Annotated in this window: 57 protein-coding genes and 1 tRNA gene (2 of these 58 cut by a window edge); 19 read left to right on the plus strand and 39 right to left on the minus strand. The window is 65.1% G+C overall.

Annotated elements, in window-relative coordinates; all coding sequences use genetic code 11:
- Positions 1–82, plus strand: partial view of an exonuclease domain-containing protein gene (locus ASF79_RS06580; RefSeq protein WP_326942851.1) — the 3' portion only. Its footprint begins 692 nt before the window's first position; 82 of the gene's 774 nt are visible here — the last part of the coding sequence; the start codon falls outside the window, past its left edge; its stop codon occupies positions 80–82.
- Between the two features lie 93 nt (positions 83–175).
- Here ASF79_RS06580 and ASF79_RS06585 read toward each other — a convergent pair whose 3' ends face one another.
- The 3 genes from ASF79_RS06585 to glgA all read right to left on the minus strand — a co-directional run bounded on the left by ASF79_RS06585 (position 176) and on the right by glgA (position 2525).
- Positions 176–427 carry a type B 50S ribosomal protein L31 gene (locus ASF79_RS06585; RefSeq protein ID WP_044443333.1) on the minus strand — a complete coding sequence of 84 codons (252 nt, stop codon included), beginning with the start codon at positions 425–427 and terminating at the stop codon, positions 176–178.
- A gap of 113 nt (positions 428–540) precedes the next feature.
- On the minus strand, positions 541–1323 hold the full coding sequence (locus tag ASF79_RS06590) for an ABC transporter ATP-binding protein (protein WP_055853333.1): 783 nt from the start codon (positions 1321–1323) through the stop codon (positions 541–543).
- A gap of 20 nt (positions 1324–1343) precedes the next feature.
- Positions 1344–2525, minus strand: coding sequence for a glycogen synthase (glgA, locus tag ASF79_RS06595; RefSeq protein ID WP_055781489.1), 1182 nt, complete (start codon positions 2523–2525; stop codon positions 1344–1346).
- A 47-nt stretch (positions 2526–2572) separates the two neighbouring features.
- Between glgA and ASF79_RS06600 the strand changes: the two genes are divergently transcribed.
- Both ASF79_RS06600 and serB read left to right on the plus strand, forming a co-directional pair.
- Entirely contained in the window at positions 2573–3817 is a 1245-nt protein-coding gene (locus tag ASF79_RS06600; RefSeq protein WP_055853335.1) for a glucose-1-phosphate adenylyltransferase, read from the plus strand.
- Positions 3814–4527: a phosphoserine phosphatase SerB gene (serB, locus tag ASF79_RS06605; RefSeq protein ID WP_082466294.1), complete on the plus strand. Its 714-nt coding sequence runs from the start codon at positions 3814–3816 to the stop codon at positions 4525–4527. The genes ASF79_RS06600 and serB overlap by 4 nt, the downstream gene beginning before the upstream one ends.
- A 15-nt stretch (positions 4528–4542) precedes the next feature.
- Here serB and ASF79_RS06610 read toward each other — a convergent pair whose 3' ends face one another.
- A complete protein-coding gene (locus ASF79_RS06610) occupies positions 4543–5253 on the minus strand; it encodes a beta-ketoacyl-ACP reductase (RefSeq protein ID WP_055853337.1) in 711 nt (236 codons plus the stop codon).
- Between the two features lie 114 nt (positions 5254–5367).
- Between ASF79_RS06610 and ASF79_RS06615 the strand changes: the two genes are divergently transcribed.
- The 3 genes from ASF79_RS06615 to ASF79_RS06625 are packed head-to-tail and all read left to right on the plus strand — an operon-like array spanning position 5368 to position 6736.
- Positions 5368–5661, plus strand: a complete 294-nt coding sequence (locus tag ASF79_RS06615; protein WP_055781480.1) for a DUF3099 domain-containing protein — start codon at positions 5368–5370, stop codon at positions 5659–5661.
- Positions 5658–5885 (plus strand): hypothetical protein, encoded by a 228-nt coding sequence (locus ASF79_RS06620; protein WP_055781477.1) that lies wholly within the window; start codon positions 5658–5660, stop codon positions 5883–5885. The genes ASF79_RS06615 and ASF79_RS06620 overlap by 4 nt, the downstream gene beginning before the upstream one ends.
- Positions 5882–6736, plus strand: a complete 855-nt coding sequence (locus tag ASF79_RS06625) for an SURF1 family cytochrome oxidase biogenesis protein (RefSeq protein ID WP_055853340.1) — start codon at positions 5882–5884, stop codon at positions 6734–6736. The genes ASF79_RS06620 and ASF79_RS06625 overlap by 4 nt, the downstream gene beginning before the upstream one ends.
- Here the strand turns inward: ASF79_RS06625 and ASF79_RS17680 are convergent.
- The 4 genes from ASF79_RS17680 to ASF79_RS06645 are packed head-to-tail and all read right to left on the minus strand — an operon-like array spanning position 6721 to position 8868.
- Positions 6721–7032: a CHY zinc finger protein gene (locus tag ASF79_RS17680; protein ID WP_055853343.1), complete on the minus strand. Its 312-nt coding sequence runs from the start codon at positions 7030–7032 to the stop codon at positions 6721–6723. The genes ASF79_RS06625 and ASF79_RS17680 overlap by 16 nt on opposite strands.
- Positions 7029–7628, minus strand: a complete 600-nt coding sequence (locus ASF79_RS17685) for an energy-coupling factor transporter transmembrane component T family protein (RefSeq protein WP_055853345.1) — start codon at positions 7626–7628, stop codon at positions 7029–7031. The genes ASF79_RS17680 and ASF79_RS17685 overlap by 4 nt, the downstream gene beginning before the upstream one ends.
- Positions 7625–8317 (minus strand): energy-coupling factor ABC transporter ATP-binding protein, encoded by a 693-nt coding sequence (locus ASF79_RS06640; RefSeq protein ID WP_055853347.1) that lies wholly within the window; start codon positions 8315–8317, stop codon positions 7625–7627. The genes ASF79_RS17685 and ASF79_RS06640 overlap by 4 nt, the downstream gene beginning before the upstream one ends.
- Positions 8314–8868, minus strand: a complete 555-nt coding sequence (locus tag ASF79_RS06645) for a biotin transporter BioY (protein WP_235500679.1) — start codon at positions 8866–8868, stop codon at positions 8314–8316. The genes ASF79_RS06640 and ASF79_RS06645 overlap by 4 nt, the downstream gene beginning before the upstream one ends.
- Positions 8869–8965: 97 nt before the next feature.
- Here ASF79_RS06645 and ASF79_RS06650 point away from each other — a divergent pair, with 97 nt between their 5' ends.
- The gene (locus ASF79_RS06650; RefSeq protein WP_055853351.1) at positions 8966–9598 is read left to right on the plus strand and encodes a TetR family transcriptional regulator; all 633 of its coding nucleotides are present in this window, start codon (positions 8966–8968) and stop codon (positions 9596–9598) included.
- A gap of 17 nt (positions 9599–9615) precedes the next feature.
- On the opposite strand, the gene ASF79_RS06655 is transcribed toward ASF79_RS06650, so the two are convergent.
- From ASF79_RS06655 to sufB, 6 genes are all read right to left on the minus strand, one after another.
- Positions 9616–11214 (minus strand): ABC-F family ATP-binding cassette domain-containing protein, encoded by a 1599-nt coding sequence (locus tag ASF79_RS06655; protein ID WP_055781454.1) that lies wholly within the window; start codon positions 11212–11214, stop codon positions 9616–9618.
- A gap of 176 nt (positions 11215–11390) precedes the next feature.
- Complete coding sequence (locus ASF79_RS06660; protein WP_055781451.1) at positions 11391–11720, minus strand: metal-sulfur cluster assembly factor; 330 nt, start codon at positions 11718–11720, stop codon at positions 11391–11393.
- A gap of 2 nt (positions 11721–11722) precedes the next feature.
- Complete coding sequence (gene sufC / locus ASF79_RS06665) at positions 11723–12490, minus strand: Fe-S cluster assembly ATPase SufC (protein WP_055781447.1); 768 nt, start codon at positions 12488–12490, stop codon at positions 11723–11725.
- Between the two features lie 2 nt (positions 12491–12492).
- Complete coding sequence (locus ASF79_RS06670) at positions 12493–12822, minus strand: non-heme iron oxygenase ferredoxin subunit (RefSeq protein ID WP_055781444.1); 330 nt, start codon at positions 12820–12822, stop codon at positions 12493–12495.
- 3 nt (positions 12823–12825) lie between these two features.
- A complete protein-coding gene (sufD, locus tag ASF79_RS06675; protein WP_082466288.1) occupies positions 12826–14028 on the minus strand; it encodes a Fe-S cluster assembly protein SufD in 1203 nt (400 codons plus the stop codon).
- Positions 14029–15447 (minus strand): Fe-S cluster assembly protein SufB, encoded by a 1419-nt coding sequence (gene sufB, locus ASF79_RS06680; protein WP_055781442.1) that lies wholly within the window; start codon positions 15445–15447, stop codon positions 14029–14031.
- A 303-nt stretch (positions 15448–15750) separates the two neighbouring features.
- Here sufB and ASF79_RS06685 point away from each other — a divergent pair, with 303 nt between their 5' ends.
- A complete protein-coding gene (locus ASF79_RS06685; protein WP_055853353.1) occupies positions 15751–16698 on the plus strand; it encodes a COX15/CtaA family protein in 948 nt (315 codons plus the stop codon).
- 60 nt (positions 16699–16758) lie between these two features.
- On the opposite strand, the gene ASF79_RS06690 is transcribed toward ASF79_RS06685, so the two are convergent.
- Positions 16759–17679: a heme o synthase gene (locus ASF79_RS06690; protein ID WP_055781436.1), complete on the minus strand. Its 921-nt coding sequence runs from the start codon at positions 17677–17679 to the stop codon at positions 16759–16761.
- 104 nt (positions 17680–17783) lie between these two features.
- Here ASF79_RS06690 and ASF79_RS06695 point away from each other — a divergent pair, with 104 nt between their 5' ends.
- From ASF79_RS06695 to pgl, 7 genes are all read left to right on the plus strand, one after another.
- Positions 17784–18278, plus strand: coding sequence for a heme-degrading domain-containing protein (locus ASF79_RS06695; RefSeq protein ID WP_082466286.1), 495 nt, complete (start codon positions 17784–17786; stop codon positions 18276–18278).
- 223 nt (positions 18279–18501) lie between these two features.
- Positions 18502–20595: a transketolase gene (gene tkt, locus ASF79_RS06700; RefSeq protein WP_055781429.1), complete on the plus strand. Its 2094-nt coding sequence runs from the start codon at positions 18502–18504 to the stop codon at positions 20593–20595.
- A gap of 28 nt (positions 20596–20623) precedes the next feature.
- Complete coding sequence (gene tal / locus ASF79_RS06705; protein ID WP_055781426.1) at positions 20624–21736, plus strand: transaldolase; 1113 nt, start codon at positions 20624–20626, stop codon at positions 21734–21736.
- Positions 21733–21882: a hypothetical protein gene (locus ASF79_RS17300; protein WP_156351888.1), complete on the plus strand. Its 150-nt coding sequence runs from the start codon at positions 21733–21735 to the stop codon at positions 21880–21882. The genes tal and ASF79_RS17300 overlap by 4 nt, the downstream gene beginning before the upstream one ends.
- Positions 21883–21980: 98 nt before the next feature.
- A complete protein-coding gene (gene zwf, locus ASF79_RS06710) occupies positions 21981–23522 on the plus strand; it encodes a glucose-6-phosphate dehydrogenase (RefSeq protein ID WP_055781423.1) in 1542 nt (513 codons plus the stop codon).
- Positions 23519–24511 carry a glucose-6-phosphate dehydrogenase assembly protein OpcA gene (locus ASF79_RS06715; RefSeq protein WP_055853355.1) on the plus strand — a complete coding sequence of 331 codons (993 nt, stop codon included), beginning with the start codon at positions 23519–23521 and terminating at the stop codon, positions 24509–24511. Before zwf ends, ASF79_RS06715 begins: the two co-directional genes overlap by 4 nt.
- 3 nt (positions 24512–24514) lie before the next feature.
- Complete coding sequence (gene pgl / locus ASF79_RS06720) at positions 24515–25285, plus strand: 6-phosphogluconolactonase (protein WP_055781418.1); 771 nt, start codon at positions 24515–24517, stop codon at positions 25283–25285.
- 75 nt (positions 25286–25360) lie between these two features.
- Here pgl and ASF79_RS06725 read toward each other — a convergent pair whose 3' ends face one another.
- The 11 genes from ASF79_RS06725 to uvrB form a co-directional block, all read right to left on the minus strand.
- Positions 25361–25723, minus strand: a complete 363-nt coding sequence (locus ASF79_RS06725; protein WP_055781415.1) for an RNA polymerase-binding protein RbpA — start codon at positions 25721–25723, stop codon at positions 25361–25363.
- Positions 25724–25732: 9 nt separating this feature from the next.
- A complete protein-coding gene (gene secG / locus ASF79_RS06730; protein WP_044443373.1) occupies positions 25733–25984 on the minus strand; it encodes a preprotein translocase subunit SecG in 252 nt (83 codons plus the stop codon).
- Positions 25985–26126: 142 nt separating this feature from the next.
- The gene (gene tpiA / locus ASF79_RS06735) at positions 26127–26912 is read right to left on the minus strand and encodes a triose-phosphate isomerase (protein ID WP_055853357.1); all 786 of its coding nucleotides are present in this window, start codon (positions 26910–26912) and stop codon (positions 26127–26129) included.
- On the minus strand, positions 26906–28117 hold the full coding sequence (locus tag ASF79_RS06740; protein WP_055781409.1) for a phosphoglycerate kinase: 1212 nt from the start codon (positions 28115–28117) through the stop codon (positions 26906–26908). The genes tpiA and ASF79_RS06740 overlap by 7 nt, the downstream gene beginning before the upstream one ends.
- 15 nt (positions 28118–28132) lie before the next feature.
- Positions 28133–29140, minus strand: coding sequence for a type I glyceraldehyde-3-phosphate dehydrogenase (gene gap, locus ASF79_RS06745; protein WP_055781406.1), 1008 nt, complete (start codon positions 29138–29140; stop codon positions 28133–28135).
- Positions 29141–29231: 91 nt separating this feature from the next.
- Positions 29232–29858 (minus strand): superoxide dismutase, encoded by a 627-nt coding sequence (locus tag ASF79_RS06750; RefSeq protein ID WP_055781403.1) that lies wholly within the window; start codon positions 29856–29858, stop codon positions 29232–29234.
- 129 nt (positions 29859–29987) lie between these two features.
- Positions 29988–30965: a DNA-binding protein WhiA gene (whiA, locus tag ASF79_RS06755; RefSeq protein ID WP_055781400.1), complete on the minus strand. Its 978-nt coding sequence runs from the start codon at positions 30963–30965 to the stop codon at positions 29988–29990.
- 70 nt (positions 30966–31035) lie between these two features.
- A complete protein-coding gene (gene rapZ / locus ASF79_RS06760) occupies positions 31036–31911 on the minus strand; it encodes an RNase adapter RapZ (protein ID WP_055781397.1) in 876 nt (291 codons plus the stop codon).
- Positions 31912–31954: 43 nt separating this feature from the next.
- The gene (uvrC, locus tag ASF79_RS06765) at positions 31955–33856 is read right to left on the minus strand and encodes an excinuclease ABC subunit UvrC (RefSeq protein ID WP_055781394.1); all 1902 of its coding nucleotides are present in this window, start codon (positions 33854–33856) and stop codon (positions 31955–31957) included.
- 2 nt (positions 33857–33858) lie between these two features.
- Complete coding sequence (gene uvrA, locus ASF79_RS06770; RefSeq protein WP_055853358.1) at positions 33859–36726, minus strand: excinuclease ABC subunit UvrA; 2868 nt, start codon at positions 36724–36726, stop codon at positions 33859–33861.
- Between the two features lie 132 nt (positions 36727–36858).
- Positions 36859–38928, minus strand: a complete 2070-nt coding sequence (gene uvrB, locus ASF79_RS06775; protein WP_055781389.1) for an excinuclease ABC subunit UvrB — start codon at positions 38926–38928, stop codon at positions 36859–36861.
- Positions 38929–39008: 80 nt separating this feature from the next.
- On the opposite strand from uvrB, the gene ASF79_RS06780 reads away from it, so the two are divergent.
- Complete coding sequence (locus ASF79_RS06780) at positions 39009–40037, plus strand: 6-phosphofructokinase (RefSeq protein WP_055781386.1); 1029 nt, start codon at positions 39009–39011, stop codon at positions 40035–40037.
- A gap of 1 nt (position 40038) precedes the next feature.
- Here the strand turns inward: ASF79_RS06780 and coaE are convergent, their stop codons facing one another.
- The 6 genes from coaE to polA all read right to left on the minus strand — a co-directional run bounded on the left by coaE (position 40039) and on the right by polA (position 48266).
- Positions 40039–40662, minus strand: coding sequence for a dephospho-CoA kinase (gene coaE / locus ASF79_RS06785; protein ID WP_055853360.1), 624 nt, complete (start codon positions 40660–40662; stop codon positions 40039–40041).
- Between the two features lie 84 nt (positions 40663–40746).
- Positions 40747–42201: a 30S ribosomal protein S1 gene (gene rpsA, locus ASF79_RS06790; RefSeq protein ID WP_044443396.1), complete on the minus strand. Its 1455-nt coding sequence runs from the start codon at positions 42199–42201 to the stop codon at positions 40747–40749.
- Positions 42202–42360: 159 nt separating this feature from the next.
- A complete protein-coding gene (locus ASF79_RS06795; RefSeq protein WP_055853362.1) occupies positions 42361–43266 on the minus strand; it encodes a thioredoxin domain-containing protein in 906 nt (301 codons plus the stop codon).
- Positions 43263–44945 carry a DUF885 domain-containing protein gene (locus tag ASF79_RS06800; RefSeq protein WP_055853364.1) on the minus strand — a complete coding sequence of 561 codons (1683 nt, stop codon included), beginning with the start codon at positions 44943–44945 and terminating at the stop codon, positions 43263–43265. The genes ASF79_RS06795 and ASF79_RS06800 overlap by 4 nt, the downstream gene beginning before the upstream one ends.
- A 13-nt stretch (positions 44946–44958) precedes the next feature.
- Positions 44959–45486, minus strand: coding sequence for a hypothetical protein (locus ASF79_RS06805; protein ID WP_055853366.1), 528 nt, complete (start codon positions 45484–45486; stop codon positions 44959–44961).
- 89 nt (positions 45487–45575) lie between these two features.
- Positions 45576–48266: a DNA polymerase I gene (polA, locus tag ASF79_RS06810; RefSeq protein ID WP_055853368.1), complete on the minus strand. Its 2691-nt coding sequence runs from the start codon at positions 48264–48266 to the stop codon at positions 45576–45578.
- Positions 48267–48325: 59 nt separating this feature from the next.
- Between polA and ASF79_RS06815 the strand changes: the two genes are divergently transcribed.
- Positions 48326–48745, plus strand: coding sequence for a PaaI family thioesterase (locus ASF79_RS06815; protein WP_055781369.1), 420 nt, complete (start codon positions 48326–48328; stop codon positions 48743–48745).
- A 1-nt stretch (position 48746) separates the two neighbouring features.
- On the opposite strand, the gene ASF79_RS06820 is transcribed toward ASF79_RS06815, so the two are convergent.
- Positions 48747–49091 carry a hypothetical protein gene (locus ASF79_RS06820; protein ID WP_200920227.1) on the minus strand — a complete coding sequence of 115 codons (345 nt, stop codon included), beginning with the start codon at positions 49089–49091 and terminating at the stop codon, positions 48747–48749.
- 149 nt (positions 49092–49240) lie between these two features.
- Positions 49241–49846, minus strand: a complete 606-nt coding sequence (locus tag ASF79_RS06825; RefSeq protein ID WP_055781364.1) for an ANTAR domain-containing response regulator — start codon at positions 49844–49846, stop codon at positions 49241–49243.
- A gap of 40 nt (positions 49847–49886) precedes the next feature.
- On the opposite strand from ASF79_RS06825, the gene ASF79_RS06830 reads away from it, so the two are divergent.
- Both ASF79_RS06830 and ASF79_RS06835 read left to right on the plus strand, forming a co-directional pair.
- Positions 49887–49969, plus strand: a tRNA-Leu gene (locus ASF79_RS06830).
- Positions 49970–50067: 98 nt separating this feature from the next.
- A complete protein-coding gene (locus ASF79_RS06835; RefSeq protein ID WP_055781360.1) occupies positions 50068–50190 on the plus strand; it encodes a ribosomal protein bL36 in 123 nt (40 codons plus the stop codon).
- A 104-nt stretch (positions 50191–50294) separates the two neighbouring features.
- On the opposite strand, the gene ASF79_RS06840 is transcribed toward ASF79_RS06835, so the two are convergent.
- From ASF79_RS06840 to gltB, 5 genes are all read right to left on the minus strand, one after another.
- Complete coding sequence (locus ASF79_RS06840; RefSeq protein WP_082495744.1) at positions 50295–51173, minus strand: hypothetical protein; 879 nt, start codon at positions 51171–51173, stop codon at positions 50295–50297.
- A 4-nt stretch (positions 51174–51177) separates the two neighbouring features.
- A complete protein-coding gene (locus ASF79_RS06845) occupies positions 51178–51465 on the minus strand; it encodes a hypothetical protein (RefSeq protein WP_055781357.1) in 288 nt (95 codons plus the stop codon).
- A 149-nt stretch (positions 51466–51614) separates the two neighbouring features.
- Complete coding sequence (gene pyk / locus ASF79_RS06850; RefSeq protein WP_055854521.1) at positions 51615–53060, minus strand: pyruvate kinase; 1446 nt, start codon at positions 53058–53060, stop codon at positions 51615–51617.
- A gap of 91 nt (positions 53061–53151) precedes the next feature.
- Positions 53152–54609, minus strand: a complete 1458-nt coding sequence (locus ASF79_RS06855; protein ID WP_055853369.1) for a glutamate synthase subunit beta — start codon at positions 54607–54609, stop codon at positions 53152–53154.
- On the minus strand, positions 54602–56457 hold the final stretch of the coding sequence (gene gltB / locus ASF79_RS06860) for a glutamate synthase large subunit (protein WP_082466283.1). The gene runs 2791 nt beyond the window's last position; 1856 of the gene's 4647 nt are visible here — the last part of the coding sequence; the start codon falls outside the window, past its right edge; its stop codon occupies positions 54602–54604. The genes ASF79_RS06855 and gltB overlap by 8 nt, the downstream gene beginning before the upstream one ends.

The raw sequence follows: 56457 nt of genomic DNA on the forward strand, positions 1-56457 counted from the left end.
GCAGGCCGAGAGTTTTCAGGAGTACATGCGTCGCACCCACAATCCCGAATTCACCGCCAGAACGGCGTGGCCGGTCGGCTGAGAACGGAACAGAACGGCGTGGCCGTTCGGCTGGGAACAGAAGAAGGGCCGGAAGCGAATCGCTTCCGGCCCTTCTTCGATGCTGAGTGGCGTGTTACGCGCCGAAGCCCTTGTAACGGCTGTTGAACTTCTCGACGCGTCCGGCCGAGTCCATGATGCGCTGCTTGCCCGTGTAGAACGGGTGCGACTCGGACGAGATCTCGACGTCGATGACCGGGTAGGTGTTTCCGTCTTCCCACTCGATGGTCTTCGAGCTGCCGACCGTGGAGCGGGTCAGGAAGGTCGCGCCGGAGGCGAGATCGCGGAAGACAACCGGAGCGTAGTTCGGGTGGATGTCTGTCTTCATGGGGTGTCCTTATGGGTACGAGTGATGCGAAAAAGTCTTTTTGACCTGGCACGCGCGCGGAGCGATGCAGCGGCGACCGGGCCAGCGGTCAACTCTATCAGAAAAGTGCGGGGTCAGGCGGCCCGTGCTGAGTAACGGCCGTCGACCTCTGTGAGGGTGATCGGCAGTCCGAAAGTGGCCTCCAGATTGTCTTCTGTCAGCACCTCCGTCAGCGGTCCGGCCGCGACGATACGTCCGCCCGAGACGAGCAGCGCACTGGTGAAGCCGCGCGGAATCTCCTCGACGTGGTGGGTGACCATCACGATGGCGGGCGACTCGGAGGAACTGGCGTATCCGCCGAGCAGCTGCAGGAGTTCTTCACGCGCCCCGAGGTCGAGACTCGCCGCAGGCTCGTCGAGCAAGAGGAGTTCTGGATCGGTCATGACCGACCGCGCGATCTGCACGCGCTTCTGCTCGCCATCGCTCAGCGAACCGAACAGTCGGTTCTCGAGGTGATCCAGCTTCCACTCCGCGAGAACGCGATGCGCGCGTCGGAGGTCGACATCTTCGTAGTCTTCGTTCCACCGGCCCGTCACCGAGTACGCCGCCGTCAGAACGACGTTGAGCACGGTCTCATCGGCGGGGAAACGTCGGGCCATGGCGCTGGAAGCGAAGCCGACCCGGGGGCGCAGCTCGAACACGTCGACCTGGCCGAGTTTTCCGTCGAGAACGGTAGCGACACCGCTCGAGGGGTGGCTCATAGCGGCTGCGATCTGCAGGAGTGTCGTCTTGCCCGCGCCGTTCGGTCCGAGGATGACCCAGCGTTCGTCGCCCTCCACCGTCCAGTCCAGGTTCGAGAGAATCGGATTCGCGTCTCGCACTACGGACACGTCGGACAGCTGGAGTACCACGGGCATGGATCTAGCTTAACCGGTGATCAGAGGAGCGAGCGGTAGATCCGCTCCGTCTCGACCGCGATTTGAGCCCAACTGAATGTGCTCTCCGCCCGTAGCCGGCCCGCGCGACCCATCGACCGTGCCCACTCCGGGTCGTCGAGCACCCGGGTGAGAGCGGCGGCGAGGTCGGCGACGAACCGCTCTGGGTCGGTCGGTGTGCCTGTGCCGTCCTGCTCCTGATCGATCGGTACGAGCAGACCCGTGACGCCGTCGTCGACCACCTCGGGGATTCCTCCCGTGGCCGTTCCGACGACCGGCAGGCCACACGCCATGGCCTCGAGATTGACGATGCCCAGGGGTTCGTATACGGAGGGACAGACGAAGACCGTTGCGCTCGACAGCACGACAGACAGGGTGCGGGTATCTAGGAGCCTGTCGATCCACACGATGCCGGATCGGGTCTTCTGTAGTTCGCGCACGCCGCCAGCGACCTCCTCGAGGATTTCGGGAGTGTCCGGCGCGCCGGCGCACAACACCACCTGAACCTCGGGCGAGAGCTTCTCGATCGCGCGGAGCAGATACGGCAGCCCCTTCTGGCGCGTGATGCGTCCGACGAACACGACCGTGGGGCGGTTGGGGTCGATGCCCAACTCGGCAAGCACGTCGTCGTCTTTCTCGGGGTGCCACTTGTCGAGGTCGATGCCGTTGTAGACGACGCTGACCCGCTCGGGATCGAGAGACGGATAGCTGCGCAGAATGTCGCGGCGCATTCCGTGGCTGACGGCAATCACGGCGTCGGCACTCTCGAAGGAGGTCTTCTCGATCCAGCTCGAGAGCCGGTATCCCCCACCGAGCTGCTCCGCCTTCCAGGGCCTGAGTGGCTCGAGTGAATGCGCCGTGACCACGTGCGGGATGCCGTGCAGCCGCGCCGCGATCTGGCCGGCCGCATTCGCGTACCAGGTGTGCGAGTGCACCACGTCGGCCCCCGCGACGTCGTTGGCGATCTCGAGGTCGGTGCCGAGCGTCTTGAGCGCAGGATTCGCCTCGGCGAGCCCGACCGGAGTCGAATACGAAAAGACACCGGGCTCGTCACGCGGCTCTCCAAAAGCCCTCACGACGACGTCGATGCTGCCGCGCAGCGCCTTGACGAGCTCGGCGACATGCACCCCCGCTCCGCCATAGACCTCGGGTGGATACTCTCGGGATATTACGTCTACTCGCACAGCTATGAACGTAGTACAGTCCTCCGCCGAGGCTCTACTGTTAGTGCATGGCAGCATCGAAGAAGATTTTTGGCATCGTCCTCGCCGGCGGAGAGGGTAAGCGTCTTATGCCGCTCACCGCAGACCGGGCAAAGCCCGGCGTTCCGTTCGGCGGCAGCTATCGGCTCATCGACTTCGCTCTGTCGAACCTGGTGAATTCCGGCCTGCGGCAGATCGTGGTGCTCACCCAGTACAAGTCGCACAGCCTCGACCGGCACGTCTCCCAGACGTGGCGGCTACCGATGATGCTCGATTCCTATGTCGCATCGGTTCCGGCTCAGCAGCGCCTGGGCAAGCGGTGGTTCGCGGGCTCCGCGGACGCTATCTTGCAGAGCCTCAACCTGATCGGCGACGAGCGACCCGACATCGTGGTCGTCGTCGGCGCCGACCACGTGTACCGCATGGACTTCGAGCAGATGGTCGACGCGCACATCAAGTCGGGCCTGGGTGCGACCGTGGCCGCGATCCGCCAGCCGATCGAACTCTCCGACCAGTTCGGCGTCATCCAGACATCCGACGACGACCCCACGAAGATCTCCGAGTTCCTCGAGAAGCCCACGAATGCCAAGGGTCTGCTCGACTCCCCAGGCGAGGTTCTGGCCTCGATGGGCAACTACGTGTTCGACGCGGACATGCTCATCGAGGCTGTCATCCGTGACGGCGAGAAGCCCGACTCGAGCCACGACATGGGTGGCGACATCATTCCCGACTTCGTCGAGCGCGGACTGGCCGGCGTGTACGACCTCCAGCGCAACGAGGTGCCGGGAGCGACAGACCGCGATCGCTACTACTGGCGCGACGTGGGAACGATCGATTCGTTCTACGACGCCCACCAGGATCTGATCTCGGCACTGCCGATCTTCAACCTCTACAACCGCGAGTGGCCGATCTTCACCCAGCAGCTCAACTCGCCGCCGGCGAAATTCGTGCGGGATGCGAAGGGCAACACCGGCACCACGCTCGGGTCGCTCGTGTCGCTGGGCTGCCTCATCTCCGGTGCTCGGGTCGAGGGCAGCGTGGTGGGCCCGTGGTCGACCATCGAGTCCGAGGCCCTCGTGCAGGATTCGGTGCTGTTCGACCGCGTGCACATCGAGCCGGGCGCCATCGTCAAGCGGGCTATTCTGGACAAGAACGTGGTGGTCGCGGCCGGGGCTCAGGTGGGCACGGATGCGGTGCGAGATCGAGAGCGCGGATTCACCGTGACCGACTCGGGCATCACGGTCGTGGGAAAGGGAATCCGAGTAGAGCCATGAGTCTGACATCGGAGGCAGTTCTGCACAGCCCGGGCCGCCAGCCGATAGATTCACGCATCGCGTCTCACGACGCTGCTCGTTTTCTCGTCGTGCTCGACGTCGACTCGACGCTCATCGAGAACGAGGTCATCGAGATGCTCGCCCAGGCCGCGGGGAGTTTCGCCGAGGTCGCGGAGATCACCGAGCGCGCCATGAGTGGGGAGCTCGATTTCGAGCAGAGTCTGCGTTCGCGCGTTGCCACCCTCGAGGGCCTCGACGTGGCGCAACTGCCTGACATCGCCCAGCAGATCAGGCTCACGCCCGGGGCCCAGCAGATGATCGACACCCTGCACGCGAATGACAGCGTTGTGGGCGTCGTCTCGGGAGGGTTTCACGAGTTGCTCGATGAGCTCGCCGGAGACGTCGGGCTCGACTTCTGGAGGGCGAACAGGCTCGACGTGCGCGAGGGACGACTCACCGGTGCCGTTCTCGGTCCGGTGATCGATGCAGAGGCCAAGGCCTCCGCGCTCGTAGAGTGGGCTTCTGCGTACGGCGTTCCTCGATCACGCACGGTGGCCGTCGGAGACGGCGCGAACGACCTGCAGATGATGAAGACGGCGGGCCTATCGGTCGCCTTCGACGCACGGCCGGTCGTTCGCCGCTCGGCGAACGTCGCCATCAGCGATCGCGACCTGAGCCAGGTTCTTCCTGCTCTGGGCCTGCGAGGCTGAAGCCGCGTCGGTCGATCAGTGGCCCATTCCGAGGCCGCCGTCGACCGGGATGACCGCACCCGAGATGTACCCCGCGTCATCCGAGGCGAGCCACGCCACCACGCGCGCGACCTCGGTCGGCGTCGCGAAGCGGCCGGCCGGGATCGTCTTGAGGTACTCCGCCTGCGTGGCCTCGGGAAGGGCAGCTGTCATGTCGGTCTCGATGAAGCCGGGAGCGACCACGTTGGCCGTGATGCCGCGTGAACCGAGCTCCCGGGTGATCGATCGGGCGATGCCGACGAGGCCGGCCTTCGAGGCGGCGTAATTGACCTGGCCTGGTGAGCCGTAGAGGCCGACGACGCTCGAGATCAAGATGATCCGTCCGAAGCGGGCCTTGAGCATGCCCTTCGACGCACGCTTGATCACGCGGAACGACCCGGACAGATTCGTGTCGATGACCGAGGTGAAGTCGTCCTCGGTCATCCGCAGCAGAAGCGTGTCCTTGGTCACACCCGCATTGGCGACAAGCACCTCGACCGGCCCGAGCGCAGCCTCGACCTCGGTGAAAGCACGGTCGATCGACGCAGAATCCGTCACATCGGCGATCACCGTGAGGCTGCCCTCCGGACCCTCCCCGGAGCGAGCCGTGACGGCCACCCGGTGCCCCTGGGCGATGAATTCCTGGGCGAGGGAGTAGCCGATTCCTCGGTTTCCGCCGGTGATGAGTACGGTACGAGCTGTCGTCATGAACGAGTCCTTAAGTGCGGGGCGTGGATCACTGGCCCGTACCAGCATAAGAGGTGCATACGCGGCGTAGGCTTAGTGCAGCCTTCCGGCCATCGAACCCGAACAGACGAGCGCATGAAACAGCAGTCGATCACCGATCTCCCGCCTTCGCCGGGCGATGAGCGCCGCACGCGCATGATCAAGTACGGCATCGCCATGACCATCCGCATCATCTGCATCGTGCTGATGCTCTTCGTGCACGGCTGGTGGCTGATCCTGCCGGCGATCGGTGCCATCGTGCTCCCCTATTTCGCTGTCGTGCTGGCCAACGTCGGCTCCCCCACGAAATCCGTCGTGAACCGTCCGGGCGGTGTCGTCGCCATTCCGGGAGCGCGGCCTCCCCGTGATTTCGGCGGTCGGCCGGAATGATCGGCCTCGGACTCGAGCCGACGGGCTCGGAGTGTTCCCGCGCGGGGTGCCGCGCAGCATCCGACTGGCGCATCGAGTGGCGCAACCCGAAGATCCACGACGAGACCAGGCGCAAGATCTGGCTGGCGTGCGACGAGCACGTGTCGTTCCTCCGCGAGTTCCTCGCCGCCCGTGATTTTCCGCTCGAGGTTCTGGCCGAGGCGGATGCCCGGGGTACGGCGTGAACACCGGCTGGCGGTTCCTTCTCACCTCGCGCTGGGGTGGATACCTCGCGCTGACGGTGGTCTTCGCGCTCGTGTGCGTGCTGCTCGGATGCTGGCAACTGGCCAGAAGGGCCGATGCGCTCACTGAGAATAACCGCGTCGCGGCGAACTACGACGCCGCGCCCCGGCCTGTGACGGATGTGCTCGACGGCCTGGGTTCCTTCGACGAGTCGCAGAAGTGGGCGACCGTCTCCCTCACGGGTTCGTACCTCGAGTCAGAGCAGCTGCTGGTGCGCAATCGCCCGTCGGGCGGGCAACCCGGATTCGAGCTCCTCGTGCCGTTCCGGCTCGACGACGGCTCTGTCTTCATCGTCGACCGGGGCTGGCTTCCGACCGGCCAGGAGCAGGACAAACCGGATGTCGTCCCCTCGGCTCCCCAGGGCGAGGTCACCGTCGTCGCCAGGTTGAAGGCCAGCGAGCCGAAGCTCGAGGGAAGGTCGGCTGCCGCCGGCGAGATTCCGTCGATCGATCTTCCGACGATCGCCGAGCAGCTCGACCAGCCCACCTACACGGGAGCATACGGCGACCTGGCCACAGAGTCGCCGTCGTCAGACACGGGCCAGCTCGAGACGCGTCCGCCGGAGGACGAGGGTCCGCACCTGTCCTACGCCTTCCAATGGTTCGTGTTCGCCCTGCTCGGATTCCTCGGCCTCGGTTACGCGGCCCGGCAGGAATACCGTTCTCTGAACGCCGACGACCCGGATGAGATGGAACGGGCGGCCGAGCGTGAGCGGCGTCGCAAGGCCAAGGCGAAGAGCGACAACGACATCGAAGACGAGTTGATCGATCGGTCGACCTACATCTCGAAGTAGAGGTGTGCATGCAGGCTGCAGCGTTCGTTGAAGAGCGCAGAGCAGGAAGGGCACCGATCCGTCGCGAGGTAGTCGACGATCGAGAGCTCGGTCTCGCACGCTCCGCAGAGAATGGCCTTGGTGCCTCGCTCCCGGAGCGGCCACTGCCGTGCCCGATGGGTCTCCGCTTCTTCGTGGCAGAGATGACACGGATAGTACCGGCCGCAGCAGGCGAACCTGATGGCGACGATGTCTTTCGCCGATCGGTAGTGCACGCACCGCGTCTCGTCGTCCACCGTCTGGCCATAGACCTTCACGGTTCGATTCCCCGCGCGCTTACGGCGTCCGCGAGATCGTCGGCGTGTTTCAGCGACATGATGAGGAGCGGAACGGCGAAGCTCACACGATGAGCGGGAATGCCTCGGGCCCGTTGGGCATCCCGAATCGTCGAGGCGAAACCTGCGAGCACGGGAATCGACGTGATTGTCAGGGCCAGAGCGAGCGCTACGCCCTCGGGCCGGACTCCGAACCTGCGGAGTGGAACCAGTGCGCGTTCGACAGCATCGAGAAGGTCGGGGACGCTCGTCGTGATGGTGAACAGGGCGGCAAGGACGATGATCAACGCCACACGCGCGGTATTGGAGGCGGCGACGAGTGCGGGGAGGAAGAGCAGCTGGGGCACGAGCATAAAGACGATGACCCACCTGACCGCGAGAACCTGACCCGTCAGCACCCGCGCATCGAGCCCGGCCAACGCGTAGGCCGTCATCACGAAGGTCAGTGCGGCGACGACCTGCCACAGATCGGTCACGACCGCGGCGATGACGAGAGACATCCCGATGAAGCTGATCAGCTTGATGCCCGTCGGCATTCGGTGCACAGGACTCGTACCCGATCGGTACGCGCTGATCATCCGTGACTCCTCTCGTAGTCCTCGATGACAGAGTGGGCATCGCCACATCCGACCAGGCGACCCTGGTCGAACCACACCGCGACGTCGCAGCGTGCCGCGAGGCGCAGGTCGTGCGTGACGAGGACGAGCTGCTGGGGCATCCGATCGAGCAAGTGATCGCCGATACGCCGAGTGTTCGCGGCGTCGAGCAGGGCCGTGGGCTCGTCGGCGACGATGAGTTCTGGCTCGCTCACGAGAACCGAGCTCAGTGCCAGGAGCTGCTTCTGGCCGCCCGACAGACTGTGCGCGGGAGAGTCGGCATGGCCGGCGAGACCGTAGGTGTCCATCGTGTGCGACACGCGTTCGTCGACCTCCGTTCGAGACAGCCCGCGACCTCGAAGCGAGAATGCGATGTCTTCTGCGACCGTCGGCATCACGATCTGACTGTCGGGATTGCTGAAGATGAAGCCCACCCGATGCCTCAGCAACCGACCCTGGCGGAGAGGGTCGATTCCGTGCACGCGCACCTCGCCGCTGCTCGCGGAGGCTAAGCCGTTGAGCAGACGCGCGAAGGTCGACTTGCCAGATCCGTTGGATCCGATGACGGCGATGCGCCTGTGATCGAGGGCGACGGAGACGTCCTCGAGGGCGGTTCTGGTGTCGAAGTCGACGGAGACGGCGCGAAACGAGATGAGACGATCAGGGTTCATCGGTTGATGACTCTGCGGCTGAACGCGCGCGGGTATGCGCGCCACAGCGTGAGGGTGATGGCGGTGGCGAGTACGACCTTGACGAGGTCGCCCGGAAGGAAGACGATGCTGGTCAGCGCTGTCTGGGCGAGGGGAAGCCGGGTCACCAGGGCTTGTACCGGAATCCCACACGCATAGACGACAACGATGCCGCCCGTGATACAGGCTGCTGCGGTGCGCCACCAGGTGGGCCTCAGCGAGCCGGCGAAGGAGATGGCGCCGACGACGAAGGCGCCGAGAATCCACCCGATCAGATATCCCGCCGTCGGACCCACGAACACGCCCGCACCTCCCCGACCGCCCGACAGAAGAGGCAGCCCGATCAGAACCAGCACGTCGAGTGTGAGCACTGCCGCCGCGCCGCGCCAGGGACCGAGAATCGTTCCGGCAAGCATCACACCCAACGTTTGCAAGGTGATGGGAACGGCTCCCCCGAAGACGGGGACCGCACCAGGCAGACCGAGAACCGCGATGAGGGCGGCGAAAGCCGCTACTCGCGTCGTATCACGCACGTCCCATGCCGCCTGCTTGACCACTCTGCGCCTCCGTCGTGTCCTGAACAACGTTCACCTGAACAGCGTTCATGTTAGTTGCTACGATGGGACCACGATGACCACTGATGCCCGCTCCTCGGCAAGATCACAGCGACACTCCCGAATCGACGTCGTCGACGCGGCACTGGCCATCCTCGACGAACACGGTCTGGCTGATCTGACGATGCGGCGACTGGCGTCCACGTTGAATGTGCAGCCGAGCGCTCTGTATTGGCACTTCGAGAACAAGCAGACGCTGCTCGCCGCCGTATCGGACCGCATCGTGCACCGCGCACACACGAGGGGCGACGGAGAGACCGACTGGGCCTCGGCCGTGCGCATCGAAGCTCGAGCGCTGAGAGACGCCCTGCTGTCGTTCCGAGACGGCGCAGAGGTCGTTCTCAGTTCGCAGGCGCTCGGTCTCGGCAAGGGGGAAGCCCTCGGCAGATTCACCGCCGCGATCCGCTTAGGCGAGTTCGACGAACGCGTCGAACGAGCCGCAGCCGCGGCCTTTCTCCATTTTCTGCTCGGTCATGTCTCTCACGAGCAGCAGAGGATGCAGGCGGACAGCCTCGGCGTGGTCACTGCCGCGCTGGGCGCACAACCGTCTGACGCGGAGGAGCGAGCCCGTGGGGAGCGCGACTCGTTCGACTTCGGAGTATCTCTGCTCATCGCCGGACTCGCCGTGCAGAGCGAGGTCGCCCGCTAGGGTCGAACGCCCGCGCGTCAGGCCAGCGAGATGAGGTCGGCGTAGTCCTTGTTCCAGTGATCTTCGACCCCGTCGGGCAAGATGAGCACGCGCTCCGGGTTGAGCGCCTCGACGGCACCTTCGTCGTGGCTGACCAGAACGACGGCGCCCTCGTAGTGCGCCAGGGCATCGAGGATCTCTTCGCGGCTCGCCGGGTCGAGGTTGTTCGTGGGCTCGTCGAGCAGCAGCACGTTGGCGCCGGAGACGACGATCATCGCCAGAGCGAGTCGAGTCTTCTCTCCACCCGAGAGGACTCCCGCGGGCTTGTGCGAGTCGTCGCCGGTGAAGAGGAACGATCCGAGAACCCGCCGCGCCTCCATCTCGGTGATGTTCGGCGACGACGACACCATGTTCTCGAGCACGCTGCGCTTGACGTCGATGGTCTCGTGCTCCTGGGCGTAGTAGCCGATGCGCAGCCCGTGGCCCGGCTCGATCTGCCCCGTGTCGGGCTTGTCCGCGCCCCCGAGGATACGCAGGAGCGTGGTCTTTCCTGCACCGTTCAGACCCAGGATCACGACCTTCGAGCCGCGGTCGATCGCGAGATCGACCGCTGCGAAGATCTCGAGCGATCCGTAGCTCTTCGAGAGGTTGGACGCCATGAGCGGGGTTCGTCCGCACGGCGCGGGTGTCGGGAAACGCAGCTTCGCCACGCGGTCGACAGCGCGCACCTCCTCGAGGCCCGACAGCATCTTCTCTGCACGCGCGACCATCTGGTGGGCCGCCGCAGCCTTGGATGCCTTCGCGCCGAACTTCGCGGCCTGCAGCTGCAGGACCGATGCCTTCTTCTCGACGTTGACGCGCTCTTTCTTGCGTCGCTCTTCGTCGGCCGCGCGCTGGCGGAGGTAGTTCTTCCAGTTCATGTTGTAGACGTCGATGACCTGGCGGTTGGCATCGAGGTAGAACACCCGGTTCACCGTCTCGCCGACCAGCTCGATATCGTGGCTGATCACGATGAATCCGCCGGAGTAGTTCTTGAGGAACTCGCGCAGCCAGACGACGCTGTCGGCGTCGAGGTGGTTCGTCGGCTCATCGAGAATGAGGGTGCGCGCGTCAGAGAACAGGATGCGGGCCAGCTCGATGCGTCGACGCTGCCCGCCGGACAGAGTGGAGAGCGGCTGATCGAGGATGCGATCGGGCAGGTTGAGGTTCGAGGCGATAGACGCCGCCTCGGCCTCGGCCGCGTACCCGCCGAGGGCGAGGAACCGGTCGGTCAGGTTGCCGTACTTGGTCATGCCTGCGGCGCTGACCTTGGGGTCTGAGCTTCCCATATCCGTGGTGGCCTGCTGCATGCCGAGCACGAGCTGTCCGAGCCCACGGGCGTCGAGGATGCGCGTGCGCGCCAGGTCTTCCGGGTTTCCCGAGCGCGGGTCCTGCGGGAGATAACCGATCTCACCGTTGCGATCGACCTTGCCGCCGTTCGACAGCTGTTCGCCCGCCAGCACCTTCGTGAGCGTGGTCTTGCCGGCTCCGTTTCGACCGACGAGGCCGATCTTGTCGCCGTCGGCGACTCGGAACGACACGTCTTGCATGAGTACCCGTGCGCCGACCCGTAGCTCGAGGTCTTGAACATTCAGCACAGGCACAATCCATTTCTTCTCGTACGCTCTCGCGCTGAGTACTTGGGGGAAGAACTTCAGTATAAAACTCGGGATGCCCCGCATCACGGAGCACAGACGAAGGCCCCGATCCGATATCGATACGGTCGGGGCCTGGGTCGCTCACATCATCGGAGGCTGCAGGGTGGGAAGCACGGTTACATGGAGAAGCCGAGTGCGCGCATCATCTCGCGGCCGTCGTCGGTGATCTTCTCAGGACCCCACGGCGGCATCCACACCCAGTTGATGCGGAACTGCTCGACCGTGCCGTCGAGAGCCTGGGCGGTCTCCTCCTCGATGACATCGGTGAGGGGGCATCCGGCGCTGGTCAGGGTCATGCTGATGAGCAGAGCATCGTTCTCGTCGTCCCAGGCGAGATCGTAGATCAGGCCGAGGTCGACGATGTTGACGCCGAGCTCCGGGTCCATCACGTCTTTCAGCTTGTCTTCGATCTCGTCGAAGCGCTGAGGGGTGAGTGTCGACGCCATGACTACGAGCCGACGTTCACGTTCGAGAGGAAGCGGTCGTAGCCTTCGTTCTCGAGACGCACGGCGAGCTCCGGCCCACCCTGCTCGACGACCTTGCCCGCGACGAAGACGTGCACGAAGTCGGGCTGGATGTACTTGAGGATGCGGTTGTAGTGCGTGATGAGGAGGATGCCGAGGCCGGTGTTGGCCTTGGCGCGGTTGACACCCTCGGACACGATCTTCAGAGCATCGACGTCGAGACCGGAGTCGGTCTCATCGAGCACAGCGAATTTGGGCTTCAGCAGCTCGAGCTGGAGGATCTCGTTGCGCTTCTTCTCGCCGCCGGAGAAGCCTTCGTTGACGTTGCGCTCCCGGAACGACTTGTCCATGCGCAGCTGCGACATCGAGGAATCGAGGTCCTTGATCCAGCCGCGGATGGGCGGAGCGGCGCCGTCGATGGCGGTCTTCGCGGTGCGGAGGAAGTTCGACACGCTCACGCCGGGGATCTCGACGGGGTACTGCATGGCGAGGAACAGGCCCGCGCGGGCGCGCTCGTCGACGCTCATCGTGAGCACCTCTTCGCCATCGAGCTTCACGGAGCCGCTCTCGACGGTGTACTTGGGGTGTCCGGCGATCGCGTAGGCGAGGGTGGACTTGCCGGAGCCGTTCGGACCCATGATCGCGTGGGTCTCGCCTTCGCCGATCGACAGATCGACGCCCTTCAGGATCTGCTTGGTTCCCTGCTCGGTCTCCACGCTCACGTGGAGATCGCGGATCTCAAGATTCGACATGGCTACACAATCTCTTTCGTTTTGGTCGGGTCGATGTAGACGTCGCCATCCACGATGGTGAGTTCGTACACCGGAACCGGCTCGTAGGCCGGGAGGGTGAGGGGCTTTCCTGAGGCGAGCGAGAACTTGGAGCCGTGGGCCCAGCACTCCAGCGTCTCGCCGTCGACGAAGCCTTCGGCGAGCGAGATGTCACCGTGGGTGCACGTGTCGCCGATGGCGTGGCACTCTCCGGCGGAGTCCATGACGAGCGCGATGGCCACGTTGTCGATGACGACACGGACCGCCTCGTTCGGGGTCAGGTCGGATACGTTGCAGATGAGTTCGGCGGCCACGGCTCAGATTCCCTGCGCGCGCGTCAGCTCGGCTTCGATAGCAGCCGAGAGTTCCGACTCCACCTGCTCGGAGCCGATCTGGGCGACGATCTCGGCGAGGAAGCCGCGCACGACGAGGCGGCGAGCCTCGTCTTCGGGGATGCCTCGTGACTGGAGGTAGAACAGCTGCTCGTCGTCGAAACGGCCCGTCGACGATGCGTGTCCCGCACCCTGGATGTCGCCGGTCTCGATCTCGAGGTTCGGAATGGAGTCGGCGCGGGGGCCCTCGGAGAGCACCAGGTTGCGGTTCTCCTCGTAGCTGTCGGTGCCGGTCGCGTGCGGTCCGATCAGAACGTCGCCCACCCATACCGAGCGCGCGGTGGCACCCTGCAAGGCGCCCTTGTACTTGACTCGGCTCTTGGTCTGGGCTGCCACATGATCGATGTAGACGCGCTGTTCGAGGTGCTGGCCGGCGTCGGCGAAGTAGGCGCCGAATGCGCTGCCGTCTGCGCCGGTCTCGACGAGGTGGATCGACGGGTTGACCCGGACGACTCCCCCACCGAGGCTGATGACGATGTGCCGCAATCTCGCGTCGCGCCCCACGCGGGCGAAGTGGCTGGCGAGGTGGTTGCTCTCGTCCGTCCACTCCTGAACGGTGACGACGGTGAGCTGTGCCTGATCTCCGACGACGATCTCCACGTTCTCGGAGAGCTGCGCGTCACCGGAGTTGCTGAGGATGACGAGGCCCTGGCTGAAGGGCGCGGCGGTGATCACCGTGTGCGCGGCGCGGGGTGTCTGCCCGAGCTCCGAGCGGATCACGCGGTACTCGTGCAGTTCTTCGCCGGAGACGTCGATGGCCAAGGCTTTCTCGAAAGACGACCACGCGTTGGCGCTGGCACGCTCTTCGGGAGCGCCGGCCGTGCCGACTCGCGCATCCGATCGGTCGACCCAGCTCGCCGCGACCCCGGCGACAGCCTCGGGAAGCGACGTGGCGGGGGCCGAGCCGTCGAGCTCGCCCTCGGTGAGCGAGGCGATGCGGGCGATCGGCGTGAGCTTCCACTCGAGTTCGAAACCGGTGACCTTCTCGAAGTCGTCTACCGAGGTCGAGGTGAAGCGCTCTGCGCGTGACTGCACGGGCACATAGGCGTCACCACCGTCGGAGTGCGCTTTCAGGCCGTGCTGATCGGTCTCGATGAGTCCGGTGTTCGCTGTTGGTGCTGCGGACATCTAGCCGACACTGCCTTCCATGCCCATCTCGATGAGCTTGTTGAGTTCGAGTGCGTACTCCATGGGGAGTTCGCGGGCGATCGGCTCGATGAAGCCGCGCACGATCATGGCCATGGCCTCGTCTTCGGGCAGACCACGGCTCATCAGGTAGAAGAGCTGCTCTTCGCTGACGCGGGAGACGGTCGCCTCGTGGCCGAGCTGCACGTCGTCGACACGGATGTCGATGGCCGGGTAGGTGTCGGATCGCGACTGGGTGTCGACCAGCAGGGCGTCGCAGCGCACCGTGTTCGCCGAGTGATGCGCGTTCTCTGCCATGCGGACCTCGCCGCGGTAGCCTGCGCGGCCGCCGCCTCGAGCGATGGACTTCGACACGATCGACGACTGCGTGTACGGCGCCATGTGGATCATCTTGGCGCCAGCGTCCTGGTGCTGGCCGGGACCGGCGAAGGCGACGGACAGGGTCTCACCCTTGGCGTGCTCGCCGACGAGGTAGATCGACGGGTACTTCATGGTCACCTTGGAGCCGATGTTGCCATCGATCCACTCCATGGTGGCGCCCTCGTGGGCGATCGCACGCTTGGTCACGAGGTTGTAGACGTTGTTCGACCAGTTCTGGATCGTCGTGTAGCGAACGCGGGCGTTCTTCTTGACGATGATCTCCACGACCGCGGAGTGCAGCGAGTCGGACTTGTAGATCGGAGCGGTGCAGCCCTCGATGTAGTGCACGTAGCTGCCCTCATCGGCGATGATCAGCGTGCGCTCGAACTGGCCCATGTTCTCGGTGTTGATGCGGAAGTAGGCCTGCAGCGGGATCTCGACATGCACGTTCTTGGGCACGTAGACGAAGGATCCACCCGACCAGACGGCGGTGTTGAGGGCAGCGAACTTGTTGTCGCCGGCGGGGATGACCGTGCCGAAGTACTCGGTGAAGAACTCCGGGTGCTCGCGCAGAGCCGTGTCGGTGTCCATGAAGATGACGCCCTGAGCCTCGAGGTCTTCACGGATGGTGTGATAGACCACCTCGGACTCGTACTGGGCGGCCACGCCGGAGACCAGGCGCTGACGCTCGGCCTCGGGGATGCCGAGCCTCTCGTACGTGTTCTTGATGTCGTCGGGCAGGTCGTCCCAGGTGGTCGCCTGCTTCTCGGTCGACCGCACGAAGTACTTGATGTTGTCGAAGTCGATACCGGAGAGGTCGGCTCCCCACGTGGGCATCGGCTTGCGCTCGAAGAGCTGAAGACCCTTGAGGCGGTTCTTCAACATCCATTCGGGCTCGCTCTTGAGGGCGGAGATGCCCGCGACGACGTCGGCGTCGACCCCGCGTTTCGCGACGGCACCCGCCGCATCGGAGTCGGACCAACCGAACTCGTAAACCCCCAGGTTTTCGAGTTCTGGACGGTCGATTAGTACGTCAGACATGACTTTCTCCCTTCCTCGTTGATCTCAACCCGCGGTCAGCGGCAGGCATTCCAGACCGGGATAAATATGTGATTCGGCACCGATCACCTAAGTGATTGCCTGATCACGTTCTCGTGGGGAGAACACCCGTACTTAGAATGTACTGAGGTCTGGGGGCGTGAGCCCCGCCCAACGCTGGGCGATATGCGCAAAACGCGTTCGAACGCGGATTTCTACAACTTTCAGATTCTACAGGCAATGCCTGTCAGAAAGTAGATCACCGACCTTTTAGCCGACAAGTCTTGACAAGGAACTCTCCCGCTCGTGAAGCGACTCATCGCATTCCTGCCCGTCTCCGTCAGTCGTCCGGTGCGGGTCCTGGCCTGGCTCTCGCTGGCGTTCCAGCTCGTGCTCATCGGCACGGGCGGTGCCGTTCGACTGACGGGCTCGGGTCTCGGATGCCCCACCTGGCCCCGGTGCACCGAGTCGTCGTTCGTCTCGACGCCGGAGATGGGCATCCACGGCATCATCGAGTTCGCGAACCGCATGCTCACCTTCGTGCTGGCCCTGATCGTGATCGCCGTCTTCCTGGCCGTGGTGCGCTACTGGCGGGACCGCAGGGACCTGTTCGTGCTGACGCTGCTGCAGGGTCTGTCTATTCCCCTGCAGGCCGTCATCGGCGGCATCACGGTGCTCACCGGACTCAACCCGTTCATCGTCGGTGTGCACTTCGTGATCTCGATCCTGCTCGTGGTCAACGCGACGATCCTGGTCTACCGCGTGTATCGAGGCCCGCGCGGAGCTCGACGCACTGCTCCCCTGTGGTACCTCATCGTCGCTCACGCCGCGTCGCTGTTCGTCGCGATCACGGTCGTCGTCGGCATCCTGACCACAGGATCGGGCCCGCACGCCGGTGATGAGAAGACGCCGCGCAACGGCCTCGACGCCGAACTGCTGCAGCACTTCCACAGCTGGCCGGCGTACGTGTTGCTGGGCCTCACCCTGGTACTCGTCGTGGGCGCGTTCGTGCTGAAGCTCGGCGTTCGGCGTTGGGCGCTCGCTCTGCTCGCCGTCGAGGCCGTGCAGGTCGTCGTGGGACTGGCACAGGCGCGGCTCGGTCTGCCCCCGCTGCTGGTGGGCATCCACATGGTGCTCGCGGGTCTGCTTGTCGCTGCGATGACAGCCGTCGTGCTATCTCTGCGGTCGTCGGCCGACGCACCCGAATCCGTGGACGACCCGTGGGAGCTCAGCTCGGCAGGCCGATCGGCCTAGCCCGCGTTCGCCGAGACGGATACGGCACACGCTCCCGACGCTCTATTCGGGCTGGTCCGGTTAGAACGGAAGGAGCGGGTCGATGGCCACGGCGAGGAAGACGAGCGTCAGGTAGCTGATCGATGCGTGGAAGACCCGCATCGGCTTGACCTCGTGTCCGTGGATGGCCCGGTTGTAGAGACGGTGGGTCTCATAGATGAACCAGGCGCCCGAGGCGAGTGCGACGACGCTGTACACGAGCCCCATCGGTGCGACCGGGATGAGGAGCAGCGAACAGGCAACGGTGGCCCACGCGTACAGGATCGTCTGCAGTCCGACGACGGCGCGACCGCGCACCACGGCCAGCATGGGCACATTGGCGGCCTTGTACTCGTCGCGGTACTTCATCGACAGGGGCCAGTAGTGCGGGGGCGTCCAGAGGAAGATGACGCCGAAGAGGATGAAGGGGGTCCAGCTGAGCGAGTTCGTGACGGCGGCCCATCCGATGAGCACCGGCATGCATCCGGCGATGCCGCCCCAGACGATGTTCTGCGAGGTGCGGCGCTTGAGCCAGACCGTGTAGAGGAAGACGTAGAGCAGGATCGCGATGAGCGAGAGGGCCGCGGAGAGGAGATTCGCGAAGACGGCCAGCCAGACGATGGATGCCACGCCGATGACCCACGCGAAGACGAGGGCCTCGCGGTCGGTCAGCTCGCCCGTGACGAGAGGGCGCCCCTGAGTGCGCTTCATGACGCGGTCGATGTCGCGGTCGATGTAGCAGTTGAACGCTCCGGCGCTTCCGGCGCTCAAGGCACCGCCGATCAGCGTCGCGACGACGAGCCAGAGATTCGGAATGCCGTTCTGCGCGAGGATCATCACCGGTGCGGTCGTCACGAGGAGCAGCTCGATGACCCGGGGCTTCGTCAAGGCGACATAGGCCTTGGCTTTCGCCGACAGGCTGATCTGCCGCTTCTCTGTGCGGCCTTCTACAGCGACGTTCATTGCTCCTCAGACTGTTGCCGGGCCCCACGCGGGGCGCGCGCGATCCCGAACCAGTCTAGGCGATCGGTACTCCCCGGTCGCCCGGAGCCGATACCGTGACTGTCATGACAGCACGTGAGCCCGCCAGCCCGGAGGAATTCGCAGCCCTTGCCGCGCGTATTGAAGACGAGATGACCGAGCTGCAGCTGGAGGGCTTCGGACCGTCGGACGCTCTTCGACTGGGCCTGATCCTCGTGCGCAGAGGAACAGAGGGATCGTTGCCCATCGCGATCGACGTACGGCGCGGAGCTCAGATCCTCTTCCACGCGGCGTTGGAAGGCGCCCAGGCCGACAACGACGTCTGGATCGATCGCAAGGCTCGTTCGGTGCAGCGCTACGGGATTCCGTCGCTCCTCCTCGGCACGCGTCCGAAGATCAAGGGCAAGCGCATCGAGAACGAGGGCTGGTTCGACGAGATGAGCTACGCGGCACACGGGGGCGGCTTCCCGGTGTCGGTGAAAGGGGTCGGGCTCGTGGCCGTCGTGACTGTCTCGGGGCTCCCCCAGATCGACGATCACGACCTCGTCGTTGCAGCGTTACGCGAGTTTGTCGAGGGGTAGTCACGCTGAGCGCGTGATTCCCTATACTTGTACCGGCGACACAGCAGTCGGTGTTTCCTGCGTGTCTTTCTAGCGGAGAAGCCATGTCGCACAGTGCCGAAGACGTACCGTGCACTGGCTGTCATTCGCCGGTCTCTCACGCGGTTCTCCCTGCTGCCGATGGCAACACGGCGCCTGACGGGCAAATCTGCCCGGTCTGCAACTAAGAAGGGGCTTATTCCTCGTGGCATCATTCCAATGGACTCCCATTGACGACCAGGCCGTATCCACGGCGAAAATTCTTGCGGCGGACGCCGTCGAGAAGGTAGGAAACGGGCATCCGGGAACGGCCATCAGCCTTGCCCCCGCCGCGTACCTCCTTTTCCAGAAGGTCATGCGACGCGATCCGAGTGACAACGAATGGATCGGTCGCGACCGCTTCATCCTCTCTGTCGGTCACAGCTCGCTGACGCAGTACATCCAGCTCTACCTCGGCGGTTACGGCCTCGAGCTCGACGACCTCAAGGCGCTCCGCACCTGGGGATCGCTCACGCCCGGCCACCCCGAGTACGGCCACACCGACGGAGTCGAGATCACGACCGGCCCGCTCGGACAGGGCCTCTCCTCCGCTGTCGGCTTCGCCTACGCGTCGCGCTTCGAGCGCGGTCTGTTCGACCCCGAGGCCGAGGCGGGCACGAGCCCGTTCGATCACTTCATCTACACCATCGCGGGAGACGGCGACCTGCAGGAGGGCGTCACGAGCGAGGCATCGTCGCTCGCCGGACACCAGCAGCTCGGCAACCTCATCGCGATCTACGACAGCAACCAGATCTCGATCGAAGACGACACGAACATCGCCTTCACCGAAGACGTCCGCGCTCGCTACGAGGCGTATCACTGGCACGTGCAGGTCGTCGACTGGAAGAAGACCGGCGAGTACGTCGAAGACGTCGAGGCCCTGTTCGACGCCATCGAGGCCGCCAAGGCCGAGACGAGCAAGCCGTCGCTCATCATCCTCAAGACCATCATCGGATGGCCGTCGCCGAAGAAGCAGAACACCGGCAAGATTCACGGCTCGGCCCTGGGCGCCGACGAGCTGAAGGGCCTCAAGGAGGTCCTCGGCTTCGATCCCGAGCAGAGCTTCGAGGTCTCAGACGAGGTCATCGCCCACACGCGCGACGCCGTCACACGCGGCCAGGCCGAGCACGCCGAATGGAACCAGGCGTTCGACGCATGGGCCGCGGCCAACCCCGAGAAGAAGGTCCTTCTCGACCGGGTTCTCTCGGGTGACGTGCCCGAGGGTCTCGAAGAGGCGCTGCCCGTCTTCGAAGCCGGCAAGGCCGTCTCGACCCGCGCAGCATCCGGCAAGGTCATCAACGCGATCGCGCCGATCATGCCCGAGTTCTGGGGCGGATCCGCCGACCTCGCCGAGTCGAACAACACGACGATCGAGTCCGGCGCGTCGTTCATTCCCGCCGAGCACTCGACGCACGAGTGGACGGGTAACCCCTACGGTCGGGTGCTGCACTTCGGCATCCGCGAGCACGCCATGGGCGCGATCCTCAACGGAATCGTCCTCCACGGCAACACGCGCCCCTTCGGCGGCACCTTCCTGATCTTCAGCGACTACATGCGTCCGGCCGTTCGACTCGCCGCCCTGATGAAGTCGCCCGCCATCTACGTGTGGACCCACGACTCGGTCGCACTCGGAGAAGACGGACCGACCCACCAGCCGATCGAGCAGCTGGCGACGCTGCGCGCGATCCCGGGCCTCGACATCGTGCGCCCCGGCGACGCCAACGAGGTCGCCTACGCCTGGAAGACCATCCTCGAGCGCCGCAACGGCCCGGCGGGAATCGCGCTCACGCGACAGAACATCCCCGTGTTCGAGCGTGGTGAGGGAGACGCCACCGGCGAGACCTTCGCTTCGGCGAAGAACGTCGCGAAGGGTGCGTACGTGCTGGCCGAGGCGCCCAACGGCACTCCCGACGTGATCTTCATCGCCACCGGCTCCGAGGTTCAGATCGCTGTCGAGGCGCGCGAGCTGCTCAAGAACGAGGGCATCAACGCCCGCGTCGTGTCGGCGCCGAGCCTCGAGTGGTTCGAAGAGCAGAGCGCGGAGTACCGCGAGTCGGTCCTTCCCGCCGCCGTCAAGGCCCGCGTCTCGATCGAGGCCGGCCTCGATCTGACCTGGCGTTCCTACGTGGGAGACCACGGCAAGAGCGTCTCGATCGAGCACTTCGGCGCATCAGCCGACTACCAGACGCTGTTCCGCGAGTTCGGCATCACCACCGAGCACGCCATCGAGGCCGCCAAGCTCTCGATCTCGTCGCTGTAGACCACACGAATCTTCTAGGAGTACTTACATGACCGATACAACACCCACCGCCCAGCTCTCCGCAGCCGGCGTCAGCATCTGGCTCGACGACCTGTCGCGTGAGCGCATCACCTCCGGCGGACTCGAGAAGCTGATCGAGGAGAAGAACGTCGTGGGAGTGACCACGAACCCGTCGATCTTCGCCGCGGCGCTCACCAACGGAGAGTCCTACGCGGCTCAGGTCGCCGAGCTCGCCAAGGCCGGTAAGAACGTCACCGAGGCCGTCTTCGAGATCACCACCCAGGACGTCGCCAACGGCTGCGACATCTTCCGCCCCATCTACGACGCCACGAACGGCTTCGACGGCCGCGTCTCGATCGAGGTCGAGCCCGGACTGGCGAACGACGCCGCCGGAACCACGCAGCAGGCGAAGGAACTCTTCGAGAAGGTCGCCAAAGAGAACGTCCTGATCAAGATCCCGGCGACGATCGCCGGGCTCGAGGCCATCACGGAGACGATCGCGGCCGGTATCAGCGTGAACGTCACGCTGATCTTCAGCCTCGCTCGCTACCGCGACGTCATCAATGCCTACCTGTCGGGCCTCGAGCGCGCCAAGGCCGCCGGCATCGACCTGTCGAAGATCCACAGCGTCGCGTCGTTCTTCGTGTCGCGTGTCGACACCGAGATCGACAAGCGCCTCGTGGCGATCGGTACCGACGAGGCTCTTGCCCTCAAGAGCAAGGCGGGCGTAGCGAACGCTCAGCTCGCGTACGAGGTGTACGAGCAGGCGTTCTCGACCGAGCGCGCTGCGGGACTTCTCGCAGCCGGAGCGAACAAGCAGCGTCCGCTGTGGGCCTCCACCGGAGTCAAGGACCCGGCCGTGCCCGACACGACGTATGTCACCGAGCTCGTGGCCCCCGAGGTCGTCAACACGATGCCCGAGAAGACGCTCGACGCGACGTTCGACCACGGCGTCATCACCGGAGACACCATCACCGGCTCGTACGCGGCGGCCAACAAGGTCCTCGACGCGATCGCGGCGCAGGGCATCTCCTACGCCGAGGTCACCGAGCTGCTCGAGACCGAGGGTGTCGACAAGTTCATCGTCTCGTGGAACGAACTCCTCGAGACGGTCACCACGGCGCTCGAGTCCTCGAAGTGAGTGCCCGGATCGATCTTCCCGGTGCGGTCGACACCGCCGCCGGGAAGATCGATCCGGCCCTCCTCGCCACCCGTTCGACCATCTTCACCCCGTCGCCGTCGACCCGCTGGTCCGCTCGACGCCCGTGCGCCGCGGTCGCCCTGTGATGTCCCTCACCGATCCGTCCCTCATCGCATCTACCCCGTTCTCGCCGCTGTCCTAGCGCCGAAGTAACCTGTCGACCCAGAAGGTCTCAAGGAGTTTCATGCCACCGGTAGAAATCACTCCGGAATACAACCCGCTCAGAATCCCCTCGGATCGGCGGCTCAACAGAATCGCGGGCCCGAGCGGCCTCGTGATCTTCGGTGTGACGGGCGACCTGTCGCGCAAGAAGCTCATGCCGGCGGTCTACGATCTCGCTAATCGTGGCCTGCTGCCCCCCGGGTTCTCGCTCATCGGCTTCGCCCGTCGCGACTGGGAAGACCAGGACTTCGAGCGGGTCGTCCACGACGCGGTCAAGGAGTACGCGCGCACCCCGTTCGACGAGGACGTGTGGCGTCAGCTCTCCGAGGGCATCCGATTCGTCTCGGGCGAGTTCAGCGACGACGAGGCGTTCGACCACCTCAAGGAGACCATCGACGCGCTCGACGCCGAACGAGGAACCATGGGCAACTATGCGTTCTACCTCTCGGTGCCGCCCAAGGCGTTCCCGCTCGTCACCGAGCAGCTGCGTCGTTCGGGTCTCGCGCATCCCGAAGAGGGCCAGTGGCGTCGCGTCGTCATCGAGAAGCCCTTCGGCAGCGATCTGAAGACGGCCCGAGAGCTGAACGACGTTGTCGAATCGGTCTTCGCACCGGACTCGGTCTTCCGTATCGACCACTACCTCGGCAAGGAGACCGTCCAGAACATCCTGGCGCTCCGCTTCGCTAATCAGCTGTACGAGCCCATCTGGAACTCCAACTACGTCGACCACGTGCAGATCACCATGGCCGAAGACATCGGAGTCGGTGGACGTGCCGGGTACTACGACGGTATCGGCGCCGCCCGCGACGTCATCCAAAACCACCTCCTGCAGCTCCTCGCCCTTACGGCCATGGAAGAGCCCATCTCGTTCAACGCGTCGGATCTCCGCGCCGAGAAAGAGAAGGTGCTCGCCGCCATCCGCTTGCCCAAGGATCTGGCCAAGCACACCGCACGCGGTCAGTACGCGGGCGGCTGGCAGGGCGGAGAGAAGGTGACCGGCTTCCTCGAGGAAGACGGTATGAACCCCGAATCCCTGACCGAGACCTATGCGGCCATGAGGCTCGACATCGGCACACGTCGCTGGTCGGGAGTTCCGTTCTACCTGCGCGCGGGCAAGAGACTCGGCCGACGTGTCACAGAGATCGCGGTCGTGTTCAAGCGAGCGCCGCAGTACCTGTTCGCCGACAGTCAGACCTCGGCCCTGGGTCAGAACGCACTGGTCATCCGGGTGCAGCCCGATGAGGGCGTGACGATCCGGTTCGGATCGAAGGTTCCCGGCGCCGGCATGCAGGTGCGCGACGTCACGATGGACTTCGGCTACGGCCACGCCTTCACCGAGGCCAGCCCAGAGGCGTACGAGCGCCTCATCCTCGATGTGCTCCTCGGAGACCCGCCGCTGTTCCCACGCCAGGAAGAGGTCGAACTCTCCTGGAAGATCCTCGACCCGATCGAGGAGTTCTGGACGACGCAGGGCCAGCCCGATCAGTACCGCCCCGGAACGTGGGGCCCCGACTCCGCAGACGAGATGCTCGCCCGCGATGGAAGAACCTGGAGACGACCATGATCGTCGATCTGCCCGATACCAATACAAGCAAGGTCTCGAAGGCCCTCGTCAAGATTCGCGAGGAGGGCGGCGCTGTCGCTCTCGGCCGCGTGCTGACGCTCGTTATCCGCACCGCTCTCGGCCAGGAGGAGGACGCCATCGAGGCGGCCAATGACGCCTCTCGCGAGCACCCCATGCGCGTCATCGTGGTGTCGACCGACGTCGACGACGGCGTGAAATCGGGTCGCGGCGCTCGCCTGGATGCGCAGATCCGCGTGGGAGGTGACGCGGGCGCGAGCGAGGTCATCTTGTTGAAGGCCTACGGCGCCGCGTCGAGCGACGAGGAGGGCCTCGTCACGGGTCTGCTCCTGCCCGATGCTCCCGTGGTCGTGTGGTGGCCGGGCGACGCGCCCGAGTCTCCGTCGACATCCGATCTCGGCCGCATCGCACAGCGCCGCATCACGGATTCCTCGAACAGCAGCAACCCGAACGAGACGCTCCGCACGCTCTCGTCGAACTACTCCCCCGGAGACACGGACTTTGCCTGGACGCGCCTCACTCTCTGGCGTGCGCAGCTCGCGGCCGTTCTCGACCAGCCTCCCTTCGAGCCCGTGACGGCCATCGAGGTCTCGGGTGCGTCGGATTCGCCGTCGACCCTCCTGCTGGCGGCGTGGTTGCGTCATCAGCTCCAGGTACCCGTCGACTACGGGATCTCCTCTCGCGCCAACGGATCCAGCGGTATCCACGGGGTGAAGCTCTCCCGTTCGTCCGGAGTCATCGAACTCGAACGGTCGGTGCCGAACGTGGCGACGCTGGTGCAGCCCAACCAGCCGCTGCACGACCTGGCTCTCCCCCGCCGGTCGCTCAGGGACTGCCTGGCAGAAGAACTGCGTCGGCTCGACCCCGACGACCTGTACGGCGAGGTGTTGACCCGGGGCGTCCTCGAGCTCGGCGAACCGGATTCCGGCACGGCGACCGACTCTGAGAACACGACGGCAGAGGTGAGCTGAGCGATGACGAACGAACGCCGTGTGTTGATCCATCCCGACAAGGCCTCTCTGTCGGGGTCGGTGGCGGCGCGATTCATCACCAAGATCATCGATCTGCTCGAAGATCGTGACGCCGTGAACGTGGTTCTGACGGGCGGCTCCGTGGGAACGGCGGTCCTCGCGGCGATCAACGCCTCTCCGGCCCGCGACAGCGTGGACTGGAACCGGGTGAGCTTCTGGTGGGGTGACGAGCGATTCGTCGCCCGCGACGACCCCGAGCGCAACGAATTGCAGGCGCGCGAGGCCCTGCTCGATCACATCGACGTTCCGGCCTCCCAGGTGCATCCGTTCCCGTCGAGCGACGACATCGCCGACATCGACGAGGCGGCGGCGACCTACGCTCTCGAGCTCCTCGAAGCGGGCGACGGCAACGACTATCCCAAGTTCGACATCACCTTCCTCGGCGTCGGCCCGGATGGACACATCGCGTCGCTCTTCCCCGGCCAGGAGGCGGTGCGGGTGACCAACGCGACAGTGGTCGCCGTGCGGGAATCCCCCAAGCCGCCGCCGCTGCGTCTCAGCCTCACCCTGCCTGTCATTCGTTCCTCGGATCGCATCTGGTTGGTTCTGGCAGGATCGGACAAGGCGTCGGCACTCGGACTGGCTCTCGCCGGCGCGAGCACTGACGAAGTACCTGTGGCCGGTGCCGAAGGACGTCGTCGCACGGTGTTCTTCGTCGACAAGGATGCCGCATCCGAGGTGCCGGAGTACTTGATCACTCCGACGTACTACTGATCAACGTTCGACAACGACGAAGCCCCCTGGCAGTGCCAGGGGGCTTCGTCGTTGTCTATGTCGTCTGAGCGAGGATCAGGCGGTCGTCGTGCCGCGCCTTGCGCGGAGCTGCATCAGCGCGTCCTCGAGAAGCTGTGCGGCTTCTTCTTCGGTACGACGCTCTTTGACGTACGCGAGGTGAGTCTTGTAGGGCTCGAGCTTGACGACGGACGGCGGATTCTCTTTGTCACGACCGGCCGGAAGACCAGACGACGGGCAGTCGATGGTCTCGGGAATCTCTTCTTCGGGCAGCGTCGCCGCGAAGTACTTGACTGTCTCATTGCCCAAGGCATCCCAGTAGGACACCTTGATGCGATCGGCGTGGAAGCCCCGATCCTGCTCGCCCATCGGGCCTGCGCCCACCCGGGACCCACGAATTGCACTGCCGCCTGAAGCCACGAGGTTCTCCTAGATTCCGGAATCGAATTTGGTGATGAGCCCGAGGACCACGATGCACGTGACCCAGACAAGGCCGAGTATGACGGTGATGCGGTTGAGGTTGCGCTCCGCGACACCGGATGCACCCAGATTGGAGGTGACGCCTCCGCCGAACATATCGGACAGGCCTCCACCGCGTCCGCGGTGAAGGAGGATGAGGAGGGTCAGAAGGAGGCTCGTGATACCGAGCAGCACCTGTAGAACGACCTGAAGGATCTGCACGAATTACCTCTCGAGGATGATGGTCGACCGGTGTGAAGCCAGACCAACGTCAATTATAGCTGTACGTTGCCGGTGCGACGCACCATGACGTGCAGCGGCATGCGAAAGGCCGGCCCTCACGGACCGGCCTCTCAGAGCGTGCTTAGAACGCGTGCTTCTGGTAACGGATGATGCTCGCGAACTCGGGGATGTCGAGGCTCGCGCCGCCCACGAGGGCTCCGTCGACGTTCGGCTGCTTCATGAATCCGCCGATGTTCGTCGATTTGACCGATCCGCCGTAGAGGATCCGGGTCTTGGCTGCGACGTCTGAGCCGAGCGTGGACTCGATGACACCCCGCAGCGCGGCGCAGACGGCCTCAGCCTGCTCCGGCGTCGCCGCCTGACCCGACCCGATGGCCCAGACGGGCTCGTAGGCGACCACGATGTCGGACGCCGACTTCAGGGAGGACAACGCCGCAGTGAGCTGCGCGACCGGAACCGCGGACGGCCCGTGCTTCTCGAGGTCGTCAGCCGTCTCGCCGACGCAGATGATCGGAACGATACCGTTCGTGATCGCTGCGGCCGTCTTCGCTGCGACGATCTCGTCGGTCTCTGTATGGAGAGTCCGACGCTCGGAGTGTCCGATGATCACGTAGCGACAGTCGAGCTGCCTGAGGAACGCACCGGAGATCTCTCCGGTAAACGCGCCACTCGCGTGCTGAGACACGTCTTGCGCGCCGTACGCGAGCTCGAGCTTGTCGGCCGAGACGAGAGTCTGAACGCTCCGCAGGTCGGTGAACGGCGGGAAGATGGCTGCCTCGACGTCGGCGAAGTTGTGTCCGGCATCTTTCAGGCTCCAGGCGAGCTTCTGCACAAAAGCGATCGCCTGCAGATGATCGAGGTTCATCTTCCAGTTTCCCGCGATGAGCGGTGTTCTGTTGGTTACCATCCGAGGACCTCCAGTCCGGGCAGGCGCTTGCCCTCGAGGAACTCGAGACTTGCACCGCCACCAGTTGAAATATGGCCGAACTGATCGTCGCGGAAACCGAGGGCTCGCACGGCGGCCGCCGAATCGCCGCCACCGACGACACCCAGGCCGTCGACGCGGGTCAGAGCTTCAGCGACTGCTCTCGTGCCCTCCGCGAACGGAGCGAGCTCGAAGACACCCATGGGCCCGTTCCAGAAGACGGTCTTGGATTCGGCGATGATGCGCGCGAATTCCGCCCCCGTCTCAGGACCGATATCGAGCCCCAACCCGGATTGACCGAACGGCGTCTCTTCGATCGACTCCGCACTCGTGACGGTGTGCTCCGCGTCGGCGCCGAACTTCGATGCGACGACGACGTCGGTCGGGAGAACGATACGGATACCGCGCTCCTTCGCCTCGGCCATGTAGCCCTTCACCGTCTCGATCTGATCGCTTTCGAGCAGGCTGCCGCCGACGCGGAATCCCTGCGCTGCGAGGAAGGTGAAGAGCATTCCCCCGCCGATGAGCAGAGTGTCGACCTTGGGGAGCAGGTGACCGATGACGCCGAGCTTGTCGGAGACCTTCGAGCCACCGAGCACGACGGTGTAGGGCCGAGTCGGGTTCTCGGTGAGCTTCTCGAGGACCTCGAGCTCAGCTGCGATGAGCAGGCCCGCCGCGCTGGGAAGTGCGGACGCGAGTTCGTAGACGCTCGCCTGCTTGCGGTGGACCACGCCGAAACCATCGGAGACGAAGGCATCGCCGAACTCGGCGAGCTGCTCAGCGAACGATGCTCTCTCGTCTTCGTTCTTGCTGGTCTCGGCGGGGTTGAATCGCAGGTTCTCGAGCAGAACGACGTCGCCGTCGGCGAGCGAATCCACAGCCTTGCGAGCACTCGCTCCGACAGTGTCGGCGGCGAAAGCGACGGATGTGCCGAGAAGCTCCGAGAGGCGCTGAGCGACCGGCTCGAGGCTGTACTGGGGATCGGGTGCACCGTCAGGCCGACCGAGGTGGCTGAGGAGGATTACCCGGGCGCCCTGATCGACCAGGGCGTTGATGGTTGCCAGAGACGCTCGAACGCGCCCGTCGTCGGTGATGACCCCGTTTTTCAACGGAACATTGAGGTCACACCGAACGAGGACGCGTTTTCCCGTGAGGGAGCCGAGCGAATCCAGAGTGCGCAGAGTCACAGTGGATTCCTCGTATTACAGGCGGTCGGCGACGTACTCGGTGATGTCGACGAGACGGTTGGAGTAACCCCACTCGTTGTCGTACCACGAAGCGATCTTCACCTGGTTGCCGATGACCTTGGTCAGGCCGGCATCGAAGATCGACGAGTGCGGGTCGCCCTGGATGTCGCTCGAGACGATGGGGTCTTCGGTGTACGACAGGATTCCCTTGAGTTCACCGTTGGCCGCGTTCTTGTAGGCCTCGTTGACCTGCTCGACGGTGACCGTGGAGCTGGTCTCGACCGTGAGGTCGGTGATCGAGCCGGTGATGACCGGAACGCGGAGGGCGTAGCCGTCGAGCTTGCCGACCAGCTCGGGGATGACGAGACCGAGGGCCTTGGCAGCACCGGTCGAGGTCGGGATGATGTTCGCGGCTGCGGCGCGGGCGCGACGCAGGTCGCTGTGCGGGCCGTCCTGCAGGTTCTGATCGGCGGTGTACGCGTGAACCGTGGTCATCAGGCCGCGCTCGATGCCGAAGTTGTCCATGAAGACCTTGGCCAGCGGGGCCAGGCAGTTCGTGGTGCACGATGCGTTGGAGATGATGTCGTGGATGGCGGGGTCGTACGTACCCTCGTTGACTCCGAGAACCAGCGTCGCCACGTCTGAGCCCGTTGCGGGGGCGGAGACGATGACCTTCTTCGCGCCGGCGGCGATGTGCTTGCGGGCGTCTTCGGACTTCGTGAAACGACCGGTCGACTCGATGACGATGTCGACTCCCAGTTCGCCCCAGGGCAGGTCGGCGGGGTCGCGCTCGGCGAGCACGAGGATCGGCTTGCCGTTGACGATGATGTTGTCGCCGTCGAGTTCCACCGTTGCATCGAGACGACCCGTGATGGTGTCGTACTTGAGGAGGTGCGCGAGGGCCTTGTTGTCGGTGAGGTCATTGACCGCGACGATCTCGAGCTCGCTGCCCTTGGCCAGGGCTGCGCGGAAGTAGTTACGCCCGATACGACCGAAGCCGTTGATACCGATCTTTACAGACACGTGAAGTTCTCCATGAATCGTGTGGCCCCGCGGGGCTGGGTGGGTGAAACTGAGGGCGCGCCGGGCCGTGAGGCCCGGCACGCCGTCGTCGCTACGACAGTAGCAGGAGGCCCGAGGTCTTTTCGCGGGCCGTCTCGAAGCGCGTGGCGACGTTCTGCCAGTCGACGATGTTCCAGAACGCCTTGACGTAATCGGCGCGTACGTTCTTGTAGTCGATGTAGTACGCGTGCTCCCAGACGTCGAGCATCAGAAGGGGCACGGTTCCGGCAGCGAAGTTCGACTGCTGGTCGAAGAACTGCTGGATGATCAGGCGCTGACCGATGCTGTCCCAGGCGAGCACCGACCATCCCGATCCCTGGACGCCCAGGGCGGTGGCGGTGAAGTGCGCCTGGAACTTGTCGAACGAGCCGAAGAAGTCATCGATGGCCGCGGCGAGCTCGCCGACGGGCTTGTCTCCCCCGTTGGGAGACATGTTCGTCCAGAAGATCGAGTGGTTGACGTGGCCGCCGAGGTTGAAGGCGAGGTCTTTCTCGAGCTTGTTGACCGCGCCGAGGTTCTCGGAGTCACGGGCTTCGGCAAGCTGAGCGAGCGCGGTGTTCGCGCCGGTCACATAAGCCTGGTGGTGCTTGGAGTGGTGCAGCTCCATGATGGTGGCGCTGATGCTGGGCTCGAGCGCCGAGTAGTCGTACGCGAGCTCTGGAAGGGTGTATTCAGCCATTGATATCTCCTCGAATAAGGCGCCGTTCGGAGAATCCGGACGGCTGTGAGTGACCTGATCAGTCTACTGAGGTCAACGGACAGGGCCCTGAAAACTTCCTGTCGTCTCGGTATCTGACGGATGAATCTGTCAGTCGTCGAGATCGGGCGGGAGGTTCGCGTCGGTACCGGGAATGCCGAGATCGCTCGCCTGCTTGTCGGCCATCGCGAGCAGACGCCGGATGCGCCCAGCGATCGCATCCTTCGTCATGGGCGGATCGGCGTGGTGCCCCAGCTCGTCGAGACTCGAGTCTCGGAAGTTCAGACGCAGATCCCCGGCGTACTTGAGGTGGGGCGGAACATCCGGCCCGAGGATCTCGAGCGCGCGCTCCACCCGGGAGCATGCCGCCACGGCCGCTTGCGCCGAGCGCCGAAGGTTGGCGTCGTCGAAGTTGACGAGCCTGTTCGCCGTCGCACGCACCTCGCGGCGCTGCCGCAGGTCTTCCCACCGGGAGACCGCATCGGCTGCGCCCATCAGAGAGAGCATGCGGGCGATCGCCTCGCCGTCGCGGATGACGACACGGTGCACTCCCCTGACCTCTCGCGCCTTCGCCTGCACGTGGAGCCGTGCCGCGGCTCCGACCAGGGCCATGGCCGATTCGTTGCCGGGGCAGGTGATCTCGAGAGCGGCTGATCTGCCCGGATCGGTGAGAGTGCCGTTCGCCAGGAACGCGCCCCGCCAGACGGCGGAGAGTTCCTCCTGCGAGCCTGTCGTGAGTCGATTCGGGAGGCCGCGGATCGGCCGACGACGTGCATCCAGCAACCCGGTCTGCCTGGCGAGCGTCTCGCCGCCGTCGATGACCCGCACGAGATACGTGCCCGTGCGCTTGCTGCCCGATGCCGAGACGTGAGAGACCTCGCCGCGTATTCCGTAGAGCTCTGCGAGGTCGCGGCGCACGCGCTTCACCAGGTCTGGGGTGTCGAGCTCCGACTCGATCGCGATGCGGTTCGAGATCAGATGGAGGCCACCGGAGAAACGCAGAATCGTCGCCAGCTCGGCGGCCCTCAGCGTCGTCTTCTTGGCGACGACGCGGGTCAGTTCTTCTTTGACATCGGCAGTGAGAGCCAATCTCTATCCATTCGTTCGTGCGGCCGATGTCGCGCGGGATGCTTGTGGCGTCCCGAGGCGGCGGCCGGTGTTATTCGCGACCGAGGTCGCGATGCTTGACGTTGACGACGACGCCCGGGTAGGACGCGAGCCGAGTGGCGAGCGCTCGAGTGAGGGCCACGGAGCGGTGTTTTCCGCCCGTGCACCCGATGGCCATGGTGGCGTGTCGTTTGTTCTCGCGCTGATAGCCGGCGAGAACGGGCTTGAGGGATTCTGCGTAGGACTCGAGGAACTCCGGTGCCCCCTCCTGCGCGAGCACGTAGTCGCTGACCTCGGGGTCGAGCCCCGTGTGGGCACGCAGTTCGGGGATCCAGAACGGGTTCGGCAGGAAGCGGGCATCGGCGATGGAGTCGACGTCGGTCGGGGTGCCGTACTTGAACCCGAAGCTCATCAGCGTGACCTGGACGCCGGGGGTATCCGTGGTCGAGAAGCCTTCGGCGATGCGTGTGGCCAGCTGATGGATGTTGAGGTCGGAGGTGTCGATCACCATGTCGCTGGACTCGCGGATGGGGTGCAGTCGCACTCTTTCGCGCTCGATGCCGTCGAGCAGCGTGCCATCGCCTTGCAGGGGATGCGGACGTCGCACCTGCTCGAATCGCCTGACGAGGGCCGAATCGGTCGCCTCGAGGAACAGCACGCGGAGTTGGCTTCCATCGCGGAGCGAGTGGATGATCTCCTGCAGATCGCCGAAGAAATCGCGTCCACGCACGTCGACGACGGCGGCTATTCGCGGAAGCGTCGATCCGGCCTTCTCGGCGAGATCGACCAGAGGCCGGAGCATCTGCGGCGGCAGGTTGTCGACGACGTACCAGCCCAGGTCTTCGAGGGCATTCGCGACCGTCGAGCGGCCGGCCCCCGACATCCCTGTGACTATCAGCACTTCTTGCGGAAGTGGATCGTCAGTCATGGGGTCGCCTTCTTCTTCTTCAGCAGTCGGGTGAACGTCTAGCCTACCGGCGGGGCTCGTCGACCGGAGCCGCAGAGTCTGGGTGAAGGTGCGCGAAGACCGTCTGCGCCAGCCCGGGACCGACGCCGCGAACGGCGGCGATCGCATCCGGTTTCGCCTGACGCAGTTGCGACACCGAGCCGAAGTGCGTGAGAAGCCGCTTGACCCTGCTCGGGCCGAGGCCCGGTATCTCGCCGAGAACCGAGGCGATGTCGCGCTTGCGCCTCGTGCGCTGATGGATGATCGCGAAACGGTGAGCCTCATCGCGAAGGCGCTGCAGCATGAAGAGCGCCTCGCTGCCGCGCGGCAGGATGACGGGGAAGTCGCTGTCGGGCAGCCAGATCTCTTCGAGTCGCTTGGCGAGACCGCAGAGGAAGATGCCCTCGACGCCGGACTCGCGGAGGGCACGAGCGGCGGCCTGCACCTGCGGCTGGCCTCCATCGACTACGAGGAGGTTCGGCGGGTACGAGAACTTCTTGGAGGCGGAGTCTGACTCACTGCGCTCGGTTCCCTCGCGCAGATACGCGAGGCGGCGAGTGACGACCTGGTGGATGGAATCGGTGTCGTCTGTGGACTCGGCGATCGTGAAGCGGCGGTACTGGTCTTTTCGGGGAAGCCCGTCTTCGAAGACCACCATGGATGCGACGATGTTCGTGCCGCCCAGGTGCGAGACGTCGAAGCACTCCATTCGCAGCGGAGCATCCGGCATGCCGAGTGCGTCTTGAATGTCGGTCATGGCCTGACTTCGAGCGACGAAGTCGGCGCTGCGTCTGGTTTTGTAGAGTTGAAGCGCGTTCATGGCGTTGACCCTGGCCGTCTGCATCAACGCCGCCTTCTCGCCTCGCTGGGCGGTGCGCAGGCTGACCTTGCCCTTGTCTCGGCGCGTTCCGAGCCAGGTCTCGAGTTCGGCCTTGTCTTCGGGCAACTCGGGCACGATGATCTCGCGCGGTGGCACGGTCGTGCCGTCGTATGCGGCCTGCAGGATGGAGTCGACGAGCTCCGCCGTGGTGAGATCGAGCTCTTTGTCGACGACCCAGGCGCGCACACCGCGGATGCGGCCGCCTCGGACGATGAACTGCTGCACGGCCGCCGCGAGCTCGTCGTGCTCGACGCCGAACAGATCGGTGTCGAGGTTGTCGCTGAGCACGACGGCGCTTTTCTCGAGAACGGCCTCGAGCGCCTGGAGCTGGTCGCGGTAGGTCGCGGCCGCCTCGTAGCGCTGCTGGGTGGCTGCCTCTTTCATCTTGCGGGTCACGTCCGTGACGAACCGGTTGTCTCCCCCGGCCATGAATGCCACGAAGTCATCGACGATGGCCCTGTGCTCCTCGACCGTCACCTTGTGGGAGCAGGGTCCTCCGCAGCGACCGATCTGACCGGGAAAACACGGTCGCCCGGTCTGCATGGCCTTCTTGTAGCTCGAGTCGGAGCAGGTGCGAATCGGAAAGGCCTTGACCATGAGCTCGATCGTCTCGCGAACCGCCCAGATCTTGGGGTACGGGCCGAAGTATCGGGCGCCCGGGATGCGGGTGTTGCGGGTGACGATGACACGCGGAGCCTCGTCGGCGAGCGTGATGGCCATGAACGGATAGGTCTTGTCGTCGCGGAACTTGACGTTGAACGGCGGGTCGAACTCCTTGATCCACGTGTACTCGAGCTGCAGGGCCTCGACATCGCTGCCCACGACGGTCCACTCGACCGAGGCGGCCGTGGTGACCATGCGACGGGTGCGCTCGTGCAGACTGCGCAGCGGTGCGAAATAGTTGCTCAGTCGAGCGCGTAGATTCTGCGCCTTGCCGACGTAGAGCACCCGCCCGGTTGCATCTCGGAACCGGTACACCCCGGGCTGGGTGGGGATCTCCCCCGCTTTCGGGCGATAGGGAACCGTGTCTGGAGAGGTTCGTGCCATGTCTACTTCGCCCCGAGGATCTCCTTGAGGAAGAAACCGGTGTGGCTCTTCTTCACCTTGGCCAGCTGCTCCGGCGTTCCCGTTGCCAGGATGCGACCGCCGCCGGCGCCTCCCTCGGGCCCGATATCGATCAGCCAGTCGGCGCTCTTGATGACGTCGAGGTTGTGCTCGATCACGATGACCGTGTTGCCCTTGTCGACCAGGCTGCCGAGCACGAGGAGGAGCTTGCGCACGTCTTCGAAGTGCAGTCCGGTGGTGGGCTCGTCGAGCACGTAGACCGTGCGTCCGTTGGAGCGCTTCTGCAGCTCGGTGGCGAGCTTGACACGCTGCGCCTCGCCTCCCGACAGCGTCGTCGCGCTCTGCCCGAGTCGTACGTAGCCGAGGCCGACGTCGACGAGCGTCTTGAGGAAGCGGTGAATGGCGCCGATCGGCTCGAAGAACTCCGCAGCCTCGGCGATCGGCATGTCGAGCACCTCGGAGATGCTCTTGCCTTTGTAGTGCACGCTGAGGGTGTCACGGTTGTAGCGTGCTCCCCCACAGACCTCGCACTTGACGTAGACGTCGGGAAGGAAGTTCATCTCGATCTTGATCGTTCCGTCACCAGAGCAGGCCTCGCAGCGGCCGCCCTTGACGTTGAAGCTGAACCGGCCGGCCAGGTAGCCGCGGGCCTTCGCCTCGGCCGTGTCGGCGAAGAGATTGCGGATGCGATCGAAGACTCCGGTGTAGGTCGCCGGGTTCGAGCGCGGGGTGCGGCCGATGGGGTTCTGATCGACGTGCACGACCTTGTCGAGATTCTCGAGACCGGTGACGCGCTTGTGCTTGCCCGGGATCTTTCGTGCTCCGTTGAGCTTGTTCGCGAGCACCCGGTAGAGGATGTCGTTCACCAGCGACGACTTGCCCGAACCGGAGACGCCGGTGACGGCGACGAAGGTGCCGAGCGGGAAGTCGACGGTGACCTTGCGCAGGTTGTTCGCCTCGGCGTCGACGACGGTGATCAGCCGATCCGGGTCGACCGGTCGACGGGTCGCGGGCACCTCGATCTCTTTACGCCCCGAGAGGTAGTCGCCCGTGAGCGACTCTGTGTTCGCCAGGAGGGCGTCGTACGACCCTGAGTGCACGACCTTGCCGCCGTTCACGCCAGCACCTGGTCCGATGTCGACGACCCAGTCGGCCGTTCGGATCGTGTCTTCGTCGTGTTCGACGACGATCAGCGTGTTTCCGAGATCTCGCAGCTTGACGAGAGTCTCGATGAGTCGGCGGTTGTCGCGCTGATGCAGGCCGATCGACGGCTCGTCGAGCACGTAGAGGACACCCGTGAGACCCGAACCGATCTGGGTCGCCAGCCGGATGCGCTGGGCCTCGCCGCCGGAGAGCGATGCGGCCGCGCGGGCCAGGTTGAGGTAGTTGAGGCCGACCTGGATGAGGAAGTCGAGGCGCAGCCTGATCTCGCGCAGCACCTGGGCCGCGATCGCGGCCTCGCGGTCGGTGAGGACCACGTCGTGCATGAACTCCTGGGCGTCGGTCAGAGAGATGTCGGTGACATCGGCGATGCTGCGGCCGTTGACGGTGACAGCCAGGACCTCGGGCTTCAGCCGCTTTCCGTTGCAGACGGGGCAGGGGATCTCGCGGAGGAACTCCGACCAGCGCGCACGCTGCGTGTCGGTCTCGGCCTGCAGGAACTGCCGTTCGATGTAGGGAACGACGCCCTCGAAGCCGGACGAGTAACTCACTTCGCGGCCGTACCGGTTCTTCCACCGGACTTTGACCTCGAAGTTGTTGCCGCGGAGAACGGCGTTCTGAACCTCGTCGCTGAGCTTGCCCCAGGGGGTCTTGAGCGAGAAGTCGAGGTCGCGTGAGAGGCCGTGCAACAGCTTCTCGTAGTAGCTGAAGAGACCCTTGCCCTGGGTCGTCCATGGAACGATGACGCCCTCGGCGATGCTCAGGTCGGGGTCGCCGAGGAGGAGGTCGGAGTCGACCGACATGCGTGTGCCGAGTCCGGAGCACTCGGGGCATGCTCCGAACGGTGCGTTGAACGAGAAGGTGCGCGGTTCGATCTCGGTGAGGGCGATGGGGTGGTTGTTGGGGCACGAGAGCTTCTCGGAGAACGTCTGCCACGCATCCGGGCCCTCGGAGTCGACGTAGTTGATCTGCACCAGACCATCGGTGAGGCGCAGTGCCGTCTCGAGGGAGTCGGTGAGACGGCTCAGGATGTCGGGACCCGCGACCAAGCGGTCGATGACCACGGAGATGTCGTGCTTGATCTGCTTCTTGAGCTTGGGCGGATCGTTCAGCTGCACGACCTCGCCGTCGACCAGCGCGCGCGAGTAACCGCCGGCGGCCAGCTCTTTGAAGAGGTCGACGAACTCGCCCTTCTTCTGCGAGACGACCGGGCTGGCGACCTGGTAGCGGATGCCGTCTTCGAGCTCCATGAGCTGATCGGCGATCTGCTGCACGGTCTGCGACTTGATCTGCTCGCCGCAGATCGGGCAGTGCGGGATGCCGATTCGTGCCCAGAGCAGGCGCATGTAGTCGTAGATCTCGGTGATCGTGCCGACGGTCGATCGCGGGTTGCGGTTGGTCGACTTCTGGTCGATCGACACGGCGGGACTGAGACCCTCGATGAAGTCGACGTCGGGGCGGTCGACCTGCCCGAGGAACTGCCGGGCATAGGCCGAGAGCGACTCGACGTAGCGCCGCTGCCCCTCGGCGAAGATCGTGTCGAAGGCCAGAGAGGACTTGCCCGATCCCGAGAGGCCCGTGAAGACCACCAGCGAGTCTCGAGGGATCTCGAGATTCACGTCTTGAAGATTGTGGACACGGGCGCCATGGACGCTGAGGACGTTAGAGGAATCTACCTTCGAAACTGACACCTCGAAAGTCTATGTGCGGCCACCGACACTCGGTCCCGGTTCCGCTGACGGCGTGCGCTCCCCCGGTCTTGTGCTAGGCCTCGAAGACGAGCAGCGTGCTCGACGCCGTCGCCAACGGCACACTCTCTCGGTTCACGACAGGTGACCGGCGGCCGACATCTGGCGCAGCTCCTTCTTGAGGTCGCCCAGCTCGTCGCGCAGGCGCGCCGCGAGCTCGAACTTGAGCTCACCGGCGGCCTGGAGCATCTGCTCGTTGAGATCGGCGATGATGGCCTCGAGCTGGTTCGCACCCTCGGCGGCGATGCCCTCGCGGCGCAGATTCGGAGTCGGCGACTTCTTCTTGGAGCCGTCGCGGCCAGCGAGCAGCTGGGCGGTATCGGCACCCTCTCTCGCCAGAACCTCGGTGATGTCGGCGATGCGCTTGCGCAGAGGCGTCGGGTCGATGCCGTGTTCGGTGTTGTACGCGACCTGCAGCTCGCGTCGGCGGGTGGTCTCGCTGATCGCGAAGGCCATGGAGTCGGTGACCTTGTCGGCGTACATGATGACCTGACCCGACACGTTTCGTGCAGCTCGACCGATGGTCTGGATGAGCGAGGTCGACGAGCGCAGGAATCCCTCTTTATCGGCGTCGAGGATGGCGACGAGCGACACCTCGGGAAGGTCGAGGCCCTCGCGCAGCAGGTTGATGCCCACGAGAACGTCGTAGAGCCCCGCGCGCAGTTCGGTGAGCAGCTCGACCCGTCGCAGAGTATCGACGTCGGCGTGCAGATAGCGCACCTTGACCCCGTGCTCGCCCAGGAAGTCGGTGAGCTCTTCGGCCATCTTCTTCGTGAGCGTGGTGACGAGCACGCGCTCGTCTCGACCCGCTCGCAGCCGGATCTCCTCGAGCAGGTCGTCGATCTGACCTGTGGACGTCTTGATGACGATCTCGGGATCGATCAGGCCCGTGGGGCGGATGATCTGCTGCACGACACCGTCGGCGATGCCCATCTCGTACTTGCCGGGAGTAGCCGAGAGGTAGACCGTCTGACCGACCCTGTCTTTGAACTCGGGCCACTTGAGCGGACGGTTGTCGAGGGCGCTCGGCAGGCGGAATCCGTGGTCGACCAGCGTGCGCTTGCGCGACGAGTCGCCCTCGTACATGGCTCCGATCTGGGGAACCGTGACGTGGGACTCGTCGATGACCACGAGGAAGTCGTCGGGGAAGTAGTCGAGCAGACAGTGAGGCGCGGCTCCGGGCGGACGCACGTCCATGTGCCACGAGTAGTTCTCGATGCCCGAGCAGAATCCGATCTGCTGCATCATCTCGAGATCGAAGGTGGTGCGCATGCGCAGGCGCTGGGCCTCGAGCAGCTTGCCCTCTTTCTCGAGCTGGCCGACGCGCAGTTCGAGTTCGTCTTGAATCGTGCCGATGGCGCGCTGCATCACGTCGGTGTCGGTGACGTAGTGCGACCCGGGGAAGACGGAGACGGAATCGAGCTTGCGCACGATATCGCCGGTGAGCGGGTGCAGGCTGTAGAGCGCCTCGATTTCGTCGCCGAACATCTCGATGCGGATCGCCAACTCTTCGTACTGGGGAATGATCTCGATCGTGTCGCCGCGTACGCGGAAATTGCCGCGGGAGAAGTCGATGTCGTTGCGGTTGTACTGCATCGAGACGAATTTGCGGATGAGCCAGTCTCTGTCGATGCGCTGACCGACCTGCAGAGCGATCATCGCGTTCATGTACTGCTCGGGAGTGCCGAGGCCGTAGATGCAGGAAACCGTCGAGACCACGACCACGTCGCGCCGACTGAGCAGCGAGTTCGTGGTCGAGTGGCGCAGGCGCTCGACCTCGGAGTTGATCGAGCTGTCTTTCTCGATGAAAGTGTCGGTCTGGGGTACGTACGCCTCGGGCTGGTAGTAGTCGTAGTACGAGACGAAGTACTCGACGGCGTTGTTAGGCATGAGCTCGCGGAACTCGTTCGCTAGCTGGGCCGCGAGGGTCTTGTTGTGCGCCAGCACGAGCGTGGGCCGCTGCACCGCCTCGATCAACCACGCCGTCGTCGCCGACTTACCCGTTCCCGTCGCACCGAGAAGCACCACATCGGTCTCGCCCGCGTTGATTCGCGCCGTCAACTCGGCGATGGCGGTGGGCTGATCGCCGCTCGGGGTGTATTCACTGACGACTTCGAAGGGGTGGACGGAGCGGGTGGGTTCCATGCAATAAGTTTAGGTCGGGGTAGTGACACTGGTCCCTGCCTGGCAGTGGAAACGGATTTCTTTCGAACAGGAGCGGCGCCATGCGCATCGGCATTCTCACCTCGGGCGGCGACTGTCCCGGACTCAACGCGGTCATCCGCGGGGCCGTTCTGAAGGGAACGGAGATCAACGGCCAGGAGTTCGTCGGTTTCCGGGACGGCTGGCGGGGTGTCGTGAACGCCGACATCATGGAGCTCACCCGGCACAACATCCGCGGTATCGCCAAGCAGGGTGGCACGATCCTCGGTACGAGCCGCACCAACCCGTTCGAGGGTGAGAACGGCGGACCGGAGAACATCGCCGCCAACATGGAGCGTCATGGAATCGACGCGATCATGGCCATCGGCGGGGAAGGAACCCTCGCCGCGGCGAAGCGCCTGACCGACGCCGGCCTCAAGATCGTCGGCGTACCGAAGACGGTCGACAACGACCTCGACGCCACGGACTACACCTTCGGTTTCGACACCGCGGTGCAGATCGCCACCGACGCCATGGATCGACTGCGTACGACCGGCGAGTCGCACAGCCGGTGCATGGTCGCCGAGGTCATGGGTCGTCACGTGGGGTGGATCGCGCTGCACTCGGGCATGGCGTCCGGTGCCCATGCCATCCTGATTCCCGAGCAGAAGACCAGTGTCGAGCAGATGTGCGAGTGGGTCCAGAGTGCCTACGACCGCGGTCGCGCTCCCCTGGTCGTCGTCGCCGAGGGCTTTATGCCCGACAGCATGGACGACCCGCATTCCGAGCGGGGCCTGGATGCCTTCGGCCGGCCGCGTCTCGGCGGTATCGGCGAACGCATCGCCCCGCTGATCGAGTCGATCACGGGAATCGAGACCCGCGCGACGACCCTCGGTCACATTCAGCGGGGAGGCGTGCCGAGCGCCTACGACCGCGTTCTCGCGACGCGCCTCGGCATGGCCGCCAGCGACATCATCGGCGATGGTGCCTGGGGCCAGATGGTGGCGCTGAAGGGAACCGAGATCGTCACGGTCGGGTTCGCCGAGGCGCTGGGCAAGCTCAAGACGGTTCCGCAGCACCGCTACGACGAGGCTGCCCTGCTCTTCGGCTAGGTCAAGAGACGCTCGCCCGATCCCGTGAGCGCGCGATGAGGTCGATCCAGAGCTCGTCGACCTGGTCGAGAGTGCGCTCGAGCGAGTCGTTCGTGTCGATGATGACGTCGGCGATCGCGCGGCGTTCTTCGTCGGTCGCCTGAGACCGGATGCGCCGCTCGGCCTCATCGCGCGGCATGCCACGGTGCTCGTGCAGCCGGGCGATTCGCACCTCGACGGGAGCCTCGCAGACGACGATCAGATCGAATTCCAGTTCTCGACGAGCCTCCACGAGGAGAGGAACGTCGTAGACGATCACGGCGGCTGGATCGGCCGCTGAGGCCGCAGCGATCAGCTCGGCCGTGCGTGCGTGCACCCGGGGATGGATGATGGCCTCGAGGCGCAGGCGGGCGTCGGGATCAGCGAAGACGATCGCTCCCAACGCGGCCCGATCGAGTGAGCCGTCCGGCGACAGAACGGCCTGGCCGAAGTCGTCGACGATGGCGGACAGGCCGGGTGTCCCGGTTTGCACCACCTCGCGGGAGAGCGCATCGGCATCGATATGGATCGCTCCGTGAGCGACGAGGCGACGCGCCACTGTCGACTTTCCTGATGCGATTCCGCCGGTGAGTCCCACGATGAACATGGCTCCATGCTAGCCGGGCCGGTGACGGCGCTCGGCTTAACGACGGAACGGCCGCCCCGGAGGACGGCCGTTCCATAGTGCAACTTAGGAGTTGCTGCTCGACAGCTTCTCGCGAAGCGCGGCGAGGGTCTCGTCGTCGGCGAGGGTGCCGGCTCCGGTCGACTCGCTCGAGAACGAGGAGCCGGCGCTGGCGCCGTCGCCCGAGGCGACCTCCGCGTTGCTCGTGGCAACCTGCTTCTTGTGGGCTTCCCAGCGAGCCTGGGCTGCAGCGTAGTCCTGCTCCCACTTCTCGCGCTGGGTCTCGAAGCCCTCGCGCCACTCGTTCGTCTCCGGGTCGAAGCCCTCGGGGAACTTGTAGTTGCCCTGGTCGTCGTACTCGGTGAGCATTCCGTAGAGCGCCGGGTCGAACTCGGTGCCCTCGGGGTCGACGCCCTCGTTGGCCTGCTTGAGGCTCAGCGAGATGCGGCGACGCTCGAGGTCGATGTCGATGACCTTGACGAAGACCTCGTCGCCGACCGACACGACCTGCTCGGCGAGCTCGACGTGCTTGCCCGACAGCTCGGAGATGTGGACGAGTCCCTCGATGCCCTCTGCAACGCGAACGAACGCGCCGAAGGGAACGAGCTTGGTGACCTTACCCGGAGCAACCTGGCCGATGGCGTGGGTGCGGGCGAAGACCTGCCACGGGTCTTCCTGCGTCGCCTTGAGCGACAGGGAGACACGCTCGCGGTCGAGGTCGACCTCGAGGATCTCGACGGTGACCTCCTGGCCAACCTCGACGACCTCTGAGGCGTGCTCGATGTGCTTCCAGCTGAGTTCGGAGACGTGAACCAGTCCGTCGACTCCACCCAGATCGACGAACGCACCGAAGTTGACGATCGACGAGACGACGCCCTTGCGGACCTGTCCCTTCTGGAGGTTGTTGAGGAACGTGGTGCGGCTCTCGGACTGAGTCTGCTCGAGCAGGGCGCGGCGCGACAGAACGACGTTGTTGCGGTTCTTGTCGAGCTCGAGGATCTTCGCCTCGATCTCCTGGCCCAGGTAGGGCGTGAGGTCGCGCACGCGACGAAGCTCGATGAGCGACGCGGGCAGGAAGCCTCGGAGTCCGATGTCGACGATGAGTCCACCCTTGACGACCTCGATGACCGAACCGGTGACAACACCGTCGGCGTCCTTGATCTTCTCGACGTCTCCCCACGCACGCTCGTACTGAGCCCGCTTCTTGGAGAGGATCAGGCGGCCTTCTTTGTCTTCTTTCTGAAGAACGAGGGCCTCGACCAGATCGCCGACCTGGACGACCTCGGTGGGGTCGACGTCGTGCTTGATGGAAAGCTCACGCGAGGGGATGACGCCCTCGGTCTTGTACCCGACGTCGAGGAGAACCTCGTCGCGGTCGATCTTCACAACGGTTCCCTCGATGAGGTCTCCGTCGTTGAAGAACTTCAGTGTCTTTTCGACCGCGGCAAGAAAGTCTTCTGCCGAGCCAATGTCGTTGATGGCGACCTGCTTGGCTACTCTGTCGGTCGTTGCGATTGTCATAAAAGTAAATGCTCCAGGATGGACAAATATCAGGCCGACGACAGACGAGTTCGATGTTTCGAGCAGGACTGCTCCGCCGACGGCGAGCGGATGGGATGGCACAAAACGTGCCAAGTCATTCTAGCCCCGCAGATCGGTGCGCGGCAACACCTCGGACGGCTACTTGGAGCCGGGCAGAACGAAGTCGGCGAACTCCTGTGCGTTGGTCAGACTGCCTTCGTACTGCACTCCATCGACGATGACGGTGGGGGTGCCTTGGATCCTGTCGAGGTCGGAGTTCGGAACCGGCTCGCTGAGCGCCCGTTCCGTGGCCTGCGTCACCCAATCGTCGAACTCGCCGGAGTCGATGCAGTCCGCCACGTCGGTGCCGTCGAGTGCTCCCGCCTCGTTCACCAGGTCGATCAGATCGGCGTCACTCAGGCCCTCGGTCTCTTCCTGGGGCTGATTCTCGAAGAGGAGTGCGCTGAACGCCTCGAATCGATCGGGGGCCTCATCGGCCACGCACGCCGCCGCGTTCGCGGCACGGGTCGAGTACTCGGTGCCGAGCGAGGCGCGGTCGAGGAACGACAGCGGATGGACTTCGAGAACCACCTGGCCCGAATCCACCCACTTGGAGAGCTGCTCGGCGTTCGTCGACTCGAACTGGCCGCAGTACGGGCAGAGGTAGTCGATGTAGGTGACGACTCGAACCGCGTCGTCTCCCCCGTCTCCGACGACGATGCCGTCACCGGAGGTTCCGGCCGGTGCACTCGATCCGCCTGCCTGCTCAGTGCCTGATCGGCTGGTCGATGAGCGCTCTATCGACGAGAACACACTGGTGAGTACGAGCACGGCCGCGGCGATGACGGCGACCACCACCAGGATCGATCCCCCGAGCACCCAGGGCCAGACGCGTCGACGTGGGCGCTGCCCCGAGGTACCCGCGCCGGCGGGTGCGGCCTGGGCGGAATGGTTCGTGTTTCCCTGGGCATCGCGCCGCATCTCGCTCCAGCTCTGGCCGTCCCACCACCTCTCGCGGGAGGTGTTCTCTTCGGGGTACCATCCGGGCGGCGGAGTGTTCGTCATCGGGATCCTCCCTCGGTGAGCAGGAACTTCTGGAGGGTGTCGAGTCCGACTCCTCCCATGTCGAGGGCGCGGCGATGGAATTCCTTGGCGTCGTAGGCATCGCCCTGCTGCGCCCTGTAGTCGTCTCGGAGCTGCTCCCAGATGCGCTGTCCGACCTTGTACGACGGGGCCTGACCAGGCCAGCCGAGGTAGCGGTTGACCTCGAAGCGGATGAACGCGTCGTCCATGTTCACGTTCGCGCGCATGAACTCCAGCGCGTAGTCGGCGTCCCAGATGCCCTCGCCATCGGGGCGCTGCTTGCCGAGGTGCACGCCGATGTCGAGCACCACGCGGGCCGCCCTCATCCTCTGGCCGTCGAGCATGCCGAATCTGTCGGCCGGGTCGTCGAGGTAACCCAGCTCCTCCATCAGGCGTTCGGCATAGAGTGCCCATCCCTCCGCGTGACCAGACGTTCCCGCCAGCTGGCGGCGCCAGGTGTTGAGCGTGGCCCTGTTGTAGACGGCCTGTCCGATCTGCAGATGATGCCCGGGCACCCCCTCGTGATAGACGGTGGTGAGCTCGCGCCAGGTGTCGAAGGTGGTGACTCCCGCGGGCACCGACCACCACATGCGTCCGGGGCGTGAGAAGTCGTCGGTGGGGCCCGTGTAGTAGATGCCGCCCTCGTCGGTCGGCGCGATCATGCACTCCAGCGCCCGGATCTCGTCGGGGATGTCGAAGTGGCTTCGTGACAGCTCGTCGACCGCCCGATCACTCGTGGCCTGCATCCACTCTTTCAGAGCAGCCGTTCCGTGGAGCTTTCGGGAGTCGTCGGCGTCGAGGTGGGCGATCGCCTCGTGCACCGTCGCGCCCGGCAGGATCTCCTGGGCGATCGCCTCCTGCTCACGGGTCATACGGGCGAGTTCTGCGAGACCCCATTCGTAGGTCTCGTCGAGGTCGATCGTGGCGCCGAGGAATTCGCGCGACCGGAGCGCGTAGATCTCGCGTCCCACAGCATCCTCGGGGTTCGCGGCGGGAAGCAGCTCGGCCTCGAGAAAGTCGGCGAACCGTGTGTAGCCGCCCGCCGCCACCGAAGACGCCTGTTTCAGAGAGTCGGTCGCATACTCGGCCGGAGCGCCGTGTGCGAGTGCGGCGAAGAATCCGCCGGCGGACGCGTTCTTGCGTGCCTGCGCGAGAACCTCGACGACCTGGCGTCGCGCGGGCACGACGTTGCGGGCGATTCCCTCTCGCAGGGTCTCGACATAGCCCTCGAGCGCATCGGGCACGGCGCGCAGTCGCGTGTCGATGACCTGCCAGTCCCCCGGCGTCTCGGCCGGCATCAGATCGAAGACCTCCCGGATGTCTTGAGACGGCGAGGCGATCACGTTGAGGTCTCGCAGATGGAGACCTGCCTGGGCGCTCTCGATGGCGAGCTGCAGCGAGGCGCCGAGGTCGAGTTGTGTGACTCTGTCGACGTCGTCGACCGGCACGGCTGCCGTCAGTCGGGCCTGGGCCCGTCGCACCTCCGACAGATAGTGCTCGTGGCCCGCCGGAGACAGATCGCCGAAACGTGTGTTCGCTTCGACGCGGCCGATGTATGTGCCGAGCGTGGGCACGAGTCGGACAAGGGTGTCGACCCACTCCTCGGCGATCGAGTCGATCTCCGTCGGTGTACGTGTGGACTTCTGCGGCAGATCGGTCATGCCATCAGCCTAGCTAGGAGCTCCGACTGCGCACGATCTCGCTCGGAGCACCCATCGCCTCTCGGGTGGAACGGCGCCTGTCCGGAGACAGCCGCCGGTGGCCCTCCGCGAGAACGGTCGCCTCGAAGAACGCCTCGATCGAGTGCTGCGCCGCATCCACGCTCGCGGCGTGGGCGCCGTACCACCGACCGCACGTCATCAGCGGCGGTGCGTCGGCTTCGTGGGCGAACCATCCGTGGGTGCCCGCATTCGGCCCGTGAACCGAACGGATCTCGATGTCGCGCCGCTCCAGTCGAGCCTCGAACACGGCGGCGCGCGCGTCGTCGAACGAGCGATAGATCAGGGCGCTGCGCCCGAGTTCGCGATTGTTGCTGGCCAGGAGGCGCCAGACGCAGACCGGTCCGGCCTGCGGATCGGAGAGGCGATCGATGGGTCTCTCCGATGGTGCCGTCAGCTGATCTCGAAACCTCGACCACGCTCGAGGCATCGGGTCGGCCGCCGACGTGAACGACGAGAATACGATGCTCGCCGAGGTCGTCACCTCGATAGTCTCTGTGACTCGGATGTCGGGATTGCGTCCTGGAGGTGTCCGAAAGGTGTCGAGAAGACGAGGACCCGCGCCTCGAGCGATCAGTGCGCGGCGTCGTTCCAGTTCGCGCCGCGACCCACCTGCACCTCGAGGGGAACGCGAAGCTCGGCGGCGGTACTCATGCGTGTGGTGACGATCTCGGAGAGCGTCTGCCACTCACCCGGTGCCACATCGAAGACCAGCTCGTCGTGCACCTGCAGCAGCATGCGCGATGCGAGCTGCTGTTCTTTCAGGTCGCTCGCGATGTTGATCATGGCGATCTTGATGATGTCGGCGGCTGTGCCCTGGATCGGGGCGTTGAGGGCGGCCCGCTCGTCGTTGTCTCGAAGCACCCTGTTGGCGCTGTTGAGGTTCGCGAAGGGGCGGCGACGCCCGAAGATCGTCTCGGTGTAGCCGTCTTCTTTCGCCTGCAGCACGACGTTGCGCAGGAAGTCGCGCACGGCTCCGAAGCGCTCGAAGTAGTCGGACATCAGCTTCTTGGCCTCGCTGGAGTCGATGCGCAGCTGCTTCGACAGGCCGAAGGCGCTGAGTCCGTAGGCGAGGCCGTACGACATGGCCTTGACCTTGGTGCGCATGGCAGGCGTCACATCGGAGGGCTCGACACCGAAGACGTGCGCTCCGACGAAGCGGTGCAGATCTTCTCCTTCGGTGAAGGCCGTGATGAGGCCCTCGTCGCCGGAGAGGTGCGCCATGATGCGCATCTCGATCTGCGAGTAGTCGGCTGTGAGAAGAGTCTCGAAGCCGTCGCCCACCTGAAAGGCGTGCCGGATGCGACGGCCCTCTTCGGCGCGCACGGGGATGTTCTGCAGGTTGGGATCTGTAGAGGAGATGCGACCGGTGCTCGAACCGGTCTGCACGTAGCGGGTGTGCACGCGGCCGTCGGGCGCGATGGCCTTGTCGACCGTCTCGATGATCTGGCGGAGCTTCGTGGCGTCACGGTGCTGCAGCAGGAGACCGAGGAAGGGATGCGGGCTGGACGCCTGCAGATCGGCCAAGGCACCGGCGTCGGTGGAGTAGCCCGTCTTGGTGGCACGAGTCTTCGGCATCGACAGGCGGTCGAAGAGCACCTCCTGGATCTGCTTGGGAGAACCGAGGTTGATCTCGCCGCCGATGATCTCGTAGGCGTCGGTAGCGAGGCCGGTGGCCGTGGTGGCCAGTTCGGCGGAGAGTTGCGAGAGCTCGTCGTGGCTCACGGTGATGCCGATCAGCTCCATGTCGACGAGCGCCATCAGCGTGGGGATTTCGATCTCGCCGAGAACGCGCAGGGTCCGCTCGTCGAGCGACGTCGTCTGAGCCGCGGCCACGCGGGCGATGTACCAGGCGTGGGTCGCCGGGCCGACGTCGGACGCGTCGTCGGGCACGAGCTGATTCGGGTCGGGTGTGGGCAGCACTTCGGCCAGGGTGCGATCGACGAGTTCGGCGAGCGAGCGGTCGGCCGAGGAGTCGGGGCGCACCAGCCAGGCGGCGAGCGTCGTATCGAAGCGCAGCCCCGACACGGCGAGGCCGGCCCGGCGCAGCGTCTTGATCTGCTCTTTTGCTCCGTGCATGATCTTCGGCGAGTCGCTCGCCAGCCAGGCCTCGAGGGCCGAGTAGTCGAGACTGCCTGCGCTCCACGGGGCGAAGAGGCTTTCGGTGGCGGATGCGATGCCCAGGCCGATGGGCACGCCGCCCTGCTCTTCGACGGCCAGAGCGAGGCCGTCGGGATTGCTCTTCTGCGCTCGCGAGAGCCAGAGTTCGAGCTCCTCGTCGAGCACCGTGGCCGGAGTCGGAGGCGTGATCGAGGCGGGAACCGCCTCGGGATCGGCGGAGCTCTGCGCGGCCGACGCATCCGGTGCAGCACCCAGACCGTCGAGCTTCAGCACGCGGTCGAGCAGCGTGCGGAACTCGAGCCGGCCGAACACCTCGCGGAGAGCCTGCTCGTCGATGGGCTTGCGCTCCAGATCTGCCGGCCCGACCGGCAGCTCGACGTCGGTGAGCAGGTGATTGAGCTTTCTATTGCGCACGGCGTTCTCGTACTGCTCGCGGAGCTTGTCGCCGACGACGCCCTTGATCTCGTCTCTGCGCTCGATGATCGCGTCGAGGCTGCCGTACAGGTTGATCCACTTGGCGGCGGTCTTGGGCCCCACCTTGTCGACGCCGATCAGGTTGTCGCTCGTCTCGCCCACGAGAGCGGCGATCTCGGGGTACTGGTGCGGTTGCACGCCGTACTTGTCGAAGACCTTCTCTGCGTCGTAGCGCGTGAGTTGCGACACGCCCATGGCAGACGGATAGAGCAGCGTGACGTCGGGGCGGATGAGCTGGATGCTGTCGCGGTCGCCCGAGACGACGAAGACGCGGTAGCCCTGCTCTTCGCCCTGCCGTGCAAGGGTGGCCAGAATGTCGTCGGCTTCGTAGTCTTCTTTCGAGACCGTGGTGATGTTCATGGCGTGCAAGGCCTCTTCGAGCAGAGGGATCTGGCCCTTGAACTCGGGAGGCGTTTCGCCCCTGGTGCCCTTGTATTCGGGGTATTCGCGGGTGCGGAACGAATGTCGCGAGATGTCGAACGCCACCGCGATGTGGGTCGGTTTCTCTGCCTTCAGAAGGTTGATGAGCATGGCGATGAAGCCGTGGATCGCGTTCGTGTGCTGCCCGTCGCGAGTCTGGAAACTGTCGACGGGCAGGGCGTAGAACGCCCGGAACGCGAGTGAATGGCCGTCGATGACGAGGAGGGTAGGCTTTTCTGAATCCGACACGACCCCCAGCCTACAAGTCACCTCCGACGGCGGCCGGGCCCCAGCATTCGAAGGCGACGATGACCGAAAACACTGTGGATGCGCTGGGCTGGATTCGCGACAGGGGCGCGGGCGAATTGGCGCAGAAGATGGGCATAGAGTTCGTCGAGTTCACGCTCGAGCGGGCCGTCGCCACCATGCCGGTCGAGGGCAACAGACAGCCGGCGAATCTGCTGCACGGCGGTGCGTACGTCGTTCTCGGCGAGTCTCTCGGCTCCATGTCGGCAAATCTGCATGCCGGCCCCGATCGGCTCGCCGTCGGCATCGAGATCAACGCCTCGCACACGCGATCGGCTCGCAGCGGTCTGGTCACCGCGGTCTGCACGCCCATCCACCTGGGACGCACCCTCACGACGCACGAGATCGCCATCGACGACGATCAGGGTCGACGCTGTTCGACGATCCGCATCACGAACATGATCATCGACAAGAAGAACTGAGTCAGTTCGAGGTCATCGCCCTGTAGAAGTGAGCGACGCTGTCAGACTCGCCGTTGCGGAACGCCTTGAAGACCTTGCCGATCGGGTTGCTGAGGTTCTGCGGAGGGAGCGAGACCAGCAGGGGGAAGCTCGCGTACGCCTCGAGGGCTGTCCCGGCGCTGGTCGTCCACGTGCCGCCCGCGTGCCGCACCATGACCTCGCCGACGTAACAGCCGAAGCCGAAAAGCGTCTCCGCGAATCGATCTTCGGTCACGCCCTGGGCTCGGAAACCCGCCACGAGTGCATCGACCTGATCGAGGCTGACGACCGAATAGTCGAGTTCGACCCCGCTGACGGAGCGCGCCACCGTGACGATATCGGCAGCGAACAGAGAGGCGTTGGCCGGCAGGACCTCGTGCTTGAGCTTCAGGGTCGCCCGCCGGATTGGTCGGTCGGGCTCGGCAGGAGCCTGAGCGCGACGACGGAACGCGGAACCGTTGGACGACAGGGCAGGCTCTACTTCTTGGCGCTGAGCTGCTCGATGATCGCCAGGGCGACATCGTGCATGGTGAGGCGACGATCCATCGACGCCTTCTGGATCCAGCGGAAGGCCTCGGGCTCGGTCAGGCCCATCTTCTCGTTGAGAAGGCCCTTGGCGCGGTCGACCAGCTTGCGGGTCTCGAACCGCTCGACGAGGTCGGCGACCTCGGCCTCGAGCGTGATGATCTGGGCGTAGCGCGACAGGGCGATCTCGATGGCGGGCAGCAGATCGCTCGGCGTGAACGGCTTGACGACGTAGGCCAGTGCTCCGGCTTCGGTCGCGCGCTCGACGAGCTCTTTCTGGCTGAAGGCGGTGAGCAGCACGACGGGCGCGATGTGGCCCTTGCTGAGGCGCTCGGCGGCCGAGATGCCATCGAGCTGGGGCATCTTCACGTCCATGATGACCAGGTCGGGGCGCAGTTCGGTGGCGAGTGCGACGGCGGTCTCGCCATCTCCCGCCTCACCGACGACCTCGAAACCGTTGTCACGGAGGATCTCGACGATATCGAGACGGATCAGCGATTCGTCTTCTGCAACGACTACGCGACGGGGCGCGACGGGGGTGGATTCTTGGTCTGACACCCTGCAAGCCTACGGTATTCTGATCCCAGCACGTGAACGAGCCGGTGTGGCGGAATGGCAGACGCGGCGCACTCAAAATGCGCTGTCCGTGAGGGCTTGTGGGTTCGAGTCCCACCACCGGTACTTTTTCTTCGTCGCTTCTCCCCTGTGCACGGTCGCGTCCCTCCGGGAATAACGGTCGAGTTCGAGCGTTATACCTGCCAAAGGGAAAGGAGTTCAGTATGAAGGTACGTAATTCACTGGGTTCGATGAAGAAGATGCAGGGTTCGCAGGTTGTTCGACGTAACGGGCGTACGCTCGTGATCAACAAGCTCAACCCCCGGTTCAAGTCGCGTCAGGGCTAACACCCGCGTGCATATGAGCTGAGCATTTCCAGCCCATCTCAGAGTGGCCCAGGCGTTTCGCCTGGGCCACTCTTCGTTAATCCGCGCCGATCCAGGTCAGGCCGCTACTGCTCTGCTCCCCCGTCGTGTCGTGCACCCGGACGAGGCGGTTGCGGCTTCTGCCGGGAGAGTTCTCCGCCCATCCTGCCGCCGAACGGCCGCCCGTGATCGGCGAACTCGGCCCGGAAGTACCCCAGTCGCCACTCGCCCAGTTCGATGCGCGCACCCGTGCGGAGGACGCGAGCGAGAGGACGACGCGGGGAATCCCGATCGAGAAGAGGGATGTCGCCTTCCGTCTCGGAGTTCAGGCGCAGCGTGTACTCGTCGTCGTCCGTGTGCGTGATCGTCGCGTGCACCGGGTCGAGCCCGTCGAGGTGCAGATCGGCATCGGGACCCGAGCCGATGACGGTCACTCCGTCGAGCAGCTCGAACTCCTTCGGCGGTGACCCGTCCCAGTTCTCCGAACCGATCACGAAGATCAGGCGAGGGCGCCCGGCTCCCGGCGCCGCATGGGTGGTGGTCGGGCGGAACCGAGCCCGACGATCGAAGGTCGGCAGCAGGGGCAAGAGGGTCGCCGGGGGGAAGGCGACACGGTTCACGGCATCGGGTCGTCGCAGCAGAAGCGACGTGACGACGCCTGTCTTGCCGAGCCTGATGTGCGGAGAACCCGATGCGACCCTTTGCGCGAGCGAGGTCTTGACGGCACCCAACTCCCCCACCATGCCCGCGGGGCCCGACAGTCGGACGGTCACTCCCCGCCGGGCGAGTCCTCCGGCGAGATCTCGGACGTGCGCCAGCGATGCCCGGGTGCGGTCGATGAATGCCTCGGGGCGGGATACGAGAATCTCGATGGTGGAACCGGCGGCTGTGATCGAGCCCTCGATGGCGTCGTCGCCGTCGAGGCGGAACGTCAGGTCGATGTCGAAACGGATCGCTGCGGCCATGACGTCAGGAGCGGAGCTGGTCTGAGCCCGGCGCCTGGTCGTCGCTGGTCGTGATTCTCAGCGTGCCGTTGAATTTCCAGGTCGCCCTCGGAGCGTCGGGGCCGATGTCTCGCGGTACTTCGACGACCATGTCGACGAAGCTGTAGTTGACCGCGGCACCGCGGCCCGTGAGATACGACCACATCTCGCGACCGAGATCCGTCCAGTCGCCGATGGTCTTGCCTTCTGGGCCGGTGGCCGCGTTCTCCGGTGTAGCTCCGCCGTGAACGTCGTTGTTCGATGTATCAGTCATGTGCTGACACTATTCCGGATGGATAAGAGGCGACAGAGCGCGGCCCTGCCATTGCCAGGCGTGGGACCGAGGTGTAGGGCATGACACCCTCACGCAGGAATGCCCCCCTCACGCGCGACGTGAGGGGGGCATTCGTGAAAGCCGGGTCGTTAGTTCTCGACGACCTCGGGCTTCGACGGGTTATGGGCTGAACCGACGACATGGATGCGCATGTCGTTGGTGGTGCCCGACTTTCCGGGAGGGGATCCGCAGATCACGACGACCTTGTCGCCGGACTCCGCCAGCTCCTTGCCGAGAAGCACCTCGTCGACCTGCACCATGAGCTGGTCGGTGTGCTTGACGCGCTCGGTGAGATAGGACTCGACACCCCAGGTGAGCGCCATGCGGTTGCGGATGCCCTCTTCGGGAGTGAGACCGATCATGGGAATCTTGGAGCGCAGGCGCGACATGCGGCGCACGGAGTCGCCCGACTCGGTGAAGACGACAACGAACTTCGCCTCGACGAAGTTGGCGACCTCTTCGGCGGCCAGCGTGACGGCGCCGCCCTGCGTGCGCGGCTTCGTGCCGAGCGCGGGGATTCGGTCGAGGCCGTGGATCTCGGTCGACTCCACGATGCGGGCCATGGTCTGCACCGTGATGACGGGGTATTCGCCAACACTGGTCTCGCCACTCAGCATCACCGCGTCTGCGCCATCGAGAACGGCGTTCGCGACATCGGACGTCTCGGCGCGGGTGGGGATCGGGCTCGAGATCATGGACTCCAGCATCTGCGTCGCCACGATGACCGGCTTGGCCATGCGTCGGGACAGCTCGATCGCGCGCTTCTGAACGATCGGGACCGCCTCGAGGGGAAGCTCGACGCCCAGGTCACCGCGAGCCACCATGATGCTGTCGAACGCATCGATGATCTCTTCGAGGTTGTCGACCGCCTGCGGCTTCTCGATCTTGGCGATGACGGGAACACGGCGGTTCTCCTCTGCCATGATCTCGTGCACACGCTCGACGTCCTTCGCGTCGCGAACAAACGACAGGGCGATCAGGTCGGCGCCGAGCTTCAGGCCCCAACGCAGATCGGCCTCGTCTTTCGCCGACAGGGCCGGCACGTTGACCGCGACGCCCGGGAGGTTGATGCCCTTGTTGTTCGAGACATTGCCCGCAACGATGACCTTCGTCGTGACCGTACGGTCGTCTGACTCGACGACCTCGACCTTGACCTTGCCATCGTCGATCAGCAGGAAGTCACCGGGCTTCACGTCCTGAGGCAGGCCCTTGAACGTCGTACCGGAGAGCTCTTTGGTTCCGAGCACGTCGTCGATCGTGATGGTGAAGATGTCACCTTCGCTGAGGTAGTACGGCCCGCCCTCGAACTTTCCCAGGCGGATCTTGGGACCCTGCAGGTCGACCAGGACGGCGACGGCTCGCCCCGAGTCTGCAGCGGCCTTGCGTACGGTGGCGTAGATGCCCTCGTGCACGTCGTAGGTGCCGTGGCTGAGGTTCATCCTGCAGACATCGACGCCCGCGTCGATGATCGCCCGGATGTCTTCGTAGCTGGACGTTGCCGGGCCGAGGGTGGCGACGATTTTTGCGCGTCTCATCGTGTAGTGGTACTCCGTGTTCTCTGCGCCCACGCAGGGCGCAATCGGGATCGGTGGCTGAATCGAATGAAGGAAAATACGGGATGGAAGGCTAGATCGAGATCGAGCGGTCGGTGGGCTTGACGGGGAACGGGAGTTCCGTGGCACCTTCAAGGTACTCGTCTACGGCCGACGCCGCAGCACGTCCCTCAGCAATCGCCCAGACGATGAGCGACTGACCGCGACCGGCGTCGCCGGCCGCGAACACGCCGGGCACGCTCGTCTGATAGTCGCTGGCACGGCCGACGGTGCCGCGATCGTCGAACTGGGCGCCCAGCTGGCTGGTGAGTTCGGTGTGCTCCGCGCCCGTGAATCCCAGGGCCAGAAGAACCAGATCGGCTGGGATCTCGCGCTCCGTGCCCGCCTTGGGCACGCGGCGTCCGTCGATGAATTCGGTCTCGGCCACGCGGATGGCGCGGACCTCGCCCGACTCGTTCGACAGGAACTCGACCGTCGTCGCGAGGAACTGCCTCTCGCCACCCTCTTCGTGGGCGCTGGAGACCTCGAACAGGGTCGGGAACGTGGGCCACGGCTGGTCGGGGCGACGCTCGCTCGGGGGCTGAGCGCCGATGGCGAGGTTGGTCACGGAACGCGCGCCCTGGCGGTGCGCCGTGCCGATGCAGTCTGCACCGGTGTCGCCACCGCCGAGAACGACGACGTGCTTGTCTTCTGCCGTGATCTGATCGGCGATGGTGTCGCCCGCTCCGAGCCTGTTTTGCTGCACGAGGTAGTCCATGGCGAAGTGCACGCCCGAGAGGTCTCGTCCCGGAATCGGGAGGTCGCGAGGAACGGTGGCGCCGGTGCAGACGATGACGGCGTCGTAGCGAGCCCTCAGGTCGTCCCAGGAGATGTCGACGCCGATGGTGATGCCGGCGCGGAAGCGCGTGCCCTCGGCCATCATCTGGTTGAGCCGCTGCTCGAGCTGCTTCTTCTCCATCTTGAAGTCAGGGATGCCGTAGCGCAGCAGCCCCCCGATGCGGTCGTCGCGCTCGTATACGGCGACGGTGTGACCCGCTCGAGTCAGCTGCTGGGCGGCGGCGAGGCCGGCAGGGCCGGATCCGACGACGGCGACGGTCTTTCCGCTCAGCCGCTCCGGCGGGTGCGGCTGCACCCATCCGTTCGCGAACGCCTGATCGATGATCGAGACCTCGACCTGCTTGATGGTGACGGCAGGCTGGTTGATACCCAGAACGCAGGAGCTCTCGCAGGGCGCCGGGCAGAGTCGACCGGTGAACTCCGGGAAGTTGTTCGTGGCGTGCAGGCGTTCGATCGCCTGTCGGCCTTCGCCGCGGAACATCAGATCGTTCCATTCCGGAATCAGGTTGCCCAGCGGGCAGCCCTGATGACAGAACGGGATGCCGCAGTCCATGCAGCGGCCCGCCTGGCGACGGAGCTCGGACGGATCGCCCTGCTCGTAGACCTCTTTCCAGTCCATGAGCCGCACCGAGACCGGTCGTCTCTTGGGCAGCTCGCGCTCCTGAACCTTCAGGAATCCCTTGGGATCAGCCACCGGTTACCTCCAAAATGCGTCCCCAGACGATGTCGCCATCGGGGTCCAGTCCTTCATCGACGGCCGTCTGCCTGGTCTCCAGCACCGCGGCGTAGTCGCGGGGAAGAACCTTGACGAACTCCGTCACGGTCGTGTCGAAATCGGCTAGCATCGCCGCGGCGAGCGTCGATCCTGTCTCGAGTTCGTGGCGGGTGAGCAGATCGCGCACGATCTCCGCGTCTGCGCTGCCCAGGGGAAGCAACGTCAATTCGCCGCTCGCGAGCGAGTCGCGGTTCACGCTCTCGGTGCGCAGACGGTGAATGTAGGCGGTTCCCCCCGACATGCCTGCGCCGAGGTTGCGTCCGGTCGCTCCGAGGATGAGCGCGAGGCCTCCGGTCATGTACTCGAGCGCGTGATCTCCCACACCCTCGACGACGGCCGTCGCCCCGGAGTTGCGCACCAGGAAACGTTCGCCCACGATGCCGCGGATGAACATGCTGCCGCGCGTCGCGCCGTATCCGATCACGTTTCCGGCGATCACATTCTCTTCGGCCGCGAACGCGCTGCGACGGTCGGGCCGGACGATGATCTGTCCGCCGGAGAGACCCTTGCCGACGTAGTCGTTCGAGTCGCCTTCGAGGCGCAGTGTGATGCCCGAAGGAAGGAACGCCCCGAAGGACTGCCCGGCGGAACCGAGCAGGGTGACCTGAATGGTTCCCTCCGGAAGCCCGGCTTCTCCGTGCTTCAGCGTGACCTGGTTGCCCAGCATCGTGCCCACCGCGCGCTCGGTATTGCGGATCGGAAGCGTGATGGCCACGGGCTCACCGAACTCCAGGGCGGACTGCGATTCGTGGATGAGACGGTTGTCGAAGTGCTTCTCGAGCTCGTGGTCCTGCTGACGTCGATTCGAGCGCGGTTCGTCGTCGGCGAAGTCGGGCCCGACGAGGATGGGGCTCAGGTCGAGGCCGTCCGCCTTCCAGTGCTCGATCGCGCCGTTCATGTCGATCAGCTCGTGATGACCGATCGCCTCGTCGAGTGAGCGGAATCCGAGCTCGGCCAGGTACTCGCGCACCTCCTGCGCCAGGAACTCGAAGAAGTTCACGACGAATTCGGGCTTGCCGGTGAACCGTGCTCGCAACTCGGGGTTCTGCGTCGCGACGCCGACGGGGCACGTGTCGAGGTGGCAGACGCGCATCAGGATGCAGCCCTCGACGACGAGCGGGGCGGTCGCGAAGCCGTACTCCTCCGCGCCGAGCAGTGCGCCGATGATGACATCCCGCCCGGTCTTCATCTGGCCGTCGACCTGCACCACGACTCGATCGCGCATGCCGTTCAGCATCAGCGTCTGCTGCGTCTCGGCGAGTCCGATCTCCCAGGGGGTTCCCGCGTGCTTCAGCGAGTTCAGCGGGCTCGCGCCCGTGCCGCCGTCGTGGCCCGAGACGAGCACCACATCGGCCAGCGCCTTGGTGACCCCCGCGGCGACCGCGCCGATTCCCGACTGGCTGACCAGCTTGACGTGCACGCGGGCCAACGGGTTCGCCCGCTTGACGTCGAAGATCAGCTGCTTGAGGTCCTCGATCGAGTAGATGTCGTGGTGCGGAGGCGGCGAGATCAGCCCGACGCCCGCCGTGGCGTGGCGGGTGCGCGCAACCCAGGGGTAGACCTTGGTGGGGGGAAGCTGGCCACCCTCGCCGGGCTTCGCGCCCTGCGCCATCTTCAGCTGGATGTCGGTGGCGTGGGTCAGGTACATGCTCGTCACGCCGAAACGACCGGACGCGACCTGCTTGATCGCGCTGCGCCGGCGTGGGTCGAGCAGACGGTCGGTGTCCTCGCCGCCCTCACCGGTGTTCGACTTCGCGCCGATCGAGT

It is taken from the genome of Agreia sp. Leaf335 (assembly GCF_001423605.1).
Taxonomy (GTDB): domain Bacteria; phylum Actinomycetota; class Actinomycetes; order Actinomycetales; family Microbacteriaceae; genus Agreia.

Excerpts from the sequence above, each read along its gene's own strand:
- ASF79_RS06585 (WP_044443333.1), bottom strand. The coding sequence starts at position 427 with ATGAAGACAGACATCCACCCGAACTACGCTCCGGTTGTCTTCCGCGAT.
- ASF79_RS06590 (WP_055853333.1), bottom strand. The coding sequence starts at position 1,323 with ATGCCCGTGGTACTCCAGCTGTCCGACGTGTCCGTAGTGCGAGACGCG.
- ASF79_RS06600 (WP_055853335.1), top strand. The coding sequence starts at position 2,573 with ATGGCAGCATCGAAGAAGATTTTTGGCATCGTCCTCGCCGGCGGAGAG.
- serB (WP_082466294.1), top strand. The coding sequence starts at position 3,814 with ATGAGTCTGACATCGGAGGCAGTTCTGCACAGCCCGGGCCGCCAGCCG.
- ASF79_RS06610 (WP_055853337.1), bottom strand. The coding sequence starts at position 5,253 with ATGACGACAGCTCGTACCGTACTCATCACCGGCGGAAACCGAGGAATC.
- ASF79_RS06615 (WP_055781480.1), top strand. The coding sequence starts at position 5,368 with ATGAAACAGCAGTCGATCACCGATCTCCCGCCTTCGCCGGGCGATGAG.
- ASF79_RS06620 (WP_055781477.1), top strand. The coding sequence starts at position 5,658 with ATGATCGGCCTCGGACTCGAGCCGACGGGCTCGGAGTGTTCCCGCGCG.
- ASF79_RS17685 (WP_055853345.1), bottom strand. The coding sequence starts at position 7,628 with ATGATCAGCGCGTACCGATCGGGTACGAGTCCTGTGCACCGAATGCCG.
- ASF79_RS06640 (WP_055853347.1), bottom strand. The coding sequence starts at position 8,317 with ATGAACCCTGATCGTCTCATCTCGTTTCGCGCCGTCTCCGTCGACTTC.
- ASF79_RS06650 (WP_055853351.1), top strand. The coding sequence starts at position 8,966 with ATGACCACTGATGCCCGCTCCTCGGCAAGATCACAGCGACACTCCCGA.
- ASF79_RS06660 (WP_055781451.1), bottom strand. The coding sequence starts at position 11,720 with ATGGCGTCGACACTCACCCCTCAGCGCTTCGACGAGATCGAAGACAAG.
- sufC (WP_055781447.1), bottom strand. The coding sequence starts at position 12,490 with ATGTCGAATCTTGAGATCCGCGATCTCCACGTGAGCGTGGAGACCGAG.
- sufD (WP_082466288.1), bottom strand. The coding sequence starts at position 14,028 with ATGTCCGCAGCACCAACAGCGAACACCGGACTCATCGAGACCGATCAG.
- sufB (WP_055781442.1), bottom strand. The coding sequence starts at position 15,447 with ATGTCTGACGTACTAATCGACCGTCCAGAACTCGAAAACCTGGGGGTT.
- ASF79_RS06690 (WP_055781436.1), bottom strand. The coding sequence starts at position 17,679 with ATGAACGTCGCTGTAGAAGGCCGCACAGAGAAGCGGCAGATCAGCCTG.
- ASF79_RS06695 (WP_082466286.1), top strand. The coding sequence starts at position 17,784 with ATGACAGCACGTGAGCCCGCCAGCCCGGAGGAATTCGCAGCCCTTGCC.
- tal (WP_055781426.1), top strand. The coding sequence starts at position 20,624 with ATGACCGATACAACACCCACCGCCCAGCTCTCCGCAGCCGGCGTCAGC.
- zwf (WP_055781423.1), top strand. The coding sequence starts at position 21,981 with ATGCCACCGGTAGAAATCACTCCGGAATACAACCCGCTCAGAATCCCC.
- ASF79_RS06715 (WP_055853355.1), top strand. The coding sequence starts at position 23,519 with ATGATCGTCGATCTGCCCGATACCAATACAAGCAAGGTCTCGAAGGCC.
- pgl (WP_055781418.1), top strand. The coding sequence starts at position 24,515 with ATGACGAACGAACGCCGTGTGTTGATCCATCCCGACAAGGCCTCTCTG.
- tpiA (WP_055853357.1), bottom strand. The coding sequence starts at position 26,912 with ATGGTAACCAACAGAACACCGCTCATCGCGGGAAACTGGAAGATGAAC.
- ASF79_RS06750 (WP_055781403.1), bottom strand. The coding sequence starts at position 29,858 with ATGGCTGAATACACCCTTCCAGAGCTCGCGTACGACTACTCGGCGCTC.
- rapZ (WP_055781397.1), bottom strand. The coding sequence starts at position 31,911 with ATGACTGACGATCCACTTCCGCAAGAAGTGCTGATAGTCACAGGGATG.
- uvrC (WP_055781394.1), bottom strand. The coding sequence starts at position 33,856 with ATGGCACGAACCTCTCCAGACACGGTTCCCTATCGCCCGAAAGCGGGG.
- uvrB (WP_055781389.1), bottom strand. The coding sequence starts at position 38,928 with ATGGAACCCACCCGCTCCGTCCACCCCTTCGAAGTCGTCAGTGAATAC.
- ASF79_RS06780 (WP_055781386.1), top strand. The coding sequence starts at position 39,009 with ATGCGCATCGGCATTCTCACCTCGGGCGGCGACTGTCCCGGACTCAAC.
- coaE (WP_055853360.1), bottom strand. The coding sequence starts at position 40,662 with ATGTTCATCGTGGGACTCACCGGCGGAATCGCATCAGGAAAGTCGACA.
- rpsA (WP_044443396.1), bottom strand. The coding sequence starts at position 42,201 with ATGACAATCGCAACGACCGACAGAGTAGCCAAGCAGGTCGCCATCAAC.
- ASF79_RS06795 (WP_055853362.1), bottom strand. The coding sequence starts at position 43,266 with ATGACGAACACTCCGCCGCCCGGATGGTACCCCGAAGAGAACACCTCC.
- ASF79_RS06800 (WP_055853364.1), bottom strand. The coding sequence starts at position 44,945 with ATGACCGATCTGCCGCAGAAGTCCACACGTACACCGACGGAGATCGAC.
- ASF79_RS06815 (WP_055781369.1), top strand. The coding sequence starts at position 48,326 with ATGACCGAAAACACTGTGGATGCGCTGGGCTGGATTCGCGACAGGGGC.
- ASF79_RS06835 (WP_055781360.1), top strand. The coding sequence starts at position 50,068 with ATGAAGGTACGTAATTCACTGGGTTCGATGAAGAAGATGCAGGGTTCG.
- ASF79_RS06840 (WP_082495744.1), bottom strand. The coding sequence starts at position 51,173 with ATGGCCGCAGCGATCCGTTTCGACATCGACCTGACGTTCCGCCTCGAC.
- ASF79_RS06845 (WP_055781357.1), bottom strand. The coding sequence starts at position 51,465 with ATGACTGATACATCGAACAACGACGTTCACGGCGGAGCTACACCGGAG.
- pyk (WP_055854521.1), bottom strand. The coding sequence starts at position 53,060 with ATGAGACGCGCAAAAATCGTCGCCACCCTCGGCCCGGCAACGTCCAGC.